The sequence below is a fragment of the Pseudomonas morbosilactucae genome, assembly GCF_023241665.1.
Classification (GTDB): domain Bacteria; phylum Pseudomonadota; class Gammaproteobacteria; order Pseudomonadales; family Pseudomonadaceae; genus Aquipseudomonas; species Aquipseudomonas morbosilactucae.
In genome coordinates this window covers 1-57,671 of sequence record NZ_JALQCX010000034.1, presented here as the reverse complement: position 1 = coordinate 57,671, position 57,671 = coordinate 1, and the positions used below count along the sequence as shown (strand labels likewise).

At 63.2% G+C, this 57,671-nt stretch carries 47 protein-coding genes and 3 pseudogenes; 20 read left to right on the top strand and 30 right to left on the bottom strand.

Annotated elements, in window-relative coordinates; all coding sequences use genetic code 11:
- Positions 1–171 precede the first annotated feature (171 nt).
- The 7 genes from M1B35_RS18980 to bioB all read right to left on the bottom strand — a co-directional run bounded on the left by M1B35_RS18980 (position 172) and on the right by bioB (position 7,261).
- A complete protein-coding gene (locus tag M1B35_RS18980; protein WP_123327495.1) occupies positions 172–1,977 on the bottom strand; it encodes a phenylacyl-CoA dehydrogenase in 1,806 nt (601 codons plus the stop codon).
- A gap of 305 nt (positions 1,978–2,282) precedes the next feature.
- Entirely contained in the window at positions 2,283–2,579 is a 297-nt protein-coding gene (locus M1B35_RS18975; RefSeq protein ID WP_123327496.1) for a pyrroloquinoline quinone biosynthesis protein PqqE, read from the bottom strand.
- A gap of 106 nt (positions 2,580–2,685) precedes the next feature.
- Complete coding sequence (bioD, locus tag M1B35_RS18970) at positions 2,686–3,366, bottom strand: dethiobiotin synthase (protein ID WP_123327497.1); 681 nt, start codon at positions 3,364–3,366, stop codon at positions 2,686–2,688.
- A complete protein-coding gene (bioC, locus tag M1B35_RS18965; protein WP_268262763.1) occupies positions 3,363–4,175 on the bottom strand; it encodes a malonyl-ACP O-methyltransferase BioC in 813 nt (270 codons plus the stop codon). Before bioC ends, bioD begins: the two co-directional genes overlap by 4 nt.
- Complete coding sequence (locus M1B35_RS18960; RefSeq protein WP_268262762.1) at positions 4,168–4,899, bottom strand: alpha/beta fold hydrolase; 732 nt, start codon at positions 4,897–4,899, stop codon at positions 4,168–4,170. The genes bioC and M1B35_RS18960 overlap by 8 nt, the downstream gene beginning before the upstream one ends.
- Entirely contained in the window at positions 4,892–6,070 is a 1,179-nt protein-coding gene (gene bioF, locus M1B35_RS18955) for an 8-amino-7-oxononanoate synthase (RefSeq protein WP_123327500.1), read from the bottom strand. Before bioF ends, M1B35_RS18960 begins: the two co-directional genes overlap by 8 nt.
- Before the next feature lie 135 nt (positions 6,071–6,205).
- The gene (bioB, locus tag M1B35_RS18950) at positions 6,206–7,261 is read right to left on the bottom strand and encodes a biotin synthase BioB (RefSeq protein ID WP_268262761.1); all 1,056 of its coding nucleotides are present in this window, start codon (positions 7,259–7,261) and stop codon (positions 6,206–6,208) included.
- Positions 7,262–7,352: 91 nt separating this feature from the next.
- Between bioB and M1B35_RS18945 the strand changes: the two genes are divergently transcribed.
- The 5 genes from M1B35_RS18945 to rarD all read left to right on the top strand — a co-directional run bounded on the left by M1B35_RS18945 (position 7,353) and on the right by rarD (position 13,291).
- Complete coding sequence (locus M1B35_RS18945) at positions 7,353–8,093, top strand: ComF family protein (RefSeq protein WP_268262760.1); 741 nt, start codon at positions 7,353–7,355, stop codon at positions 8,091–8,093.
- A gap of 61 nt (positions 8,094–8,154) precedes the next feature.
- The gene (locus tag M1B35_RS18940) at positions 8,155–8,919 is read left to right on the top strand and encodes a TOBE domain-containing protein (protein WP_268262759.1); all 765 of its coding nucleotides are present in this window, start codon (positions 8,155–8,157) and stop codon (positions 8,917–8,919) included.
- Positions 8,920–8,990: 71 nt separating this feature from the next.
- The gene (locus M1B35_RS18935; RefSeq protein WP_268262758.1) at positions 8,991–10,895 is read left to right on the top strand and encodes a PhoX family protein; all 1,905 of its coding nucleotides are present in this window, start codon (positions 8,991–8,993) and stop codon (positions 10,893–10,895) included.
- A 145-nt stretch (positions 10,896–11,040) separates the two neighbouring features.
- The gene (locus tag M1B35_RS18930) at positions 11,041–12,015 is read left to right on the top strand and encodes a serine/threonine protein kinase (protein WP_123327505.1); all 975 of its coding nucleotides are present in this window, start codon (positions 11,041–11,043) and stop codon (positions 12,013–12,015) included.
- A 388-nt stretch (positions 12,016–12,403) separates the two neighbouring features.
- Positions 12,404–13,291 (top strand): EamA family transporter RarD, encoded by an 888-nt coding sequence (gene rarD, locus M1B35_RS18925; RefSeq protein WP_123327506.1) that lies wholly within the window; start codon positions 12,404–12,406, stop codon positions 13,289–13,291.
- Between the two features lie 223 nt (positions 13,292–13,514).
- On the opposite strand, the gene M1B35_RS18920 is transcribed toward rarD, so the two are convergent.
- Positions 13,515–14,033 carry a glycine cleavage system transcriptional repressor gene (locus M1B35_RS18920; protein WP_268262757.1) on the bottom strand — a complete coding sequence of 173 codons (519 nt, stop codon included), beginning with the start codon at positions 14,031–14,033 and terminating at the stop codon, positions 13,515–13,517.
- Between the two features lie 545 nt (positions 14,034–14,578).
- Here M1B35_RS18920 and M1B35_RS18915 point away from each other — a divergent pair.
- On the top strand, positions 14,579–16,756 hold the full coding sequence (locus M1B35_RS18915) for a malate synthase G (RefSeq protein WP_123327508.1): 2,178 nt from the start codon (positions 14,579–14,581) through the stop codon (positions 16,754–16,756).
- 96 nt (positions 16,757–16,852) lie between these two features.
- On the opposite strand, the pseudogene M1B35_RS18910 reads toward M1B35_RS18915, so the two are convergent.
- A pseudogene (locus M1B35_RS18910) lies at positions 16,853–17,298 on the bottom strand (response regulator).
- A gap of 260 nt (positions 17,299–17,558) precedes the next feature.
- On the opposite strand from M1B35_RS18910, the gene M1B35_RS18905 reads away from it, so the two are divergent.
- The 7 genes and pseudogenes from M1B35_RS18905 to M1B35_RS18875 all read left to right on the top strand — a co-directional run bounded on the left by M1B35_RS18905 (position 17,559) and on the right by M1B35_RS18875 (position 25,786).
- Positions 17,559–19,493 (top strand): putative nucleotidyltransferase substrate binding domain-containing protein, encoded by a 1,935-nt coding sequence (locus M1B35_RS18905; RefSeq protein ID WP_279653847.1) that lies wholly within the window; start codon positions 17,559–17,561, stop codon positions 19,491–19,493.
- Entirely contained in the window at positions 19,490–20,197 is a 708-nt protein-coding gene (locus M1B35_RS18900; protein ID WP_123327511.1) for a 3'-5' exonuclease, read from the top strand. Before M1B35_RS18905 ends, M1B35_RS18900 begins: the two co-directional genes overlap by 4 nt.
- Positions 20,198–20,312: 115 nt before the next feature.
- Positions 20,313–20,832: pseudogene (locus M1B35_RS18895) on the top strand (RNA polymerase sigma factor).
- Positions 20,829–21,809 (top strand): FecR domain-containing protein, encoded by a 981-nt coding sequence (locus M1B35_RS18890; protein WP_123327513.1) that lies wholly within the window; start codon positions 20,829–20,831, stop codon positions 21,807–21,809. The pseudogene M1B35_RS18895 and the gene M1B35_RS18890 overlap by 4 nt, the downstream one beginning before the upstream one ends.
- A 167-nt stretch (positions 21,810–21,976) precedes the next feature.
- Complete coding sequence (locus tag M1B35_RS18885) at positions 21,977–24,415, top strand: TonB-dependent siderophore receptor (RefSeq protein WP_268262756.1); 2,439 nt, start codon at positions 21,977–21,979, stop codon at positions 24,413–24,415.
- A 61-nt stretch (positions 24,416–24,476) separates the two neighbouring features.
- On the top strand, positions 24,477–25,601 hold the full coding sequence (locus M1B35_RS18880) for a PepSY-associated TM helix domain-containing protein (RefSeq protein WP_123327515.1): 1,125 nt from the start codon (positions 24,477–24,479) through the stop codon (positions 25,599–25,601).
- On the top strand, positions 25,598–25,786 hold the full coding sequence (locus M1B35_RS18875) for a hypothetical protein (RefSeq protein ID WP_268262755.1): 189 nt from the start codon (positions 25,598–25,600) through the stop codon (positions 25,784–25,786). Before M1B35_RS18880 ends, M1B35_RS18875 begins: the two co-directional genes overlap by 4 nt.
- Here M1B35_RS18875 and M1B35_RS18870 read toward each other — a convergent pair.
- Positions 25,764–26,186 carry a hypothetical protein gene (locus M1B35_RS18870; protein ID WP_123327517.1) on the bottom strand — a complete coding sequence of 141 codons (423 nt, stop codon included), beginning with the start codon at positions 26,184–26,186 and terminating at the stop codon, positions 25,764–25,766. The two genes, M1B35_RS18875 and M1B35_RS18870, sit on opposite strands and share 23 nt — an antisense overlap.
- 119 nt (positions 26,187–26,305) lie before the next feature.
- On the opposite strand from M1B35_RS18870, the gene M1B35_RS18865 reads away from it, so the two are divergent.
- Positions 26,306–26,935 carry a glutathione S-transferase gene (locus M1B35_RS18865; protein WP_123327518.1) on the top strand — a complete coding sequence of 210 codons (630 nt, stop codon included), beginning with the start codon at positions 26,306–26,308 and terminating at the stop codon, positions 26,933–26,935.
- A 141-nt stretch (positions 26,936–27,076) separates the two neighbouring features.
- Here M1B35_RS18865 and creD read toward each other — a convergent pair whose 3' ends face one another.
- The 4 genes from creD to rloA2 form a co-directional block, all read right to left on the bottom strand.
- Complete coding sequence (gene creD, locus M1B35_RS18860) at positions 27,077–28,453, bottom strand: cell envelope integrity protein CreD (RefSeq protein WP_123327520.1); 1,377 nt, start codon at positions 28,451–28,453, stop codon at positions 27,077–27,079.
- A 96-nt stretch (positions 28,454–28,549) separates the two neighbouring features.
- Positions 28,550–29,968, bottom strand: coding sequence for a two-component system sensor histidine kinase CreC (creC, locus tag M1B35_RS18855; protein WP_123327521.1), 1,419 nt, complete (start codon positions 29,966–29,968; stop codon positions 28,550–28,552).
- A complete protein-coding gene (creB, locus tag M1B35_RS18850; RefSeq protein ID WP_123327522.1) occupies positions 29,968–30,642 on the bottom strand; it encodes a two-component system response regulator CreB in 675 nt (224 codons plus the stop codon). The genes creC and creB overlap by 1 nt, the downstream gene beginning before the upstream one ends.
- 59 nt (positions 30,643–30,701) lie before the next feature.
- Positions 30,702–31,202, bottom strand: coding sequence for a retropepsin-like aspartic peptidase RloA2 (gene rloA2, locus M1B35_RS18845; RefSeq protein WP_268262754.1), 501 nt, complete (start codon positions 31,200–31,202; stop codon positions 30,702–30,704).
- Positions 31,203–31,386: 184 nt separating this feature from the next.
- Between rloA2 and M1B35_RS18840 the strand changes: the two genes are divergently transcribed.
- Positions 31,387–32,274, top strand: a complete 888-nt coding sequence (locus tag M1B35_RS18840) for an acyltransferase (protein ID WP_268262753.1) — start codon at positions 31,387–31,389, stop codon at positions 32,272–32,274.
- Here M1B35_RS18840 and M1B35_RS18835 read toward each other — a convergent pair whose 3' ends face one another.
- Positions 32,275–32,832, bottom strand: a complete 558-nt coding sequence (locus M1B35_RS18835) for a DUF2780 domain-containing protein (RefSeq protein WP_123327525.1) — start codon at positions 32,830–32,832, stop codon at positions 32,275–32,277.
- Between the two features lie 154 nt (positions 32,833–32,986).
- Between M1B35_RS18835 and M1B35_RS18830 the strand changes: the two genes are divergently transcribed.
- The 3 genes from M1B35_RS18830 (at position 32,987) to M1B35_RS18820 (ending at position 35,019) form a co-directional block, all read left to right on the top strand.
- Complete coding sequence (locus M1B35_RS18830; protein ID WP_268262752.1) at positions 32,987–33,631, top strand: sigma-70 family RNA polymerase sigma factor; 645 nt, start codon at positions 32,987–32,989, stop codon at positions 33,629–33,631.
- Positions 33,628–34,302 (top strand): anti-sigma factor, encoded by a 675-nt coding sequence (locus tag M1B35_RS18825; protein WP_268262751.1) that lies wholly within the window; start codon positions 33,628–33,630, stop codon positions 34,300–34,302. Before M1B35_RS18830 ends, M1B35_RS18825 begins: the two co-directional genes overlap by 4 nt.
- A 132-nt stretch (positions 34,303–34,434) precedes the next feature.
- Positions 34,435–35,019 (top strand): hypothetical protein, encoded by a 585-nt coding sequence (locus M1B35_RS18820; RefSeq protein ID WP_268262750.1) that lies wholly within the window; start codon positions 34,435–34,437, stop codon positions 35,017–35,019.
- A gap of 103 nt (positions 35,020–35,122) precedes the next feature.
- On the opposite strand, the gene fdhA is transcribed toward M1B35_RS18820, so the two are convergent.
- From fdhA to M1B35_RS18780, 8 genes and pseudogenes are all read right to left on the bottom strand, one after another.
- Positions 35,123–36,322: a formaldehyde dehydrogenase, glutathione-independent gene (fdhA, locus tag M1B35_RS18815; RefSeq protein ID WP_123327529.1), complete on the bottom strand. Its 1,200-nt coding sequence runs from the start codon at positions 36,320–36,322 to the stop codon at positions 35,123–35,125.
- Positions 36,323–36,455: 133 nt separating this feature from the next.
- Positions 36,456–37,312: pseudogene (gene purU, locus M1B35_RS18810) on the bottom strand (formyltetrahydrofolate deformylase).
- A 126-nt stretch (positions 37,313–37,438) separates the two neighbouring features.
- Positions 37,439–38,071 (bottom strand): sarcosine oxidase subunit gamma, encoded by a 633-nt coding sequence (locus M1B35_RS18805; protein WP_268262749.1) that lies wholly within the window; start codon positions 38,069–38,071, stop codon positions 37,439–37,441.
- 66 nt (positions 38,072–38,137) lie between these two features.
- Positions 38,138–41,155, bottom strand: coding sequence for a sarcosine oxidase subunit alpha (locus tag M1B35_RS18800; protein WP_268262748.1), 3,018 nt, complete (start codon positions 41,153–41,155; stop codon positions 38,138–38,140).
- Positions 41,152–41,454 (bottom strand): sarcosine oxidase subunit delta, encoded by a 303-nt coding sequence (locus tag M1B35_RS18795; protein ID WP_123327533.1) that lies wholly within the window; start codon positions 41,452–41,454, stop codon positions 41,152–41,154. Before M1B35_RS18795 ends, M1B35_RS18800 begins: the two co-directional genes overlap by 4 nt.
- 14 nt (positions 41,455–41,468) lie before the next feature.
- A complete protein-coding gene (locus M1B35_RS18790; RefSeq protein WP_123327534.1) occupies positions 41,469–42,719 on the bottom strand; it encodes a sarcosine oxidase subunit beta family protein in 1,251 nt (416 codons plus the stop codon).
- 22 nt (positions 42,720–42,741) lie between these two features.
- Entirely contained in the window at positions 42,742–43,995 is a 1,254-nt protein-coding gene (gene glyA / locus M1B35_RS18785) for a serine hydroxymethyltransferase (RefSeq protein WP_123327535.1), read from the bottom strand.
- A gap of 259 nt (positions 43,996–44,254) precedes the next feature.
- A complete protein-coding gene (locus tag M1B35_RS18780) occupies positions 44,255–44,947 on the bottom strand; it encodes a TraX family protein (RefSeq protein ID WP_425273427.1) in 693 nt (230 codons plus the stop codon).
- A gap of 170 nt (positions 44,948–45,117) precedes the next feature.
- Between M1B35_RS18780 and M1B35_RS18775 the strand changes: the two genes are divergently transcribed.
- A complete protein-coding gene (locus tag M1B35_RS18775; RefSeq protein ID WP_123327537.1) occupies positions 45,118–46,158 on the top strand; it encodes a threonine aldolase family protein in 1,041 nt (346 codons plus the stop codon).
- 89 nt (positions 46,159–46,247) lie between these two features.
- On the opposite strand, the gene gbcB is transcribed toward M1B35_RS18775, so the two are convergent.
- On the bottom strand, positions 46,248–47,348 hold the full coding sequence (gene gbcB / locus M1B35_RS18770; protein ID WP_123327538.1) for a glycine-betaine demethylase subunit GbcB: 1,101 nt from the start codon (positions 47,346–47,348) through the stop codon (positions 46,248–46,250).
- Positions 47,349–47,638: 290 nt separating this feature from the next.
- Between gbcB and gbcA the strand changes: the two genes are divergently transcribed.
- Positions 47,639–48,934, top strand: coding sequence for a glycine-betaine demethylase subunit GbcA (gene gbcA / locus M1B35_RS18765; protein ID WP_268262746.1), 1,296 nt, complete (start codon positions 47,639–47,641; stop codon positions 48,932–48,934).
- 996 nt (positions 48,935–49,930) lie between these two features.
- On the opposite strand, the gene etfB is transcribed toward gbcA, so the two are convergent.
- The 6 genes from etfB to M1B35_RS18735 form a co-directional block, all read right to left on the bottom strand.
- Complete coding sequence (gene etfB / locus M1B35_RS18760) at positions 49,931–50,701, bottom strand: electron transfer flavoprotein subunit beta (protein WP_279653845.1); 771 nt, start codon at positions 50,699–50,701, stop codon at positions 49,931–49,933.
- A 10-nt stretch (positions 50,702–50,711) separates the two neighbouring features.
- A complete protein-coding gene (etfA, locus tag M1B35_RS18755; RefSeq protein ID WP_123327542.1) occupies positions 50,712–51,932 on the bottom strand; it encodes an electron transfer flavoprotein subunit alpha in 1,221 nt (406 codons plus the stop codon).
- The gene (dgcB, locus tag M1B35_RS18750) at positions 51,932–53,881 is read right to left on the bottom strand and encodes a dimethylglycine demethylation protein DgcB (RefSeq protein WP_268262744.1); all 1,950 of its coding nucleotides are present in this window, start codon (positions 53,879–53,881) and stop codon (positions 51,932–51,934) included. Before dgcB ends, etfA begins: the two co-directional genes overlap by 1 nt.
- A 114-nt stretch (positions 53,882–53,995) precedes the next feature.
- Positions 53,996–56,056, bottom strand: a complete 2,061-nt coding sequence (gene dgcA / locus M1B35_RS18745) for a dimethylglycine demethylation protein DgcA (RefSeq protein ID WP_123327544.1) — start codon at positions 56,054–56,056, stop codon at positions 53,996–53,998.
- Positions 56,057–56,071: 15 nt separating this feature from the next.
- Positions 56,072–56,602: a 4-vinyl reductase gene (locus M1B35_RS18740; protein ID WP_123327545.1), complete on the bottom strand. Its 531-nt coding sequence runs from the start codon at positions 56,600–56,602 to the stop codon at positions 56,072–56,074.
- A 74-nt stretch (positions 56,603–56,676) separates the two neighbouring features.
- A complete protein-coding gene (locus M1B35_RS18735) occupies positions 56,677–57,654 on the bottom strand; it encodes a dipeptidase (protein ID WP_123327546.1) in 978 nt (325 codons plus the stop codon).
- Positions 57,655–57,671 lie beyond the last annotated feature (17 nt).

Genomic DNA, 57,671 nt, shown 5'->3' with positions numbered 1-57,671 from the left:
TTGACTGAGTTAAGCACAAACAATGTGACTGACATCACATAGCCACCTCTTTAACGGCAGCGCTGCGCTTCTTCTTAGTGTTTTAGTCGGGAATTTTTTATCAAAAGATAACGCCCACAAAAAAGCCGCTCCCCCGAGGGCGAGCGGCTTCTTGGCGGGCGTCGGCGAGGCTTAGTAAGCCAGGCCGAAGTCCTCTTCTTTCATGTCCATCAGGTTGTTGGCCCCCGAGAGCATGGTCGCAACGTGAGTGCGGGTACGCGGCAGGATGCGCTGGAAGTAGAAGCGCGCGGTCTGCAGCTTGGCGGTGTAGAACGCCTCTTCGCTGGTGCCGGCGGCGAGCTTTTCAGCCGCCAGCCGTGCCATGTCGGCCCAGAAGTAAGCCAGGCAGGCGTAGCCGGAATACATCAGGTAGTCCACGGAGGCGGCCCCCACTTCCTCGCGATCCTTCATCGCTGCCATGCCCACTTTCATGGTCAGCTCGCCCCATTCCTTGTTCAGTGCCGCCAAGGGTGCGACGAACTCTTTGACGGCTTCGTTGCCTTCGTTGTTCTGGCAGAACTTGTGGACGATCTTGGTAAAGCCTTTGAGGGCCTCGCCTTGGGTCATCAGCACTTTACGGCCCAGCAGGTCCAGGGCCTGGATGCCGGTGGTGCCTTCGTACAGCATCGAAATGCGGCTGTCGCGAACGTTCTGCTCCATGCCCCACTCGGCGATAAAGCCGTGGCCACCGTAAATCTGCACGCCGTGGTTGGCGGATTCAAAACCGACTTCGGTCATGAATGCCTTGGCGATGGGCGTCATGAACGCCAGCAGCGCGTCGGCTTTTTTCTTCTCTTCTTCGTCTACGCCGTATTTGACGATGTCCACCTGCTTGGCGGTGAAGTACACCATCGCCCGGTTGCCCTCGGCGAAGGCTTTCATGGTCAGCAGCATGCGACGTACGTCCGGGTGGACGATGATCGGGTCAGCAGCCTTGTCCGGCGCTTTCGGGCCAGTCAGGGAGCGCATTTGCAGGCGATCGCGAGCGTATTTCAGGCCACCCTGGAAGCCGATCTCGGCGTGGGCCAGGCCCTGCAGAGCGGTGCCCAGGCGGGCGGTGTTCATAAAGGTGAACATGCAGTTCAGGCCTTTGTTCGCCGGGCCGATCAGGAAACCCGTGGCCGCGTCGAAGTTCATCACGCAGGTGGCGTTGCCGTGGATGCCCATCTTGTGTTCCAGGGAACCGCAGCTCACTGCGTTGCGCTGGCCCACAGTGCCATCGGCGTTCGGCAGGAACTTCGGCACGATGAACAGCGAGATACCCTTGGTGCCAGCCGGTGCATCCGGCAGGCGCGCCAGAACGATGTGGACGATGTTATCGGCCATGTCGTGCTCACCGGCGGAGATGAAGATTTTGGTGCCGGTAACTTTGTAGGAACCGTCGGCCTGTGGTTCGGCCTTGGTGCGCAGCATGCCCAGGTCGGTGCCGCAATGCGGCTCGGTCAGGCACATGGTGCCGGTCCATTCGCCGGACACCAGCTTGGTCAAGTAGGCGTCTTGCTGCTCAGGCGTACCGTGCTCGGAAATGGTGTTCATCGCGCCATGGGACAGGCCTGGGTACATGCCCCACGACCAGTTGGACTCACCGACCATTTCGCTGATCGCCAAGCCCAGGGATTCAGGCAGGCCCTGGCCGCCGTGCTCAACGTCGTGAGCCAGGCTTGGCCAGCCGCCTTCAACGAATTGTTTGTAGGCTTCTTTAAAGCCCGTCGGGGTTTTAACGCCGGATTCACTCCAGGTACAACCTTCCAGGTCACCTACGCGGTTCAGCGGAGCCAGCACCTGCTCACAAAACTTCGCGCCTTCCTCAAGAATGGCGTCAACCATGTCTGGGGTCGCGTCCTGGCATGCCGGGAGGCTCTGATAGTGCGCTTCATAGCCGAGCAGTTCGTCACGAACGAAGCGAATATCACGCAAGGGGGCCTTGTAGTCAGGCATAGCGATAAACCTCTGCTGATGTAACCGGGAATGAACAACCGCGTTGAATTTTTATAGCGGTCAAACAGGTGTTTGAAACATACGTTTACGTCCAAACCTTGTCAAGCGTCGCGCACGCGCCTTTTGTCTGCACAGTTCTGGACGCCGCGCAGGCAAGCGCACACGGCATACGCCATGCAGTCTAGTGGGTAGAGAGAAGGTCGGAGCGGGATTGCCGGCGTTCAGCGGCGCCCAAAAACATGCAGCAACAATACAGCGCAGCGACCCGCCGCCATTCAAGGCACCGGGTCACCGATGAGAGGGGGTCAAGCGTAGGTATCGATCAAGGTGCCGAGCATTTCATCGGAGGCCTTGGCCACCTTCACACCGAGTTCTGTCTGGACCTTGCCCATGGACATTTCCACCATGCTGGTGGCCACGTCGGATTCGCGGCTGCGGTCTACGGCGCGCAGGCGATCGGCCTGGATCTCGGAAGACTGGCTGGTGACAGAACGCTCAACGGTGGTGTTGGCGATTTGGCTAGCCGCCTGATCGACACGGTTCTGCCCGGCCTGGATGCTGCTCAGGCCTGCGTAGTAAGCGGTGTTCCCTGAAATTTCCATGGGAGTACTCGACTTTGAAAATAATTAACTCGCGCATTGAAGCAGATGCGTCAACAAAACACCCGTCAAAAACACTAATGGCACAGTGCCTCGTCATAGGCAAAATCTAGTCCAGCAGGTCCAACTGCAGATACTCGGCGACTGCCTGCGCGCTCGGCGCCTTGAGCTTGGGCACCCGGCCCAGGCAAGGCGCCGGCAGACGCTCCGCCAGGGTGGCCAGGTTCTCTTCAAGGCGCGAGGTTTTCGGCTCGATGATATTGGCCACCCAACCCGCCAGCTGCAAACCGTCCTGGGCGATGGCTTGCGCCGTCAGCAGCGCATGGTTGATGCACCCCAACCGCACGCCCACCACCAGGATCACCGGCAGGTCCAGGGCCATGGCCAGGTCCGAAAGGTTGTCCTGATCCGCCAGGGGCACCCGCCAGCCGCCAGCGCCCTCGATCAGGGTAAAGTCCGCGCCCTTGGCGAGAATATGCCGCATAGGCTTGAGCAGCGATTGCACGGTCAAGGCCACGCCGGCTTCCCGGGCCGCCAAGTGCGGAGCGATGGCTGGCTCGAACGCCACCGGGTTGACCTCTTCGTAACGCAGCGGCAACGACGACTCAGCCAGCAGCGCCAGGGCGTCGGCGTTGCGCAGGCCTTTGGGCGTCAACTCACAACCGGAAGCCACGGGCTTGCCCGCTGCGGTGCTCAAACCCGCCAGGCGCGCTGCATGCAGCAGGCCAGCGGCAATAGTGGTCTTGCCCACATCGGTGTCGGTGCCAGTGATGAAATACGCGGGGCTCATAGAGGCTTCTCCAAAACGGCATAGACCACCTGATACGTCGCCGGCAACCCCTGATCCTGACGGAACCCTTCGTAGGCGCCGATCAGGCCGCTGATCCGCGCCCGCCCGGTCAACCCACCAGGGCGCCCCGGGTTCAGGTTATGCGCGCCCAGCGCCTTGAGTTCATGGGTCAGGCTGCGCACATCGGGGTAGTGCAGCACGTGCGGGCAGTTTTCCAGGCTCCGCAGGCCCAGGCCGCTGCCCCCACAGAGTTGCTGATAACGCTCGAACTCACGAAACCGATTGACGTGCACCTGGCCATCGACCTGGCCCCAGCTCTCACGCAACTCGTACAAGGTACCCACGCACAGGCTGGCAAAAGCCAGCACGCCACCCGGCCTCAAGACCCGCTGCGCCTCCCTGAGTACCGAGGCAAAATCCGCGCACCATTGCACCGCCAGGCTGGAGAAAATCAAGTCGCAGCAGTTGTCCTGCAAGGGCAGGCGCTCGGCATCACCGGCCAGAAAGTACTCGGCGCCGCCCTGGGGCCGGGCGTGGTTAAGCATGCCCTCGGCAATGTCCAGGGCCACCCCCTGGCTGCCCGGAAAATGCTCGCCCAGCACACGGCTGAAATACCCGGTGCCGCAGCCCATGTCCAGCCAGCGCTGTGGCACAAAGCCCTGGGGCAAACGATCGAGCAGCGCGTGCCCGACGGCTCGCTGCAACTCGGCAACACTGTCGTAGCTGGCCGCCGCACGGGAAAACGATGCCGCCACCTGGCGCTTGTCAGGCAAGCCGCCAGGCAGGGTAGGAAAAGACAAATCAGTCATCACCGGACTCATGCAAAAAGGCCTGAATCGCCCCCGCCACACCGTGGGGGTCTTCCAGAAGAAATCCGTGGCTGGCCTGTTCAATCAGACCAATCTCGACATCCGGCAACAGGGCCAGCAACTCGGTGGCCGCTTCGGCCGGCACCAGGCCATCCAGCCCGGCGAACAGGTGCAACTGCGGCCCGCGGTAGTCTTGCAGGGCCCGTCGGGTGTCCAGCTGCGCCAACAGTTCCAAGCCCGCCATCAGCACCGCCGGCGGCGTGTTCGGCGCCCCACCCAGCAACAGTCGTGACAGGCCGCGCGGGTCCTCGGCGCCTTGGGCGCACAACAGGCTGAAACGCTTGAGGGTCAGCCGCGGATCGCTGCTGCAACCCGCCAGAAACCCATCGAAGGTGGCTTCCGGCATGCCACTCGACCACTCGCTGTGGGCGACAAAACTGGGGTTGCTGGCCAAGGTCAACAAACCGCAGCAGCGCTCCCCCCGACGCGCCGCCAGCTCCGAGGCGAGCATGCCCCCCAGGGACCAGCCGCCCAGCCAGGCGTCATCGGCCAGGGTGGCATCCAACTCATCCAGCCAATCGCCCAGGTCGCTGGACGCCAACTCCGGCAGCGGTTCGATCTCCACCCGCAGGTGTTCATCCAACCCCTGCAAGGCTGCCGCCAGAGGCTCCAGGGGCGAAACGCCCAGGCCCCAGCCGGGTAGCAGAATCAGTCGATCACGCATGGCTTGGCTCCGCTCCCAGTTCGCTGAAACACTCCGCCAGTGCGTCTAACAATAGCTGGACCTGCGCCTCGCTGTGGGCCGCCGAAAGGGTTACACGCAAGCGCGCGCTGCCGGCCGGCACCGTGGGTGGACGGATGGCCGTGACCATCACCCCGCGTTCACGCAGCCGCTGCGACAGCGCCATGGCCCGGGCACTGTCGCCCACCATGATGGGCTGGATCGGCGTGAAACTGTCCATCAGTTCCAGGCCAATCTGCTCGGCACCCTGGCGGAACTGGCGAATCAGCGTGTTCAGGTGCTCGCGCCGCCAATGCTCGCTGCGCAGCAACTCCAGGCTTTTCAGGGTCGCGCAAGCCAGGGCCGGCGGCTGGCTGGTGGTGTAGATGTACGGCCGGGCGAACTGCACCAGGCTCTCGATCAGCTCTTCGCTACCGGCGACAAAGGCCCCGGCAGTGCCAAAAGCCTTACCCAGAGTGCCCACCAGCACCGGCACGTCCTCCTGGCTCAAACCGAAGTGTTCGACAATGCCGCCGCCATGGGCGCCCAAGGGCCCGAAACCGTGGGCATCGTCCACCATCAACCAAGCGCCCTTGGCCCGGGTTTCACGGGCCAGCGCCGGCAAGTCGGCGAGGTCGCCGTCCATGCTGAACACGCCGTCGGTGACCACCAGGGTATTACCGGTGGCTTTCTCCAGGCGCTTGGCCAGGCTCTGGGCATCGTTGTGCAGGTAACGGTTGAAACGCGCCCCGGACAACAAGCCGGCATCCAGCAAGGACGCGTGGTTGAGGCGATCCTCCAGCACCGTGTCGCCCTGCCCGACCAAGGCCGTGACCGCACCGAGGTTGGCCATGTAGCCGGTGGTGAACAGTAAGGCACGGGGGCGCCCGGTGAGGTCCGCCAGGGCTTCTTCCAACGCGTGATGGGGAGTGCTGTGGCCGATGACCAGATGGGACGCCCCGCCGCCCACGCCCCAACGGCTGGCACCGGCGCGCCAGGCTTCAATCACCTGGGGGTGATTGGCCAGGCCCAGGTAATCGTTATTACAGAACGCCAGCAACGGCTGGCCATCCACCACCACTTCCGGCCCTTGGGGGCTTTGCAGCAGGGGGCGTTGACGATAAAGGTTGTCGGCACGACGGGCAGCCAGACGCGCGGCGAGATCAAAAGACATGCTGGCCTCGATAGTGGCTCACAAACACATTACCTGTAGGCGCTGACTTGCCAGCGCAGCAGGCGACGCGAACTCAGCCGGCTGGGCGGAGTTCGCGGGATTCGCCGGCAAGCCGGCTCCTACAATAGAAGGCGATCAGACGGCGGCGTTGTAGAACTGCTCGCTGCTCTTCTGCTCGACCAGGGCTTGCTCGATGGCCGCCTGATGTACTTCGTCAGCGTGCTCTTCACGGGCTTCCGGCTGGATGCCCAGGCGTGCGAACAGTTGCATGTCCTTGTCAGCCTGGGGGTTGGCAGTGGTCAGCAGTTTGTCGCCGTAGAAGATCGAGTTGGCGCCGGCGAAGAAGGCCAGGGCCTGCATCTGCTCGTTCATGGCTTCACGGCCGGCCGACAGGCGCACATGGGATTGCGGCATCAGGATGCGCGCCACGGCCAGCATGCGGATAAAGTCGAACGGGTCGACATCGTCAGCGTTTTCCAGGGGCGTACCGGCGACTTTCACCAGCATGTTGATCGGCACCGACTCAGGGTGCTCTGGCAGGTTGGCCAGTTGGATCAGCAGGTTGGCGCGGTCGTCCAGGGACTCGCCCATGCCGAGAATGCCGCCGGAGCAGATTTTCATTCCGGCATCGCGCACATACGCCAGGGTCTGCAGGCGCTCGCTGTAAGTGCGGGTGGTGATGATGCTGCCGTAGAACTCCGGCGAGGTGTCGAGGTTGTGGTTGTAGTAGTCGAGGCCGGCCTGGGCCAGGGCTTCGGTCTGATCCTGGTCCAGGCGGCCCAGGGTCATGCAGGTTTCCAGGCCCATGGCCTTCACGCCTTTGACCATCTGCAGCACGTAGGGCATGTCTTTGGCCGACGGGTGCTTCCAGGCGGCGCCCATGCAGAAGCGGGTCGAACCAATGGCCTTGGCACGAGCGGCTTCTTCCAGAACCTTCTGCACTTCCATGAGCTTTTCTTTTTCCAGCCCGGTGTTGTAGTGGCCGGACTGCGGACAATATTTGCAATCTTCCGGGCAGGCGCCGGTCTTGATCGACAACAGGGTGGAAACCTGGACGCGATTGGCGTCGAAATGCGCGCGGTGCACCGTCTGCGCCTGGAACAACAAATCGTTGAATGGCTGAACGAACAGGGCTTTGACTTCAGCCAAAGACCAGTCATGACGCAGGTTGGCGGTGGTGCTGGCGCTCATGGGCGATTCCTTGATTATGCTTGGCTAACGACTGCGGGCAGGCAATACCCACAACCGCGACACGGATGTTCGGCATATTTAAGGAAGCGCCATGCACTGTCAACCAGAATACAAAGGACCGGTTTACATCTGGTTAAATAACAACCAACCCTGCTTGCTCTGTGATCTCCCCAGCCAGACCGCCGCGCCCATTTGCCAAGCCTGCAAGAGCGAGCTGCCCTGGTTGGGCGATCAGTGCCGGATATGCGCCCTGCCCCTGCCCGACAGCGGGCTGATCTGCGGCCAGTGCCTGAAACAGCCCCCCGATTTCAAGCAGGTGGTGGTGCCTTGGGCCTACGGGTTCCCCATCGACAGCCTTATCCTGCGCTTCAAGCACAACGGGAAATGGCCTTTTGGCAACCTGATGGCCGGTCTTCTAGGCCATTCGCTGCACTTTCGCTTCAACGAGGGTTTGCCCCGACCCGACGCGCTGGTCCCCGTCCCCCTGGCCACCAAGCGCCTGCGACAGCGCGGCTACAACCAGGCGGCGATGCTTGCCCACTGGCTCAGCCAACAGCTGGGCATCGCCAGCGAGGAACACCTGCTGCTGCGCACCCAAGACACCCAGGCGCAACAGACACTGGATGCCCGTGCCCGGCAACGCAACTTGCGCCAGGCCTTTGCCCTGGCACCCGGCGCGCAAGTGCAGGGCCGTCACCTGGCCTTGGTGGACGACGTGCTGACCACCGGCGCCACCGCTCAAACCCTCGCTCGCCTGCTGCTCCGGGCGGGCGCCCGGCGAGTGGATGTGTATTGCCTGGCACGCACCCCGAAACCCGGGGAGGCAGACTGACTTGACAGCCACCCCCCAAGCCGCAAACTCGCCCCACTCCCAGCCTGCAAAGCACCTCGTCATGCCCATGCCCAGTTTGTTGACCCAGCACATCGTCCGTCGCCCGCAGCGCATCGCCCTGCTGCAACACATCGCCGAGCAGGGCTCCATCACCCGCGCCGCGAAAAGTGCTGGCCTCAGCTACAAGGCCGCCTGGGACGCCATCGACGAGCTGAACAACCTGGCGCAAAAGCCCCTGGTGGAACGCAGCATCGGTGGCAAGGGCGGCGGCGGTGCCAAACTGTCCAGCGAGGGCCAACGGGTGCTGCGCCTGTACCAGCGCCTGCAAGCCTTGCAGGCCCAGGTCCTTGAGGCCGCAGAAGACGCCAGCGACCTCGATCTGCTGGGGCGGCTGATGCTGCGGACCAGCGCCCGCAACCAATTGCACGGCACGGTGCAGGCGATCACCGCCCATGGCTGCAATGACCTGATCCGCCTGGAGCTGGCCGGCGGCCTGACCCTCCAGGCGCAGATCACCCACGACAGCACCCTGCGTCTGGAGCTGGACGTGGGCACCGAAGTGGTGGCGCTGATCAAGGCCGGCTGGCTGGAGCTGCTCGCCCCCGAGCAACCAGAAACACCTGGATACAATTGCCTGGAAGGTCGAATTGAGGGACTTCTCGACGCCAAAGACGGCCCCAGCGAGGTGCGCATCAGCCTGCCCAGCGGCCAGACCTTGTGCGCCCTGGCCGAGCCTGCGCAGTTGCGTAGCCTCGCGCTGAGCCCGGGTCAGACGCTGCGGGTGCAGTTCACACCCGGCAACGTTCTGCTGGGCACGCCGCTGTAGTCGCAACAACTGCAACATTTCCGTCATGGAGGCTGATTAAGGTGGCTGCAAAAACCTGCAGGAAGCCTGAAATGAGCCTATTAGAAGAAGACCAACCCACCGACCTGGAACGCATCGTCGGCTTCAGCCGCCGCGGCTTCATCAGTGCCGGCGCCCTGTGCGGCGCCGCCATGTTTCTCGGTGGCAACCTCTTGAGCCGCAGCGCCCTGGCCGCCAGTGTCAGCGCCGGGGCCAGCAGGTTGCTGGGCTTCGAAGGCATCGCTGCCGCCACCACCGACCGCATCAGCCTGCCACCGGGCTACGCCGCGTCCGTGCTCATCAGTTGGGGCCAGCCGCTGAACCAGGACGGCCCGGCCTTCGACCCCAGCGGTAACGGCAGCGCCCAGGCCCAGGAAGTGCAGTTCGGCGACAACAATGACGGCATGAGCCTGTTTGCCTTCCCGGACGACCCGCACCGCGCCCTGATGGCCATCAACAACGAATACACCAACTACCGCTACCTCTATGCCCACGGCGGCATGCCGCAGTCGGCGGAAGAAGTACGCAAGGCCCTGGCCTGCGAGGGTGTCTCGGTGATTGAAGTGCGACGCCAGAACAACGGCCAATGGCAGTTCGTCCAGGGCTCACGCTACAACCGACGCATCCACGGCAACACGCCGATCAATCTGAGCGGACCCGCCGCAGGCCACGCCCTGCTGAAAACCAGCGCCGACCCTCACGGTAAACAGGTATTGGGCACCTTCCAGAACTGCGCCAACGGCATGACACCTTGGGGCACCTACCTGACGTGCGAAGAAAACTTCACCGACTGTTTCGGCAGCAGCAACCCCGAGCAGGCATTCGACCCGGCGCAAAAACGCTACGGTGCCGTGGCCGCCAGCAAAGACATCAACTGGCATCAGCACGACCCGCGCTTCGACCTGGCCCATAACCCCAACGAACTCAACCGTCACGGCTGGGTGGTGGAGATCGATCCCTTCGACCCTCAGTCCACCCCGCTCAAGCGCACCGCCCTGGGCCGCTTCAAGCATGAGAACGCGGCCCTGGCGCAAACCAAGGACGGCCGCGCCGTGGTCTACATGGGCGACGACGAGCGTGGCGAGTTCATCTACAAATTCATCAGCCGCGACAAGATCAACCATCAGAACCCCAAGGCCAATCGCGACCTGCTGGACCACGGCACCTTGTACGTGGCCCGCTTCGACGCTGGCGACGGCAACCCGGACCACCCCAAGGGCCAAGGCCAATGGCTGGAACTGAGCCACGGCAAACAGGGCATCGACGCCAGCAGCGGCTTTGCCGACCAGGCCGAAGTGCTGATCCACGCGCGCCTGGCGGCCAGCGTGGTCAAGGCCACGCGCATGGACCGCCCGGAGTGGATCGTGGTCAGCCCCTCGGACGGCCAGGTCTATTGCACCCTGACCAACAACGTCAAACGCGGCGAAGACGGCCAGCCAGTGGGCGGCCCCAACCCACGGGAGAAGAACGTCTACGGACAGATCCTGCGCTGGCGCACCGGCGCTGACGACCACGGCGCCATGGACTTCACCTGGGACCTGTTTGTGGTCGCCGGCAACCCCGGCGTGCACGCCGGCCAAGCCAAGGGCGGCTCGTCCAACATCACCCCGCAGAACATGTTCAACAGCCCGGACGGCTTGGGCTTCGACCAGGCAGGTCGCCTGTGGATCCTCACCGACGGCGACGTCAGCAACAGCGGCGACTTCGCCGGCATGGGCAACAACCAGATGCTCTGCGCCGATCCGGCCAGCGGCGAAATCCGTCGTTTCATGGTGGGCCCGGTGGGGTGCGAAGTGACGGGCATCACCTTCTCTCCGGATCAGAAAACTCTGTTTGTCGGCATCCAGCACCCGGGTGAAAACGGCGGCTCGACCTTCCCCGAGCACCTGCCCAACGGCAAACCCCGCTCCTCGGTGATGGCCATCACCCGGGAAGACGGCGGCATCATCGGCGCCTGACGGCTATCGCCGGCGAGCCGGCGTCTGCCACGTTCAAGGCAGGCGTCGACTGGCCGGCAATAACCGCGGCAAAGCCCCCGGATAACACCTGTCTGCGCTAACATGCCTGGCCGGACGCAGCCGCCTGCTGCGCGCAGGAGTCAGCATGTCTCACCCGTTCGCAACACTCACACCCGACCTGGTCCTCGATGCCGTTGAAAGCATTGGTTTTCTCAGTGACGCCCGGGTCCTGGCGCTCAACAGCTATGAAAACCGTGTCTACCAAGTGGGCATCGAAGACGGCGAGCCGCTGATCGCCAAGTTCTACCGGCCCCAGCGCTGGAGCAACGAGGCCATCCTCGAAGAACACCGCTTTACCTTCGAACTGGCCGAGTGCGATGTGCCGGTGGTCGCGCCGCTCATCCACAACGGCGCCAGTCTGTTCGAACACGCCGGCTTTCGCTTCACCCTGTTTCCACGCCGTGGCGGCCGTGCGCCGGAGCCCGGCAACCTCGACCAGCTCTACCGCCTGGGCCAGTTGCTGGGGCGCTTGCATGGCGTGGGTGCCACCCGCCCCTTCGAACACCGCGAAGCCCTGGGGGTGAAGAATTTCGGCCACGACTCCCTGGCCACCCTGCTGGAAGGCAACTTCATTCCCAAAAGCCTGCTGCCGGCCTACGAGTCCGTGGCCCGTGACCTGCTCAAGCGCGTGGAAGACGTGTACCAGGCCACGCCGCACCAGAACATCCGCATGCACGGCGATTGCCACCCCGGCAACATGATGTGCCGCGACGAGATGTTCCACATCGTCGACCTCGACGACTGCCGCATGGGGCCAGCGGTCCAGGACCTGTGGATGATGCTCGCCGGCGACCGCCAGGAATGCCTCGGCCAACTCTCGGAACTGATGGACGGCTACAGCGAATTCCACGACTTCAACCCTCGGGAGCTGGCCTTGATCGAGCCCCTGCGCGCCCTGCGCCTGATGCACTACAGCGCGTGGCTGGCGCGACGCTGGGATGACCCGGCCTTCCCTCACAGCTTCCCCTGGTTTGGTACCGAGCGTTACTGGGGCGACCAGATCCTGGCGCTGCGCGAGCAATTGTCGGCGCTCAACGAAGAGCCCCTGAAATTGTTCTAACCCCACCCGTAGGAGCTGGCTTGCCAGCGATAGCAATCTTGCGGACGCCTCGCCGGCAAGCCGGCTCCTACAGAAAATCACCCTCCCGTAGGAGCTGGCTTGCCAGCGATAGCGGTCTTGCGGACGCCTCGCCAGCAAGCCGGCTCCTACAGAAACTCGCCCCTCCGTAGGAGCTGGCTTGCCAGCGATCGCAATCTTGCGGACGCCTCGCCAGCACGCCGACTCCTACAGAAACCCACCCCTCCGTAGGAGCTGGCTTGCCAGCGATAGCGGTCTTGCGAACACCATCGCTGGCACGCGGCCTTAACCGCGAGCGCAAAAGCCAGGACAGGTATAGACATTTCTCCTTACAATCGTCGTTTGTTAGCTGCCTAAGCAAGGACTCTGCATGCAAGCCGCCAACCCGCGCCACGGGTACATCCTGGGCCTGAGTGCCTACATCATCTGGGGCCTGTTCCCGCTCTACTTCAAAGCCATCGCCAGCGTGCCCGCCGTGGAAATCATCATCCACCGGGTGCTGTGGTCGGCGTTGTTCGGCGCATTGCTGTTGCTGGTATGGAAACACCCGGGCTGGTGGCGCGAACTGCGGGACAACCCCAAGCGCCTGGCGATCCTGGCCTTGAGCGGCACCCTGATTGCGGCCAACTGGCTGACCTATGTCTGGTCGGTGAACAATGGGCGCATGCTCGAAGCCAGCCTCGGCTACTACATCAACCCCCTGGTCAACGTATTGCTGGGCATGCTGATCCTCGGCGAACGCCTGCGGCGCCTGCAGTGGCTGGCGGTGGGGTTGGCGACGGTGGGTGTGCTGCAGCAAGTGTGGCAAGTGGGCAGCCTGCCCTGGGTGTCCCTGGTGCTGGCGCTGACCTTCGGTTTCTATGGGCTGATCCGCAAACAGGCGCCGGTCAAGGCGCTACCCGGGCTGGTGGTGGAAACCTGGATGCTGGTGCCCATCGCTGCCGCCTGGCTGTTGCTGCACCCGGAGGCCAGCAGCGCCCAGGCCCATTTCTGGACCACTTCCGAAGCCTGGTGGCTGGTGGCGGCCGGCCCGGTAACCTTGGTGCCACTGGTGTGTTTCAACGCGGCTGCACGGCACCTGCCCTACACCACCCTGGGCTTCCTGCAATACTTGGCACCGACCCTGGTGCTGTTGCAGGCCGTGCTGTTGTTTGATGAACACTTGTCGTCCAGCACCTTGCTGGCCTTCATGTTTATCTGGGCGGGGCTGGCGGTTTACAGCGTGGATGCCTGGATCAGCCTGCGCGGCCGGCGCTGATCAAAAAACACTCAAAGCCTTGCAAGCCATGATATCCGTGGCCTGCAGGCATCCTTCCCAAGGTTATCCACAACGTGATCCCCGCCGTTTGTGCACAAGCCCTTGAAACTGCTGGTTTTTTGATCAGATCCTGAAGAGCCACGGCCCGCCTGGGCTGGCGCTCAGTCTCTACAGGTTATCCACAGGCGCATGCACCTTAAACTTGGATAACCCGCAGCACCGGTCACCCCTCGCTGCGCAGCACCAACTCCACCATCAGATCGTCCGCCAGGGTTTCCAGGCGTGATTGCAAGACATCCAGGGACAACGTCAGAGGCACCGCCAGAATGGCCTCGGCATGAAACAGCGGCTCGCTGCTCATGGGCGCCGGCCGCACTTCGGTGACCAGGCTTTCCAGGTTGACCCCCTGCTCGCTCAGCAAACGGGTGATGTCGCGCACGATGCCCGGCCGGTCGTTACCCACCAACTCCATGGCGATCGGCTTCCAGGTGCAGGACTGCTCGATCCCGCTGTCGGCAAGCAGCACGCGAATGCCCTGGGCCGCCAGCCCCTGCAGGGCCTCCACCAACTCGTCGTAGGCTTCGGCCGGAACCCCCACCCGCAAGATCCCGGCAAACTGCCCGGCCATGCGCGACATGCGGCTCTCCAGCCAATTGCCGCCGTGCTCAGCGATGCACTGGGCGATGCGCTCGACCTGTCCGGGTTTGTCCGGGGCAAATACGGTGAGTACGAGGTGGTCCATGGCGCAGCCCTCTGTTCAGGATGAAAGAGCAATTATAGGCAGCCTGGAATCCAACAGCTTCCGCTCCACCTTGTAGGCGCTGGCTTGCCAGCGATCGACACCCTCAAGCCCTGCGCAAAGCCTCAATCTTCAATCGCCGGCAAGCCGCCCATACAGAGGGCCGAAGGGCAGGAAAATACAAATCGTGTACAACTCTTTAGATTTATCTGGAACAATCAATCGTTTTTTTGAGAACATCCGAATCCCCGGCGTGACCGCGATGCTTTTCTGAGTCGCGGAACGACGTATTTAGTCTAATTTTCACAAGCGCAATTCATCATGTAGTATGCCGCAGCGCGCACTACATAACGTTGGATCGATGTCTGCCAAGGCGCAGTCGCAACCTTTGAAAGCCCCCGTCAGCAAGGCTCAGCCGTTGATTGGAAGCACCCAGCCGCCGGCAATGGCATGTACTGGAAACAGGGGTTGTGCTTTAAATGGCCCGAGGCTTCATTGTTAATTTGAAGAGCTGAAAAGCGAAATAGCTGAGCAGAGTGAGGCAAGCAATGACTGAACACGTTCAAGTCGGTGGCCTGCAGGTCGCCAAAGTCCTGTTCGACTTCGTGAACAACGAAGCCATTCCCGGTACCGGCCTCACCGCCGAGGCATTCTGGGGCGGCGCCGACAAGGTCATTCACGACCTGGCGCCGAAGAACAAAGCCCTACTCGCCAAACGCGACGATTTCCAGGCGCGTATCGATGCCTGGCACCAATCCCGTGCCGGTCAAGCACACGACGCCGTGGCCTACAAAGCCTTCTTGCAAGACATCGGTTACCTGCTGCCAGAAGCAGCGGACTTCCAGGCGACGACACAAAACGTCGACGAAGAAATTGCCCACATGGCCGGCCCGCAACTGGTGGTGCCGGTGATGAACGCGCGCTTTGCCCTGAACGCCTCCAACGCCCGCTGGGGTTCGCTGTACGACGCGCTGTACGGCACTGACGCCATCAGCGAAGCCGACGGCGCAGAGAAAGGCAAAGGCTACAACAAGGTCCGCGGCGACAAGGTCATTGCCTTCGCCCGTGCCTTCCTCGATGAATCCGCGCCATTGACCGCCGGTTCCCATGTCGACTCCGTGAGCTACAAGATCGTCGACGGCAAGCTGGTGGTCGGCCTCAAGGGCGGCAGCAACAGCGGCCTGCGCGATGACGCGCAACTGATCGGTTACCACGGCGACGCCGCTGCACCGAGCGCCATCCTGCTCAAGCACAACGGCCTGCACTTCGAAATCCAGATCGATGCCAGCAGCCCGGTCGGCCAGACCGACGCCGCCGGGGTCAAGGACCTGCTGATGGAAGCAGCCCTGACCACCATCATGGACTGCGAAGACTCGGTCGCCGCCGTCGATGCCGACGACAAAGTGGTGATCTACCGCAACTGGCTCGGCCTGATGAAGGGCGACCTGTCCGAAGAAGTCGTCAAAGGCGGCAAATCCTTCACCCGCACCATGAACGCCGACCGTGAATACACCGGCGTCGATGGCTCGACAGTGAAACTGCACGGCCGCTCGCTGCTGTTCGTGCGCAACGTTGGCCACCTGATGACCATCGACGCGATCCTCGACAAAGACGGCAACGAAGTACCGGAAGGCATCCTCGATGGCCTGGTCACCAGCCTCGCCGCCATCCACAACATCAACGGCGGCACCTCGCGCACCAACAGCCGGACCGGCTCGGTGTACATCGTCAAGCCGAAGATGCACGGCCCTGAAGAAGCCGCCTTCACCAACGAGCTGTTCGGCCGCATCGAAGACGTCCTGAGCCTGCCGCGCAATACCCTGAAGGTCGGGATCATGGACGAGGAGCGCCGCACCACGGTCAACCTCAAGGCCTGCATCAAGGCCGCCAGCGAGCGCGTGGTGTTTATCAACACCGGCTTCCTCGACCGCACCGGCGACGAAATCCACACCTCCATGGAAGCCGGCGCCGTGGTGCGCAAGTCCGCCATGAAGGGCGAGAAATGGATCGGCGCCTACGAGAACTGGAACGTCGACATCGGCCTGTCCACCGGCCTGCAAGGCCGTGCGCAGATCGGCAAAGGCATGTGGGCCATGCCGGACCTGATGGCCGCCATGCTCGAGCAGAAAATCGCTCACCCACTGGCCGGTGCCAACACCGCCTGGGTGCCGTCGCCGACTGCCGCCGCCCTGCACGTGCTGCACTATCACAAGGTCGACGTATTCGCCCGCCAGGCCGAACTGGTCAAGCGCGAGCGCGCTTCGGTGGACGATATCCTGACCATTCCCCTGGCCAGCAACACCGACTGGTCCGCCGAAGAAGTGCGCAACGAACTGGACAACAACGCCCAGGGCATCCTCGGTTACGTGGTGCGCTGGATCGACCAGGGCGTGGGCTGTTCGAAAGTGCCGGACATCAACGATGTCGGCCTGATGGAAGACCGCGCCACCCTGCGTATCTCCAGCCAGCACATCGCCAACTGGCTGCGCCATGGCATCGTCACCGAAGCCCAGGTGCTGGAAAGCCTCAAGCGCATGGCGCCGGTGGTGGATCGGCAGAACGCCGGTGACGCGCTGTACCGTCCATTGGCCCCCGACTTCGACAGCAACATCGCCTTCCAGGCGGCGCTGGAGTTGGTGATCGAAGGCACCAAGCAGCCCAACGGCTACACCGAGCCGGTACTGCACCGTCGTCGTCGCGAGTTCAAGGCCAAGAACGGCCTGTAAACCCGCGCGATAGCCCCAACGAAAAAGCCCCGGTCCGCAAGGCCGGGGCTTTTTCATGGGCAGGTATTGGCAGCGTCCGGGCCGCCAGGCTCAACCCTAAGGAACAACCCCCAGCTCATGCTTGACCAGGGCCAGCAGCTTGCTGGTGTCCACCGGCTTGAGCAGAAAGTCCACCACACTCAAGTGCATGGCCTCGATGGCATCACGCACGTCGGCGTCCCCGGAAATGATGATGATCGGCAACGCCGCCCGCTCCGACTCGCGCACTTGGCGTATCAGGTCGAGGCCGCCACAGGGCGCCATGCGCAAATCGGTGATCAGCAAACCAATCGATTTGCTGGACTGGAGCAACTCCAGGGCCGCCACACCACTGGCGGCGGTCATGCAGCGAATACCGTCCAGCGCAAGGATTTCCGAGAGCAACTCCCGCGCATCCTTGTCGTCATCGGCGATCAGCACACGCTGGGGCGGCAGATCAGGCTCCAGCATCACGGCACTCAGCGCTCGCGCTCGGCATCGCTCAAAATATCGTGGTCAGACATATGTTTCTCTGAATAGACAGATCAATCCCCTAGCACAGTGGTCAGACATCGCCAGGCAGGCCTTCAATGTGCACTTCGTCGGAAAAATTTCCAATCCCTTTGATCAGCACCTTTGTGCATGGATCAGCGGGGTTTCAATGCCAAATGTTGCGCCTGACGGCGGCTACCTAGACTTACGTCCAATGGGCACCCTGCGCCGACCGGCCGACCATGGCGCTTGATCCGACCACAATAAATCCAAAAAGACTGCGGTAATCGTTATGAGTAAAGCGGATGCCTTCACCCAGGCCGGGAAGACCGCGGTGTTGCAGAACATCCACGGGACCATGCAGTTCCTACAGCGCTTCCCGCCTTTCAACCAAATGGAAAACGCCCACCTGGCGTACCTGGTAGAGCAATGCCAGCTGCGTTTCTATGGCCCCGGCGAGAGCATCATCAAGCCCGCCGACGGCCCGGTTGAACACTTCTACATCGTCAAGCAGGGCCGGGTGGTGGGCGAGCGCCCCCACAGTGCCAAGGGCGGCACCGAAACCACCTTCGAAATCACCACCGGCGAGTGCTTCCCCCTGGCGGCATTGCTGGGCGAGCGGGCCACCCGCACCGAACACTTGGCGGCCGAGGACACCTTCTGCCTGCAACTAAACAAGCTGGCCTTTATCAAGCTGTTCGCCCTCTCTGGGGAATTCCGCGACTTCGCCCTGCGCGGGGTCAGCAGCCTGCTGGACCAGGTCAACCAGCAAGTCCAGCAAAAGGCCGTGGAAACCCTCGGCACCCAGTACTCCCTAAACACCCGCCTCGGCGAGTTGGCCATGCGCCACCCAGTGACCTGCAACCCCTCCACGCCCCTGCGCGAAGCCGTGACTCTGATGCACGAGCAGCAAGTGGGCAGCATCGTGGTGGTGGATGACCACAAGGCGCCGATCGGCATCTTCACCCTGCGCGACCTGCGCCAAGTGGTGGCGGACGGCACCCAGGACTTCAACCAGCCCATCGAACGGCACATGACCCAAGCGCCGTTCTTCCTCAGCCCGGACCACAGCGCCTTCGATGCGGCGATCGCCATGACCCAGCGGCACATCGCCCACGTCTGCCTGGTCAAGGATCAGCGCCTGTGTGGCGTGGTTTCGGAGCGCGATCTGTTTTCCCTGCAACGTGTGGACCTGGTGCACCTGGCCCGGACCATTCGCCATGCGCCACGCATCGACAACCTGGTGGCCCTGCGCGGCGAGATTGGCCAACTGGTGGAGCGCATGCTGGCCCACGGCGCGTCTTCGACCCAGATCACCCACATCATCACCCTGCTCAACGACCACACCGTGTGCCGGGTGATCGAACTGACCCTGGCCGACAAGGGTGACCCCGGGGTGCCCTTCAGTTGGTTGTGCTTTGGCAGCGAAGGCCGCCGCGAGCAGACCCTGCACACCGACCAGGACAACGGCATCCTCTTCGACGCCCGGGACGCTGCCCATGCAGCCGAAATCCGCGGCAAGCTGCTGCCCCTGGCCCAGCAGATCAACCAGAGCCTGGCGCTGTGCGGCTTCACCCTGTGCAAGGGCAATATCATGGCCAGCAACCCCGAGCTGTGCCTGTCTCGCGCCGAATGGGCCCGACGCTTTGCCGCCTTTATTCGCGAGGCCACCCCGGAAAACCTATTGGGCTCGAGCATCTATTTCGACCTGCGGGTGGTCTGGGGCGACGAGCGCGGCTGTGAACAACTGCGCCAGGGCATCCTCGATCAGGTCGCCGACAACCGCTTGTTCCAACGCATGCTGGCCGAGAACGCCTTGCGTCAGCGCCCGCCGGTGGGGCGCTTCCGCGATTTCGTCCTGGAGAAGAAAAATGGTGGGAAAGCCACGCTGGACCTGAAAGTCCAGGGCCTGACCCCCTTCGTCGACGGCGCCCGGCTGCTGGCCCTGGCCAACGGCATCGGTGCCAACAACACCCTGGAGCGCCTGCGCCAACTGGTGGCCAAGGACGTGATCGAGGCCCTGGACGGCGCGGCGTATGAAGAGGCTTACCACTTTATCCAGCAGACCCGCATGCAACAGCATCAGCGCCAGACGCGGGAGAACCTGCCGTACTCCAACCGCGTCGACCCGGACAGCCTCAACCACCTGGACCGGCGCATCCTGCGCGAATCCCTGCGCCAGGCCCAACGCCTGCAAAGCAGCCTGGCCCTGCGGTACCAGTTATGAGCCTGTTTACCTGGCTGCGCCCCGCCGGCGCACTGCTGACCGCCGAGCAGCAACAGCGCCGCGAACACCTGCGTGACGCCGCGCCCCTGGGCGAGTGCAGCCTGCGCGAACAACGCTGGGTGGTGGTGGACGTGGAAACCACCGGCCTGAACCTCAATCGCGATCTGGTGCTGTCCATCGGCGCGGTGGTGATTGAGGACGGCGCCATCGACTTCAGCCAGCAGTTCGAACGCACCTTGCAGCGCAACGGCCAAAAACTGAGCCCCAGCGTGCTGATCCACGGCCTGGGGCCCAGCGCCATCGCCGCCGGTTGCGACCCCGCCCAGGCCTTGCTGGACTTCATGGAGTTCGTCGGCGACAGCCCGTTGCTGGCCTTCCACGCGCCCTTCGACCAACACATGCTCGGCCGGGCGCTCAAGGACAGCCTGGGCTATCGCTTGCAGCACCCCTTCCTCGACGTTGCCGACATGGCGCCGCTGCTCTGCCCCCAGGCGAACATTCGCGAAGCCGGCCTGGATGACTGGATCGGCTGGTTCAAACTGCAGGTGGGCGAGCGCCATCACGCCGCTGCCGACGCCCTGGCCACCGCAGAACTGGCGCTGATTCTGTTCAGCCGCGCCCGCCAGCAGCAGATCCACAGCCCGCTGAACCTGCAACAGCGCCTCAGCCAGTGGAAACGCCGCCAACACGCCCCCACGTTCTAACCCCGAACGCCGCGCCGCCTGGGCAACCGACCAGCGTCAATTGCGCGGCTGTTTCGCCTCTGCCACAATCGCGAATAATTCTCGTTAGTTTCAACTTCCTCATTGGTGATACCCGTTGCCGTCAGCCCAAAGCCCACACAACGAACTGGTTGGTGCGTTGTATCGCGACCATCGTGGTTGGCTATTGGCCTGGCTGCGCCGCAACATGGCGTGCCCGCAACGGGCCGAAGACCTGAGCCAGGACACTTTCGTGCGCTTGCTGAACCGCGAGCAGGCACCCAGCCCGCGCGAGCCGCGGGCGTTTTTTGCTGGCCATCGCCAAGGGCTTGTTGTTCGACCACTTCCGCCGCGCCGCCCTGGAGCAGGCCTACCTCAATGAACTGCTGCTAATTCCCGAGCACCAGCATCCGTCGCCGGAAGAGCAGCAACTGATCCTCGAAGACCTCAAGGCCATCGACCGCCTGCTGGGCAAGCTCTCGAGCAAAGCCCGGGCGGCCTTCCTGTACAACCGTCTGGACGGCCTGAGCCACGCCGAAATCGCCGAGCGCCTGGGCGTCTCGGTGCCCCGGGTGCGCCAGTACCTGACCCAGGGCATCCGCCAGTGCTACATCGCCCTGTACGGCGAGCCGCTATGAAGCCCATCAGTTCCAAGCCGGTGTCGGCCCGGGTGCTGGACGCGGCAATTGCCTGGCAACTGTCCCTGGATTCCGGCGACGGCAGCAGCGTGGAGCGCGAAGAGTTCGCCAAGTGGCACGCTGCCGATGAGGAACACGCCCGTGCCTGGCGCCAATTGGGCATGCTCGACCAGCGTTTCAGCGTGGCTTCGGGGCCGGCCCGCGCCGCACTGCTGCAATCGCGCGAAGGCATTCGCCGCCAAGTGCGCAAGCTCGGCAGCGGCCTGGCCAGCGTGGTCGTGGTGCTCGGGCTGGCGCTGATGGTCGGCGACCGCTACCTGCCACTGGATTACTGGCTGGCCGACCAGCGCACCGCCACCGGCGAGCAACGCACCCTGCGCCTGAGCGACGGCACCGTGGTCAACCTCAACACCCACAGTGCCCTGGATGTGCGCTTCGATGACAAACAGCGACGCATCGTGCTCCAGGAGGGGGAAATCCTCATCGAGACCGGGCACAACGATGCGCGGCCATTTATCGTCGAAACCCGCGAAGGACGGATGCGCGCCCTGGGCACGCGATTCCTGGTCAAACGCGAAGACCAGGGCACCCGCCTCAGCGTGATCAAATCCGCTGTCGCCGCGCAGCCGCACACCCCGGCACAGGAACAGATCGTCAAGGAAGGCCAGCAGGTGCTGATTCACAGCGACGGCCTGGGCCCGCTATTGGCCCTCAACGCCGACGCCGACGCCTGGACCCGCGGCATGCTGGTGGTGGACAACGCCCGCCTCGGCGACCTGATCCAGGAACTGGGCCGCTACCGCCGCGGCTACCTGGGCGTGGCCCCGGAAATCGCCGACCTGCGTATCACCGGCAGCTTCCCGCTGCACGACACCGACCTGGCCTTGAGCGCGCTGCTGCCGACCTTGCCAGTGCGCCTGGAACAGCACACGCCGTGGTGGGTCACCGTGCAGGCCAAGGCCCCCGCCCAGCCCTGAATGCATCGCCCAGCCGGCGCCTCTCGCAGACGCTGGCAGGGCGCCGGGCTCGGCAGATACAACCCGCCAGCGGGCTGATAAAAATTATTTTCATTCAGCCCTATCACTTTCTCGATCTCGTACGGCATGGAGGCAATTGCGAAACATTTCCATTCAGGAGCCGCCGTATGTACCGCCCGCTTGACACCCTGCTGCGCCCCAGCCTGCTGGCCGTAGCCATTGCCCTGTGCGCCCCCTTGGCCAGTTCCCCGCTGCTGGCGGCCGAGCAGGCTTCCAGCGTGCGCGCCTACAACCTGCCGGCGGCGCCCCTGGCCAGCACCCTCAACCGTATCGCCAGCCAGGCCGGCGTGGCCCTGAGCCTCAACCCGTCCCTCGCGGCCGGCAAGACCTCGGCCCCGGTCAACGGCCAGTTCGACGCCATCGGCGCCCTGCACGAAGCCCTGCGCGGCTCGGGTCTGCAACTGGAACAAGGCAGCGCCGGCACCTACACCCTGGCGCCGATCCCGGAGGGCGTGATGGCCCTGCCAGAAACCAGCATCACCGGGCAACAGGCGTTCGAAAGCGCCTGGGGACCGGCGGATGGCTACCTCGCCACCCGCACCGCCGCCGGGACCAAGACCGATACGCCCATCGCCGAACTGCCACGCTCGGTCTCGGTCATCACCCGCGAACAAATGGACGATCGCCCAGTGCTCAGCCTCAACGACGCACTGCGCTACACCGCCGGTGTGCAAAGCAGTGGCTACGGCTCCGACTCGCGCAACGACTGGTTGCTGGTACGAGGCTTCGTGCCGACGCAATTCCTCGATGGCTTGCCATTGCCCCGAGGCACTTACGTCACGCCGAAGATCGAGCCCTGGAACCTTGAACGCATTGCGGTACTGCGCGGTCCGGCCTCTTCGGTTTATGGCCAGACCCCGCCAGGCGGCCTGCTGGACATGGTCAGCCGCCGCCCCCAGGAACAAAGCAGCCATGAAGTCGAAGTCCAGGCCGGCAGCAACGAACACAAGCAGATCAACTTCGACAGCACCGGCAAGATCGATGATGGAGGCCAGTTCCTGTACCGCGTGAGCGGCACCGTGCGCGACAGCAATGCGCCGGTGGACCACATCCCGGACAAGCGCTACAACATCGCTCCCAGCCTGACCTGGAACATCAACGACGACACCAAGCTGACGTTCCTCTCGCAGTACACCCGCGACGATACCGGCATCACCGGGCAGTTCCTGCCGCTGCAAGGCACCAAGCTGAGCAGCCCGGCCGGCAAAATCTCCCATCATAAAAACCTCGGCGATCCGGATTGGGAGTTCTACGATCGGACCTACTACTCCCTGGGCTACGCCTTCGAAACCCGCCTGAACGACACCTGGCAGTTCCACCAGAACCTGCGCTACACCAAGAACGAACTGAACTTCCAGGGCATCACCGCCGGTGGTCAAATCTGGCCGGCAGGTCCTGATCAGGCCGTCAGCGCCGACGGCACCGTGCAACGTACCGCCGGCAAGGTCGACGAAAACATTGGCCAGATCGCTGTCGACAACAACTTCCAGGCCGACTTCCAGACCGGCGCAGTGAGCCATACCGTGCTGCTGGGCCTGGACCACCAGCGCTCCGACAATGACTCTCGCTGGCTCTGGGGCTCGGCCGGGGTACCGGCCAGCAACATCAACAACCCGGTGTATGGCCAGGACTTCTCCAAGGTCCAGTACTTCACCATGTACGACTACAACCAGAAAATTCAGCAAACCGGGCTCTATGCCCAGGATCAGATGTCCCTGGACAACTGGCGCCTGACCCTCGGCGGTCGTGAAGACTGGGTGCATGCTGCCACCACCTTCCACAACTTGCAGGACGCCACCAGCACCCAGCGCAACAAGCAGTTCAGTGGCAACGCCGCCCTGAGCTATGTCTTTGACAGTGGCGTAACGCCCTACCTCTCCTACGCGGAGTCCTTCCAACCCACCAATGGCGCCCCCACCAACAAGCTCGATGCCTTCAAACCCACCACCGGGCAACAGTACGAAGTGGGGGTCAAGTACCAGCCACCTGGCAGCAAAACCCTGCTCAGCGCAGCAGTGTTCGACCTGACCCAGGAAAACATGTCGGTCACCGAAGCCAACATCACCCGTCAAGTGGGTGAGGTCCGCGTACGCGGCCTGGAACTGGAAGCCACTGCGGACGTGACCAACAACCTCAAGCTGGTGAGTTCCTACACCTACAACGACAGCGAGATTGTCAAAGGCACCGCTGCCGAGAAAGGCAAGCGCATGGCCCAGGTACCGCGCAACCAGGCCACCACCTGGGCCGACTACACCTGGCACGAGGGGGCACTGGACGGTTTTGGTGTGGGTGCGGGCGTACGCTACGTCGGCGACACCTACGGCAACACCACCAACACCGACTGGGGGCATGTGGGCTCCTACACCGTGTATGACGCCTCGGCGCATTACGACCTGGGTCGCGTGAACAGCACGCTCAAAGGCGTCACGGTGGCACTGGATGCGAAGAACATCTTCAACAAGGATTACCTCTCCACCTGCGACGGCTTTTACTGCTACTACGGCGATCAGCGCAACGTTGTCGCCAGCGTCAAATACAAATTCTAAGAAGGGATAACCCTCGCCAAAGGGCCGCCTCAAACGCGGCCCTTTGGCCTTTGGAGCCGTGATGAAAAGCACCACCATCCGTCGCTGGTCCCTGGTCCACACCTGGAGCAGCCTGATCTGTACGGTCTTTCTGTTGATGCTGGCCCTGACCGGCCTGCCGCTGATTTTCCACCATGAAATCGACCACCTGCTGGGCGATGCCGCCGAGCTCAAGGTGCTGCCCGCCGACACCCCGCACCTGGACCTGCAACAGCTGGTGCGCGCCGCCGAGGCCCATCGTCCGGGCGAGGTCATGCAGTACTTCGGCTGGGACGCAGACGAGCCCAACGGCGTGGTGGCGATCATGGCCAAGACCGCCGGCACCGAGCCCAATTCGTCCCACACCTTCATGCTCGACGCCCGCACCGGCGAGGCCGTGGCCATGCCCTCGGCCAATGGCGGGCTGATGATGGTCATGCTGCGCCTGCACGTGGACCTGTTCGCTGGGTTGCCGGGCAAGCTGCTGCTGGCCTTCATGGGGCTGCTGTTTGTACTGGCGATTGTCTCCGGCACGGTGCTCTACCTGCCGTTTATGCGCCGCCTGGATTTCGCCACCGTGCGCCGGGACAAATCCACCCGCCTGCGCTGGCTCGACCTACACAACCTGATCGGCGTGGTGACCCTGACTTGGGCCCTGGTGGTGGGCGTGACCGGGGTCGTCAGCGCCTGCGCCGACCTGCTGATCGCTGCCTGGCGCAACGATGCCCTCAGCGCCATGATCGCGCCCTACCAGGATGCCCCGCCCCTGACCCGACTGGCCCCTGCCAGCCGCCTACTGGAAATTGCCGAAGCGACGACGCCCGGCATGCAGGCCGACTTTATTGCCTTCCCCGGCACGCGCTTTTCCAGCGAGCACCACTACGCGGTGTTCATGAAAGGCAGCACCCACCTGACGTCACACCTGCTGACCCCGGTGCTGATCGACGCCAGCACCCTGGAGGTCACCGCCGTGGCCGAGCGCCCTTGGTACATGGACGCCATGGGCCTGTCCCAGCCCCTGCACTTTGGCGACTACGGCGGCCTGCCGATGCAGGTGCTGTGGGCGGCGCTGGATGTGTTGACCATCATCGTCCTGGGCAGCGGCCTGTACCTGTGGGTCGTCCGCCGGCGTGGGGCCAAACCGGCCGCAGCGCAGGTGCTGCCATGAAGCCCCGGGCCTCGAATTTCTGGAAGGTCTTCGGCACCCCGGCCTGGTTGGCGTTGCTCACCGCAACCGGGTTGTTTGCCGCACTGCTAGGGGACGGGATCTGGGACAGCCTGAGCTGGATCGGCCTCGGGCTGCCGACCCTGATCGCATTGCGCGGGCTACTCAGCGGTTACCGGGGACGCTAGCGCAACGTCGGGGAAAGCGCAGCAGCATATGAAATGACAGCCCCAGGCCCAGCAGGATGGCCGGGGCGAACCTGAGGTTCTCCAGCACCGCGCCGGCGGCGATCAACACGCCAACGCCGACCAACAACAGCAATGGCAGGTAACTCAGCGCCAACCCCCAATGCAGGCCACGGCTCACCCCATGGCGGGCACGCAGCCATAACGCCAGGGCCCCGGCCGCCAACACCAGCCACGCCAGAGGCAGCCAGGTACGGGCCAGCCAGGTGAACACCATCAGGTACTCCGGCGTACCCTCGCCATGACGCCGCCATTCCACTTGCAACGCCAGATACACCGCAGCACTGCCCAAGGCCAGCAAGACCTGGGTGACCCACACATGTTGCATATAACGCCTGCGCATCCTGCTCTCCTTGAAGCCTCGTTGAGGGGCGGCAGCAGGATACTGAATCCGCCGCTGTGGCGTCGGCCCGGCTCTGGGATAAGATCCCCGGGTGCCCCCGCCCCCTTCGAGGAATGTCCATGTCCACCCCCAGCATGACGCTGTTCCACAACCCCGCCTCGCCCTACGTGCGCAAAGTCATGGTGCTGCTGCACGAGACCGGGCAATTGAATCGCGTGGCCCTGGTCAACAGCCAACTGAGCCCGGTCAGCCCGGACGCCGAACTGATCAAGGACAACCCCCTGGGCAAGATTCCCGCCCTGCGCCTGGCCGACGGCAACGTACTTTACGACAGCCGGGTGATTGTCGAGTACCTGGACCAGCAACACGTGGGTAACCCGCTGATCCCCCGTGAGGGCTCGTCCCGCTGGCGGCGCCTGACCCTGGCGGCACTGGCCGACGGCATTCTCGACTCGGCGGTGCTGATCCGTTACGAAGTGGCCCTGCGCGCGCCGGAGAAACACTGGGACCTGTGGCTCGACGGTCAGCGCGACAAGATCCGTCGCGCCCTGGCCGAGCTTGAGGCCGAGGCCATTGCCGAACTGGCCTGCCACTTCGATGTGGCCTCCATTGGCGTGGCCAGCGCCCTGGGTTACCTGGACTTCCGCCACCCGGACCTGAACTGGCGCGAGGCCCAGCCGCAACTGGCCGCCTGGTACGCCGAAGTCAGTCAACGCCCCTCGATGCTCGCCACCCAGCCTGCGGTGTGACGCCGTTGGTCGCCGGCCGCCGCTGCCCGTCAGGGGCCGGCCGGCGATCAAGCCACAACAGGTCCACCGGGAACAAGCCGCCAATCCGTTGCGCCAACACCTCGCCCAGCCGTTGATCCTCACGCAAGCCCAGTGACCGGCTCATTGCACCGCCCCCAGCTCGAATTGCAGGGGTTTCTCGCCCTTGTCCTGGCCAATGCCGTACCAGTCCAGCTTACGGGTCAGCACCATAAACACCCCGAGCAGGCCAAACAGCAGCAGCGAGCCCATCAGCAGCGCGTAATCCTCGGCACTGAGCAAGCCATACAGCAGGCCGTACAAGGCCGCCAACGCCAGCGCAAACCCGGTGCCTTTCCCGGCGCTGTGCAACACATGGCTGACGTAGAAGCCGATCAGCACCACACAGCCGCTGGCGGACAACAGGTAGGCCAGGGCAAAGCCCAGGTGCTCCGACAACGACAGCAGCAACAGGTAGAAGAACGCCAGGGCCACCCCCACCAGAGCGTATTGCACCGGGTGCACCGCCAGGCTCTTGAGCACTTCGAACAGGAAGAAGCCGGCGAAGGTCAGGCCGATAAACAGTAGGGCGTATTTGATCGCACGGTCGCTTTTCAGGTACTGATCCACCGGGTCGATAAAGCTCACGCCAAAGCTGCGGCCATGGAAGTCGCCGCACTTCTGGCTGGTGACGCAGCGGTCCATCGCCTGTTCCAGGTTGGTGGAGAAAAACGAGGTCTGCCAAGTCGCCGAAAAGCCGCGGTCGGTGACTTCACGCTCGGTCGGCAGGTAGTTGCCGATAAAGCTCGGGTGCGGCCAGTTGGCGCCCAGTTGCACCTTGCTGGTCTTGCCCACCGGGACCACCTCCAGTTGACCGGTGCCTTGCAGGCGCAGGTCGAAACCGAAGTCCAACTGGGTCACCTTCTTCACATCCAGGGGCGGCAACATGGCGTGCACGCCTTCGTCCAGCCAACTGACGTAAGTGCCCGGGGCAAAATCCAGGGTCTGGCCATTGAGTTGCAGCTTGAGGGCGTTCTCGATGCCGCGGATGTCGCTGATGCCCACTGCCAGGAAGGGCGGGTCGAACTGGTAATCAGCAAAGTCTTCCTTGATGCCGTACTGCTCGGGAACAGCGAAGTAACCGCTGATATGGCTGTCGGCGTGGAACAGCCGCGCCTCGTAGATGCCCCGCGCCCGCAGTTCGGTCTGGGCCTGGCCATTGAGTTCGAAATGCTCGGGCAGGAAAAACAGGCGCCCTTCCACCTCAGTATTTTCCTGGTAGCGTTTATTGGTTTTTTCGTTGGTCTTCCAGACGCGCACGGTCTTGCGATAGTCCACCACCAGCACTGGGCCGGTGAGTTGCTGGCTACCGCTGGAGCTGCGGGCGATGTCTTCCAGCACACCATCACGCAGTTGCTGACGCTCCTGGATCAGCCCGCCGATCATCAGCAGCGGCACCAGCAACAACAGGATCAAAAGGGCAATAGCCCCGAGTTTCAAGGCCAGACTGCGGTGGTTCATGGGGTTCTCTCCCTGTTCTGATGGGAGAAAGTCTGGGGCGTCGCTGTGGGGGTTTTATGAGGGCTGTGTGGAGACTCTGTGGAGAACGCCCACCGATCAAGGTAGGCGCAAGGTCACCAGCACCCCATCCGGCACATTGCCGATGCTCATCTGGCCGCCGTGCAACTGCACCACCTCGGCAACGAAATTGAGCCCCAACCCGGTGCTTTTGCGTCCACTGTCGGGCCGTGGCAGGGAGTAGAAACGCTCGCACAGGCGCGGCAGGGCGTAGTCGGGAATAGCCTCGGCCTGGTTGAACAGGGAGAACACCCGCTCATCGCCCTCACGTTCGGCGCCGATGCGCAGCAGGCCGTGCTGCGGGGTGAAATCCAGGGCGTTCTCCAGCAGGTTGCCCAGGGCCTGGCGCAGCAGGAACGGCTCGCCGTTGAGCGCCAGGTCCGGGGCGATCTGCTGCTCGATGCGCAACTGCTTGCGCTGGATGCGCGCGGCCTGGCCATCGAGCAGCTCTTTGAGCAGGGGCGCCAAGGGCACCGCCACCCGTTCTTCCAGGCCCTGGCGCTGCTCGACCTGGGCCAGGTTCAACAGACGCTCGATCAACTGCTGCATGCGCGCACTTTCGCTGTCGATATTGCCGACAAAGCGCTGCCGCTGTTCCACCGGCATCTCGCTTTGCAGCAGCTCGGCCGCGCCGCGAATCGCCGCCAGCGGGCTCTTCAATTCATGGGTCAGGGTGTGTACGTAGCGCTCCACATAGGCCTTGCCCTCCAACTGGGTACGCATGTGCTCCACCGCCGTGGACAACTGCTCCAACTCGCCGCCGCGATAATGGGGCAACTCGGCGCGCCGACCTTCGCTGACCGCCTGGGCATAGGCCGTCAGGCGCCGCAAGGCTGCGCTGAGCCACCAGGACAACAAGCCGCCGAACAGCAGGCCGAGGCCGATCACCCCGGCGCCGTACCAGATCAAGCGCCGCTGGGTGCGGTCCACATAGGGCTGCAGCGAGCTGTTGGGCTTGGCCACGGTGACCACGCCAATGATCTGGCCGTTGTCACGGATCGGCGCGCCGACGTGCATCACCGACGAGTCCGGGTCTTCGGCCACGGCCCGGGTAGAACGGGCGCCGTACTGGCCGCGCAAAGTCAGGTACACATCGTTCCAGCGCGAATAATCCTGGCCCACGGCGACGCCGCTGGAATCCAGCACCACCTTGCCTTGGGCGTCGGTCACGTAAATACGGTGGTTGACCTGGTTCTTCGGCAACCCCCAGATGGTCGCCGCCGGCTGGCGCTCGCCATAGGCATGCAGCAACTGCGGCCAGCGGTTTTCGTTGAGGGTCCCGGCCTTGAAGTCGTCCCGCAGGATCTCCGCCATCAGGTTGGCGGTGTCCACCAGGGTTTCTTCGGTGGACTGGCGCACCCCTGGGCGGATTTCCTCCATCACCGTGTTGAGCACGAAGTAGCTGGTCAGGCCGACAAACAGCACATAGACCAGGAAAATCCGTACGCCCAATGGCATCAGCTGTTCACCGGGCTGTAGCTGTAGCCCAGGCCACGATGGGTCTGGATCGGCTCGGCACTGGCCGCCACTGCCCGCAGCTTGGCCCGCAGGCTCTTGATGTGGCTGTCGATATTGCGCTCGTAACCGACGTCGGCGGCCACCCCCAGGGCGTCCAGCAACTGCTCGCGACTGAACACCCGTTCGGGCTGTTCCAGCAGGCTCTGCAACAAACGGAATTCGTGACGGGTCAGGCTCAGGGGCTGGCCGCGGTAGCTGATCTGCACCCGCTCCGGGTCGATGACAAACAAGGGCGCAGCCTCGCTGGTCCGCGGGCCCATGCGCTTGAGGATGGCCTTGACCCGTGCCGCCACTTCCCGGGGGCTGAAGGGCTTGACCACATAATCGTCAGCGCCGATCTCCAGGCCGACCACGCGGTCGATCTCGCCATTCCGGGCACTGAGGAACATCACCGGCACTTCGCTGAAGCGCCGCAACTGCTTGCAGGTCTCGAAGCCGCTGATGTCCGGCAAGCCGATGTCGAGAATGATCAGGTCCGCCGGCGTCGCCCGCTGGTGGTCCAACGCCGCCTGGCCCAGGCTCAGCCAGGTGGTACTGAAACCCTCACCCTGCAGGGCAAAAATCAGCGTATCGGCAATCGCCGCTTCGTCTTCGACAATCAGGATATGGGGCATGGCATCCGAGCACAGAGGTTAAGTGCGGGAAAGGTGCCGGATGCCTCAGGCGCCGTCAATCAGCAGTCGGGCTTGTCCGCCGTATAGCGTCGGGCCGGGTTCACCGCGGCGCCAAACTCGCGCAGGGCCTTGGCGCCAATCAGCAACGGGTAGTTGAAGCCGCTACGGTCGGTGAGGTTGACCTCCACCGTGCGTTTGACGTTGCCCAGGCACATTTCCAGGTCCACCACCGGGCGCTTGGCCGCCTGCGGTTCTTCGCTGTCTTCATCTTCATCGGCGCGGCTCTTGATCTTGCTGATGCGCGCCACTTTGTGTTCGTAGACCTTGTTGTCGGCACCCTTGGTGGCCAAGCGGAAGCGCACCCAATCCTCACCGTCGCGGGTAAAGGTCTCGATGTCCTTGGCCGACAGCGACGCGGTCAGGGCGCCGGTGTCCATCTTGGCCTTGAGGGTTTCGCCGATTTCCGGCAACTGGATGTATTCGTAGCGCCCGTACAGCGTGGGCTCGGCGGCCATGACCGGCAGCGCGAGAAGGGACAGCAAAGCCAGGACGGATTTCACGTGAGGGGGTTCCTTGGAAAGTGGGCAGCGGTTTTTTAGACCGCTGCCGGGCAATGGGTTCAACGTGCAGAGTGGGCAAAAGCATAACTGTATATAAGTGAAACATTCGTCAGCACTTGGGCATTTGGCCTCTGCGCCCAAGCTGCTTATGATTGCCCGTCCAAAAGTTTGCCAAGAGTTGCTTATGCGCCGCCTGCTCACCGGCTGTTTCGTCACCCTGCTGCTCCTGCTCAACACCCTGGTGCTGTTCGGCCCACTGATGGTGTTTGCCCTGCTCAAGCTGGTCCTGCCCGGGCGCTGGCGCGATAACGCCTCAAGGGCCGTGATGTGGATCGCCGAAACCTGGGCCGAGATCGACAAACTGATCTTCGCCCGGTGCATCCCCACACAATGGGACATTCGTGGCGGCGAAGGCCTGCGGGTCGACACTTCGTACCTGGTGGTCAGCAACCACCAATCCTGGGTGGACATCCCGGCGCTGATCCAGGCCCTCAACCGGCGCACCCCGTTCTTCAAGTTCTTCCTCAAGCGCGAGCTGATCTGGGTGCCGTTCCTGGGCCTGGCCTGGTGGGCCCTGGACTACCCCTTCATGAAGCGCTACAGCAAGGCCTTCCTGGCCAGGCACCCGGAACTGCGGGGCAAGGACCTGGAAATCACCCAGGCCGCCTGCGAGCTGTTCAAGCGCCAGCCGGTGACCGTGGTCAACTACCTGGAAGGCACCCGCTTCACCCCGATAAAACGCCAGCAACAGGGCTCCCCCTTCAACTACCTGCTCAAGCCCAAGGCGGGCGGCGTAGCCTTTGTATTGGCCGCCATGGGCCAACAACTGGACGCGATTCTCGACGTCACCGTGGTCTATCCGCAGCAGAAGATTCCGGGGTTCTGGGAACTGATCAGCGGCGCAGTGCCCAAGGTGATCATCGACATTCACACCCGTGAACTGGACCCGGCGTTGTGGCAGGGGGATTACGAAAACGATCCGGCGTTTCGCCAACACGTCCAGAACTGGGTCAACCAGCTCTGGACCGAGAAGGACCGACGCATTGCCCAGTTACGTGGCGAGCAGGGCTGATCAGCTGCCGGTGCCCCAGATACCGCCCAGGCTTTGCAGCAACGAACCACCAACGCCCTGCTGCCCGAGGTACTGCAGGATCAACGGAGCAAATTGGCCGATCATGCCGCTGTCCATGCCCAAGGCGCCGAAGGTGTTGTTCAGGTCGCTGGTGGTTTTCACATTGCCCAGCAGACCGTCGAGGGCCGGGGACTTGGCGGAATCACCCAGCAACCCTCCCAAACCGCCAAGCCCGCTCAGGGCATTGTTGCCCGCCAACTGGTCCAACCCCGGAACGCTCTTGGCCAATTGCGCGTAGTCGGTGGAGCTCAACTGGTTCTTCGCCAGGCCCAGCATGGCACCGGCCCCGCCGACGGCCTGCTCGGGGCTGATCTTCAATTGCGACCCCAGGCTGTCCAGCAGGCCGGCCGTTTCAGGGGTGGTGGCGGCCTCCCCGGCCTTGTTGCCCTGGGCACCGGCAATGGCCCCGGCCACGTCCCCCAGGCTGAACCCGGCCAACACTGGGCCCGCGGCCAAGGTCATCAGTGAAGCCAGTAGCAAACCGCGTGAAATCTTCATCGAAGCAACCTCAGTGAACCTGTCGCCATCCTCGACAGTGGGATGGAAAACAGCGTTTTGACTGATCGGCCCGGTGAATGTTCCGGTCGTCCGTCGGCGCTGCATCCAGGGGCCCGGGGGCAACGTATAGGCCATGCCCTGGAGGATATTCCCGATGAATGGAACAACCGCGCACCCTGGACTAATCTCTGCCAACCGGCCTTGCAAACCGGTGCCTTGCGCTCACCGCCGGTTTGTCTGGAGAACGCTTATTTCCACCCTCGACCCCGATCATCTCAGGCAACTGCTGGCCCAATGTGCCCTGGGCGACCGCCGCGCCTTCGAGAGCCTGTACCGCAGCGTCGCCCCACGCCTGCACGGCGTGGCCTTGCGCTTCATGGGCCGCCACGACTTGGCCGAAGAAGTGCTGCAGGAAAGCTTCATACGGATCTGGAACAACGCCTCACGCTACCAAGCCCACCTCTCGGCACCGCTGACCTGGATGACCCACATCCTGCGCAATCAAGCCATCGACCAGTTGCGCAAACACCGCGACCGACCCTTGAGCGAACGGGAAGAACAGCAACTGCCCGACGAGGGCCCCTCCGCCCACGAACTGCTGGACAGCGCCCGCCAGGCCCAGGCCCTGAACCGTTGCCTGGACAGCCTGGAGGGCATGCAACGTCAGTCGATCAGCGTCGCCTACTTCCAAGGACTGTCCTGCTCGGAGCTGGCCGACCACCTGGCGGCGCCCCTGGGCTCGGTCAAGTCGTGGATCCGCCGGGGCATGGAGCGCCTGCGCAGGTGCCTTGAATCATGAACTACCAGACGCCCAGCCGACGCCGCGCCCTGGCTGCCGACTACGCCATCGGCCTGATGCAGGGTGCCGCGCGCCGACGCTTCGAACAGCTGTTGCTGGACGACGGGGCCCTGCGTGAAGAACTGGCGAAATGGCAGGAGAGCCTCGCCAGCCTGACCGAAACCCTGCCGGAGCAGGACGTGCCGGAGCATGTGTGGGATGGCATCCAGGTTCGTATTGAGCCTCAGGTCCTGCACTTGCCGAAAAAGAATCCGCTGTGGATGCGCCTGCGCCTGGCAATTGCCGCCTGCGCCGTGCTGGCCACCCTGTACATCGGTTTTATCCAGCAGAGCGACCAGGTGCGCTACAGCGCCACCCTGCTCAGCGCCAGCCAGGAACCGGCGCTGCGCATCCAGGCCCATGCCCAATACCTGCAAGTCGAGCCATTGACCCTGGCGACAGTGGGCCTGGACCGCAGCCTGGAGCTGTGGGCGATCCCGGCCGATGGCCAACCGATTTCCCTGGGCGTGGTGCCCATGGGCGGCAAGGGCCGGATCAACCTGAGCCAGGCCCAGCGCGACCTGCTGGGCACCCCCATCGCCCTCGCCGTGAGCCTCGAACCCCATGGCGGCTCACCCACCGGCCAGCCCACCGGGCCGGTGTTGTACCAAGGGCAATTGGCGGCGCTGTAACCGCCGCCTTCGCCTGTAGGCGCTGGCTTGCCAGCGAAGCAACCCACGCTAAACTCCCCTGCCCACTCACAAACAGGGTCTGCGCCAGCCTCAAGCGGCCGAACCAGCCCCCTGCATTTTCCGGCGTTTCAAGTGAATCGATCCCCTACAAGAACAGCCCTCTACGGCTGCATCGCCCTGGCCTTGGCCGTCTCTATCGCCATCTGGGCCATCGGCCGCCCCATCGACAGCAACCTGTGCTCAGGCGCAGACCGTGCCCCTGGCCCACTGACCGAAGTCATCAGCCAATACTTCAAGGACACCCACGGAGCCGACTGGCAAGAGGAGATCAGCTCACTGATCATTCTCGGCGTGCCATCAGCCCAGGCGCTGGCCCGCCAGCCCCAGGCCCACTACTGCGAAGCCCTGGGCCTGCTGGAGAGCCCGCAACGAGCGCCCAGCGAAAAGTTTCACACCGCCGTGCTGATGCTCTCACTGCCCATCGACTACTACCTCGACTTCATGGACCGCAGTCACGAGCTGTATCAGCGCGGGCTCATTGATCGATCAGTCCTGAGCATGGTGCTTCTCCCCAGAGGCACGGCGCTGAATTACTGGTGGCTGCCTCAGTGGCGGTCGCGCTTCCAGCGGGATGCGCCAGGCATTTTCAGCGAGGCCCATGTGAAGGAGATCCTGAGTGGAGAACACTGGTTCGACTACCCGGGCCGAGGCTACTGACGGCCCCTCGTCAGCCGCTACCCTCTGATCGCCTGACACTGCACATTGCAACAATGAAAAAGGGCGACCCGTGGGTCGCCCTTTCCTTCTATCGCCTCAAGCCTCAGGCGGCGCTGAACAGTTTGTGCGGGTCGATGACGAATTTCTTCGGTACACCGGCATCGAACTCACCGTAACCACGCGGCGCGTCGTCCAGGCTGATGACCTGCACCCCGACCACTTCGGCGATGTTGATGCGGTCCCACATGATCGCCTGCATCAACTGGCGGTTGTACTTCATCACCGGGGTCTGGCCGGTATGGAAGCTGTGGGATTTGGCCCAACCCAGGCCGAAACGAATGCTCAGGCTGCCGATCTTCGCCGCGGCATCCACGGCACCCGGGTCTTCGGTGACATACAAGCCGGGAATACCGATCTTGCCCGCCACCCGCACCACACCCATCAGGGAGTTGAGCACCGTGGCCGGGGCTTCGTGCTGGGCACCGGAATGACCGTGACCGCGGGCTTCGAAGCCCACCGCATCCACCGCGCAATCGACTTCCGGCTCGCCCAGCAGGGCGGCGATCTGTTCGTGCAGCGGAGTGTCCTGGGACAGGTCGGCGATTTCAAAGCCCTGGGCCTTGGCATGGGCCAGGCGCACCGGGTTGACGTCACCAATGATCACCACCGCCGCCCCCAGCAGACGCGCCGAGGCCGCAGCCGCCAGGCCCACCGGGCCGGCACCGGCCACATACACCGTGCTGCCCGGCCCGACACCGGCCGTCACTGCGCCGTGATAACCCGTAGGCAGGATGTCGGAGAGGCAAGTCAGGTCGCGGATTTTCTCCATGGCCTTGTCGCGGTCCGGCAGTTTCAGCAGGTTGAAGTCGGCATAGGGCACCAGCACGTATTCGGCCTGGCCACCGGTCCAGTCGCCCATGTCGACATAACCGTAGGCACCACCGGCGCGGGCCGGGTTGACGGTCAGGCAGACCCCGGTGTGCTGCTCCTTGCAGGAACGGCAGCGCCCGCACGCCACGTTGAACGGCACCGAAACCAGGTCGCCGATCTTCAGGTTCTCGACGTCGCTGCCCTTCTCGACCACTTCGCCGGTGATTTCATGACCCAGGACCAGACCGACCTGGGCAGTGGTACGGCCGCGCACCATGTGTTGGTCCGAGCCACAGATGTTGGTGGAAACCACACGCAGGATCACGCCGTGCTCGATCTTCCGACCGCGCGGGTCCTGCATTTTTGGATAGTCGATTTTCTGGACTTCGACCTTGCCATTGCCCAGATACACGACGCCACGATTACCAGACATGTCAGTCACCTCTGTAGTTGTTGTTGTGAAGAGAGTGGAAGGAGCGTCAAGCTTCAAGCGGCACGCTATGAGCCGCAAGAAGAGTGAAAACCGCTGTTACTTGTCGCTTACCGCTTGGAGCTTGCTGCTGCTCTTAAAGAACAACGGTCCTGTTGGCGTTCAAGAACACCCGCCTTTCAATGTGATAACCCACGGCCCGGGCAACGTCAGGCCTTCGATATCCCGACCCTTGGCAATCAAGTCCTCGGGGTAGTGGCTGTGGTCCACCACTTCCACGCCCTGGGCGATGATCGGGCCTTCGTCCAGGTCGTTGTTGATGTAGTGAGCGGTCGCCCCCACCAGTTTCACGCCCTTGTTGTAGGCCTGGTGATAAGGCTTGGCACCCTTGAAGCCCGGCAGCAGCGAGTGATGGATATTGATCGCCTTGCCATCGAGCTTGCGGCACAGCTCCGGCGACAGCACTTGCATGTAGCGCGCAAGGATCACCAATTCCGCACCGGACTCTTCAATCACTTGCCACACCTGGCGCTCCTGGGACGGCTTGTCGTTGGGGTCGAGGGGGAAATGGTAGTAGGGAATCTGGTGCCAGTCGGCCAAAGGTTTCAAATCAGGGTGATTGGACACCACTGCCACTACGTCCATGGACAGCTGGCCGATGCGCTGGCGGTACAGCAGGTCGTTGAGGCAGTGATCGGCCTTGGAGACCATGATCACTACTTTTGGCCGGTAGTTCGGTGCCGTCAGCTCGAAGTTCATGTCGAAGGCTTTGGCCCGTTCGGCCAGGCCGGTACTGAAACCCTGCTCGTCGAGGCCGTCCGGCTGGCGGAATTCCACACGAATAAAAAAACGGCCCGAGAGCCGGTCGTCGAAGGAATGGTGCTCAGTGACGTAGCAGCCCTGCTCGAACAGAAAGCGGGTCACCGCGTCCACCGTGCCGAGCACGCTGGGGCAGTCGGCGGTCAAAATCCATGTATCGGGTGCGCGGCTCATTACGGATAACTCCTCAAGCAACTTCAGTTGGTGCGCCCCCCTGCAGGAACTGGGCTTGTCGGTGATAGCGGCCTTGAGGGCGCCATCGCCGGCAAGCCGGCTCCTACAGATAAGCGTCACCTCATGTCAGGCTTCTACGCGCAAGCCGTATTCGGCAGCGGCATCCTGCAACCACAACCACCAGTAATCGGAAAAGCTGCGGCGCACCAGCAGCTCCCAGGTCTCCTCGCCTGTACGGCGGATCACCAGTTGCGACTTGGCGAACACCGTGCCCACCGCCTTGCCCACCGGGAAGTTGTTGGGGTGCACGTCGTAGCTGGTGGACTTCATCAGTACCTGGCGCACGTTGGGGCCGGACAGCTCAAGGATCTGCTGGCCGCCACTGACGTTGACGATCTGAATGTGCAGGTCGCCCAGCGCCTCACGCAGTTGTTGCTCGGCGGCGAATTCGTCACCGCTCGGTACAATCAGCAGCCATTCATCCGGGCCTAGCCATTGCAGGCTGGTTTCGCCTTTGACGATAACGCTCAGCGCCGCTGGCAATTCGATGCCCAGGGCCTTGTGCACGCCGGCGGCGAACGCCGGGTCATGGCCGTCGCCACGGAGGGTCAGGTGGCCGAGGAGTTTCTTCTCACGCAGGGTGACGCCGGCGTTCTTGCGGCCCTTGCCCACCAGGCTCGGCAGGTCGGCGTGATGCAGCGACGATTCGGCCTTGGCCCCAGTGGTCGGGCGTTGTTGGTAAACATTGGCTGCGGTCATAAAGCACCTGTCTTGAATTCTGTGATCGTTCCCACGCTTTGCGTGGGAACGCCGCACTGGACGCTATCAAATGTTCTGGCGGTCGCCTTTCGGGTCGAAGAACACCGAGGACACAATCTCCGCCTCAATCACGCTGCCATCTGCCTGGGGCGAAAATACTCGCTCGCCGATGCGCTTCAAGCCACCCTTGACCACGCCCATGGCAAACGAATAACCGAGGGAGTTGTGCGCATAGCTGGAGGTGACGTGGCCGACCATCTTCATCGGGATCGCCTGCTTGGCGTCGAACACCAACTGCGCGCCTTCCGGCAGCCACACGGTCGGGTCGATCGGCTTCAAGCCCACCAGTTGCTTGCGCTCCTCACGAACACAATCTTCACGGTTCATCCCGCGCCAGCCGATCCACGAGAACGGCTTGGTACGGCCTACGCACCAGCCCATGTTCAAATCGTCCGGGGTCATGGAACCGTCGGTGTCCTGACCGACGATGATGAAGCCCTTCTCGGCCCGCAGCACGTGCATGGTCTCGGTGCCGTACGGCGTCAGGTTGTACTTCTTGCCGGCTTCGACAATCTGCTCCAGCACACCCATGGCGTAGTCGGCCTGGACGTTGACTTCGTACGACAGCTCGCCGGTGAACGAGATACGGAACACCCGCGCCGGCACACCGCCGACCAGGCCTTCTTTCCAGGTCATGAACGGGAAGCCGTCCTTGTCCAGGTCGATGTCGGTGACTTCGCTCAGCAGCTTGCGGCTGTTGGGGCCCGACAGGGTCATGGTGGCCCAGTGGTCGGTGACCGAGGTGAAGTACACCTTGAGCTCTGGCCATTCGGTCTGCTGGTAGATCTCCAGCCACTGCAGCACGCGGGCCGCGCCGCCGGTGGTGGTGGTCATCAAGAAGTGGTTATCGGCGAGGCAGGCGGTGACGCCGTCGTCGAAGACCATGCCGTCTTCCTTGCACATCAGGCCGTAACGGGCCTTGCCCACGTCGAGCTTGGTCCAGGCGTTGGTGTAGATGCGGTTGAGGAATTCACGGGCGTCCGGGCCCTGGATGTCGATCTTGCCCAGGGTCGAGGCGTCCAGCAGGCCGACGCTGTCGCGCACCGCCAGGCATTCGCGCTTCACCGCGGCGTGCAGGTCTTCACCGTGTTTCGGGAAGTACCACGGACGCTTCCATTGCCCGACGTCTTCGAATTCGGCGCCGTTTTTCAGGTGCCACGAATGCAGCGCGGTGAAACGTACCGGCTCGAAGATATGCCCACAGTGACGGCCAGCCACCGCGCCGAAGGTCACCGGCGTGTAGTTCGGGCGGAACATGGTGGTGCCCATCTGCGGGATGGTCACGTTCAGCGAACGGGCGGCAATCGCCAGGCCGTTGACGTTGCCGAGCTTGCCCTGATCGGTACCAAAACCCAGGGCGGTGTAGCGTTTGACGTGCTCGACCGACTCAAAACCTTCCCGGGTCGCCAGTTCGATGGCGGCGGCGGTGACATCGTTCTGCAGGTCGACAAATTGCTTGGGCGCCCGCGCCGTGCCTTTTTCGTGGGGCACCTGGAACAGCGCCAGGGTCGGCTCTTCAAGGCGGCTCAGGGCTTTGGGCAACACGCCCTCTACCGCTTGGAACCCGGCTTCGCTGGCAGCGCGTACGCCCCCTTCAAAACCGTCGGCCAGGGAGTCGCCCAGGCTGTAGACACCGTTGATGCCACCGACGCACACACGTTTCTGCGGTGCCTCACCCGGTACAAAACCGAGGATGTCTTCACGCCAGACCGGCTTGCCGCCCAAGTGCGAAGCCAGGTGCACCACCGGGCTGTAGCCGCCGGAACTGGCGACCAGGTCGCAATCGAGCCATTCGCCGGGGCTGGTGACTTTATGGGCCTTGACGTCAATCGCCGCGATGCGCGCGGCGGTGACGTGCTTGCTGCCACGGGCTTCGATCACCGCACTGGAGGTGAGGATCCGGATGCCCTTGGCCCGAGCTTCTTCCACCAGGGCGCCGCGCGGGTTACTGCGGGCGTCGGCGATGGCCACCACTTGCAGACTGGCGTCGAGCCAGTCCAGGGCCACGCGGTAGGCGTGATCGTTGTTGGTGCTCAGCACCAGTTTCTTGCCCGGCGCCACGCCGTAGCGGCGCACGTAGGTGGAGACCGCACCGGCCAGCATGTTGCCCGGCACGTCGTTGTTGCCGTAGACCAATGGCCGCTCGTGGGTGCCGGTGGCCAGGACCACGCGCTTGGCCCGCACCCGGTGAATGCGCTGACGCACTTGGCCGATCGGGGCACGGTCACCCAAGTGATCGGTGAGGCGCTCGTGGATGGTCAGGAAATTGTGGTCGTGGTAGCCGTTGACCGTGGCCCGAGGCAGCAGGAGCACGTCGGGCAGGGCCTGGAGTTCAGCGATCACGCTGGCCACCCATTCCGCCGCCGGCTTGCCGTCCAGGCTCTCGCGACTGTCCAGCAGGCTGCCGCCGAACTCTTCCTGTTCGTCCGCCAGGATCACCCGGGCACCGCTGCGTGCCGCGGCCAGGGCGGCGGCCAGGCCGGCAGGGCCGGCACCGACGATCAGCACGTCGCAGTGCTGGTTCATGTTGTCGTAGGTGTCCGGATCGTTCTCGGTCGGCGAACGGCCGAGGCCCGCCGCCTTGCGGATGTACTTCTCGTAGGTCATCCAGAACGATTGCGGGTACATGAAGGTTTTGTAGTAGAAACCCGGCGGCATCAGCTTGCCGCCGACCTTGCCGAGGATGCCCATCATGTCGTTGTTGACGCTCGGCCAGCCGTTGGTGCTGGTGGCGACCAGACCTTGGTACAGCGCCTGTTGGGTGGCGCGCACGTTGGGGATCTGGGTGGCTTCGGTGGCGCCGATCTGCAGCACCGCGTTGGGCTCTTCACAGCCGGCGGCAAAGATGCCCCGAGGCCGGGAGTACTTGAAGCTGCGACCGATGATATCCACGCCGTTGGCCAGCAAGGCGGCGGCCAGGGTGTCGCCTTCAAAGCCTTTGTAGGTCTGGCCGTTGAAGGTGAAGGTCAGGACTTTATTGCGGTCGATCCGTCCACCGTTGGACAGGCGATTGGTCTGGCTCATACCTTCTCTCCAGCAGCCTTGGCGGTGAATTGCGGCTTGCTGCCAATCTTGTAGGTTTCAAGAATTTCGTAGGTCACGGTGTCGCGGGTGGCGTTGAAATACTGACGGCAACCGGCCGCATGGATCCACAGCTCGTGGTGCAGGCCGCGGGGGTTGTCGCGGAAGAACATGTAGTCGCCCCACTGCTCGTCGGTGCAGGCATTCGGGTCGAGAGGGCGCGGAATATGCGCCTGGCCGGACGAATGGAATTCCTCTTCAGAGCGCAGTTCGCCGCAGTGAGGACAGAAGATATGCAACATAGGGATTTGTCCTTTTAGTGGGCGACCGCAGCAGCGCCGTGTTCATCGATCAACGCACCGTTGTGGAAACGGTCGATGGAGAAAGGAGCGGCCAGCGGGTGCATTTCGCCCTTGGCCAGGCTCGCAGCGAATACGTTGCCCGAGCCCGGGGTGGCCTTGAAGCCGCCAGTGCCCCAACCGCAGTTGAAGAACATGTTCGGCACCGGCGTCTTGGAGATGATCGGGCAGGCGTCCGGGGTGGTGTCGACGATGCCGCCCCACTGGCGGTTCATGCGCACCCGGGACAAGACCGGGAACATCTCGACGATGGCCTGGATGGTGTGCTCGATCACCGGGTACGAACCGCGCTGGCCGTAGCCAACCCAGCCGTCGATACCGGCGCCGATCACCAGGTCGCCCTTGTCGGACTGGCTGATGTAGCCGTGCACGGCGTTGGACATGATCACGCTGTCGATAATCGGCTTGATCGGCTCCGACACCAGGGCCTGCAACGGGTGCGACTCGATCGGCAGGCGGAAGCCCGCGAGCTTGGCCATGTGCCCGGAATTACCGGCGGTGACCACGCCGACGCGCTTGGCGCCGATAAAACCCTTGTTGGTTTCAACGCCGATGCACACGCCGTTTTCCTTGCGAAAGCCGATGACTTCGGTTTGCTGGATCAGGTCCACGCCCAGGGCATCGGCCGCACGAGCAAAGCCCCAAGCCACGGCATCGTGACGGGCCACGCCACCGCGACGTTGCACGGTAGCGCCGAGCACCGGGTAACGGGTGTTCTTCGAGCAATCCAGGTAGGGGATTTCGTCCGCCACTTGCTTGGCGTTGAGCAGTTCGCCGTCGACGCCGTTGAGGCGGTTGGCGCTGACCCGACGCTCGGAATCACGAATGTCCTGCAGGGTGTGGCACAGGTTGTAGACGCCGCGCTGGGAGAACATGACGTTGTAGTTCAGGTCCTGGGACAGACCTTCCCAGAGCTTCATCGCGTGTTCGTAGAGGTGCGCCGACTCGTCCCACAGGTAGTTGGAACGCACGATGGTGGTGTTGCGCGCGGTGTTGCCGCCGCCCAACCAGCCCTTCTCGACCACGGCGACGTTGGTGATGCCGTGCTCCTTGGCCAGGTAGTAGGCCGTGGCCAGGCCGTGCCCGCCGCCGCCGACGATGACCACGTCGTAGACTTTTTTCGGGGTCGGCGTGCGCCACATGCGCTGCCAGTTTTCATGGTGGCTGAGGGAGTGCTTGAAGAGGCCGAAGCCTGAGTAGCGTTGCATAGTCATTACTCCAAAACGGCTCTCAGCGGTAAACCGGGAAATCAGCGCACAGGGCGGCTACTTGCCGAGCGACATTGGCCTCGACATCGGCATCGCCGAGGTGGTCGAGGATGTCGCAGATCCAGCCGGCCAGCTCGGTGCACTGGGTGACCTTGAAACCGCGGGTGGTGACTGCCGGGGTGCCGATGCGCAGGCCGGAAGTGACAAACGGCGACTGCGGGTCGTTGGGCACGGCGTTCTTGTTCACGGTGATGTGGGCGCGGCCCAGGGCGGCATCGGCTTCCTTGCCGGTCAGGCCTTGGCGAATCAGGCTGACCAGGAACAGGTGGTTGTCGGTGCCGCCGGACACTACATCGTAGCCACGTTTGATAAACACGCCGGCCATGGCCTGGGCGTTATCGATCACTTGTTGCTGGTACGCCTTGAAGCCGGGCTCCAGCGCTTCCTTGAAGCACACGGCCTTGCCGGCAATCACGTGCATCAACGGGCCGCCCTGGCCACCGGGGAATACCGCGGCATTGAATTTCTTTTCCAGCTCTTCGTTGGCCTTCGCCAGGATCAAGCCGCCGCGCGGACCGCGCAGGGTCTTGTGGGTGGTGGTGGTGACCACGTCGGCGTAAGGCAGCGGGTTCGGGTACAGGCCGGCGGCGACCAGGCCGGCGACGTGGGCCATGTCGACAAACAGGTAGGCGCCCACTTTGTCGGCGATCTGGCGGAACCGCGGGAAATCCAGGGTTTTCGAATAAGCGGAAAAGCCGGCAATGATCATTTTTGGCTGATGCTCGACGGCCAGGCGCTCGACTTCGTCGTAGTCGATCAGCCCGGTGTCGGTGTCGATACCGTACTGCACCGCGTTGTAGAGCTTGCCGGAGAAGCTGACCTTGGCCCCGTGGGTCAGGTGGCCGCCGTGGGCCAGGCTCATGCCCAGCACGGTGTCGCCGGCTTGCAGCAAGGCGAGGAACACCGCTGCGTTGGCCTGGCTGCCGGAGTGCGGCTGGACGTTGGCGTAGTCGGCACCGAACAGCTGCTTGGCGCGTTCGATGGCCAGGGCCTCGACCTTGTCCACGTGCTCGCAGCCACCGTAGTAGCGCTTGCCCGGGTAGCCTTCGGCGTATTTGTTGGTCAGACCGCTGCCCTGGGCCTGCATGACGCGCTTGCTGGTGTAGTTTTCCGACGCGATCAGCTCGATGTGATCTTCCTGACGTTGCTCCTCGGCATTCATCGCCGCCAGCAGTGCATCGTCATAACCCTGGATCTGGTCTTGCTTGCTGAACATCGCGTCTCTCCCAGCGGCGGCAGTGCGCCTTTCGTCTCGGTGAGGCCAGCCTTACAGCTGCGCCCTTTGGATGCGATGGTATGACCGGGACGACGAACTCAAATGCCTATGGACGCCACGCAAAGGTGCGTTTACGACATGCCCTGACGGCCCCGGATAAATGCACCGACCCGCCGCCCGGAAACCGCTCTAGCCCAGCCCCTCCCACCGTCCTATCGGAGCTGGCTTGCCAGAAAAGGCCCCTCCAACCGGTACGCAATCAGTTCAAAACGCCACGCAACGCCAGCAAACAGAGGAAATGCAGCGGATACAGCCCATAGGCCCAGCGTCGCATTGCCAGCACCGAACAACCGCGCAAGGCCCGCAGCAGCCACAGCCCCAGCAGTGGCGCCAACAGACAAACGGCAATACCGAAAGTCGCCACCTGATTGCCCAGACGCGCCGCCGGGAACAAGGTTTGCCATTGATTGGCGGCCAGGCACACCAGCCCCGGCAGCAGGCTGAAATACCAGGGACGCTGCACCGCCCACAGCAGCGCCAAGGGCAGCAAGACCCCGAACACACCGAACATCAGGTGATCGGAAAACACCGCCGCCAGCAGCAAGGCCAGGCCCCCCAGGCATCGGGCCTGGAGTGCCGACTGCTGCCAGCCCCGCGCCACCAGCAAACCCAGGGCGAGGGTCGGCAGCACATTGAGGGTCTCGGCATCGGTCATGAACAGCCGGTAGGGAATCTCGCTCAGGCCGCTGAACAACAGCAGCCAGCCCAAGTAGCGCCATGGCCCGCCTGTGTCGTATTTGAGTGGGCCGTGCTTGAGTGGGTTGTGCTTGAGGGCGCCATGGCGCGCCAGGTTGAGCGCCATGGCCAGGCAGAACCAGGGAAACGCCAGGCGCCCCGGTACATACAGCCAGTCCAGGCTCAACCCCACATAACGCAGGTGATCGAGGACCATGCTCAGCAACGCCAGCCACTTCAATGCGTCCAGTGCGCCGTCGCGGCTGCCTGCGCGCCAGGGCACGCATAAATCCCCATGGGGCCTGCATTTTTGCGGCATAAACAGAACGTGTGCTCCCTGATCAATCTTGGGTAAAGTGCGCACCATCATCGACCACGGAGCCGGCCATGACCGACAACAGCCAACAATTCGCCAGCGACAATTATTCCGGCATCTGCCCTGAAGCCTGGGCGGCGATGGAACAGGCCAATCAGGGTCACGAGCGCGCCTACGGCGACGACCAATGGACCGCACGCGCCGCCGATCATTTCCGCAAGTTGTTCGAAACCGACTGCGAGGTGTTTTTCGCTTTCAACGGCACCGCCGCCAACTCATTGGCCCTGTCGTCGCTGTGCCAGAGTTACCACAGCGTGATCTGCTCGGAAACCGCCCACGTCGAAACCGACGAATGCGGCGCCCCGGAGTTTTTCTCCAACGGCTCCAAGCTGCTGGTCGCCGGCACCCAGAACGGCAAGCTGACGCCGGAATCGATCCGCGAGATCGCCCTCAAGCGCCAGGACATCCACTACCCCAAGCCGCGAGTCGTCACCCTGACCCAGGCCACCGAAGTCGGCAGCGTCTACACCCCTGAAGAAGTCCGCGCCATCAGCGCCACTTGCAAGGAACTGGGCCTCAACCTGCACATGGACGGCGCGCGGTTCTCCAACGCCTGCGCCTTTCTCGGCTGCTCGCCAGCCGACCTGACCTGGAAAGCCGGCGTCGATGTGCTGTGCTTTGGCGGGACGAAAAACGGCATGGCGGTGGGCGAGGCGATCCTGTTCTTCAACCACAAATTGGCCGAAGACTTCGACTACCGCTGCAAGCAGGCCGGCCAATTGGCCTCGAAAATGCGCTTTCTGTCGGCCCCCTGGGTCGGCATCCTGGAAAACAGCGCCTGGCTCAAATACGCCCGCCACGCCAACCACTGCGCCCAATTACTGGCCAAATTGGTGGAAGACATTCCCGGCGTCGAACTGATGTTCCCGGTGCAGGCCAACGGCGTGTTCCTGCAACTCTCGGAACCGGCGATCGCCGCCCTGACCGCCAGGGGCTGGCGCTTCTACACCTTCATCGGCAAAGGCGGCGCCCGCTTCATGTGCTCCTGGGACACCAAGGAAGAACGTGTACGCGAACTGGCCGCGGACATCCGCACCGTGATGAGCGCCTGACCACCGTCACCTGCACTGCTCGTTCCCACGCTCCGCGTGGGAATGCCGCCCCGGACGCTCTGCGTCCGGCCCGCAGGTGCTGTCGCTGATCAATATTCGATGCGTACGTCGCCCTTGGGCACGCTGCAGCAGGACAGGATGTAGCCTTCGGCTTCGTCGTCTTCGGTGATCCCGCCGTTGTGCTCCATCTCCACTTCGCCGCCCAGCTTGAGCACTTTGCAGGTGCCGCAGATGCCCATGCCGCAGGCCTTGGGGATCATCAGGCCAAGCTTGGCCGCCGCGGCGTGGACGGTTTCCCCTGGAACCACGCGGATGCTCTTGCCGGACGCGGTGAATTCCACCTGATGCAGATCGGCCACATCGACTTCCGGCGCTTCGGCGGCTTGTTCGGCATGTTCCACCGCATCGGCCCGGGCTTCGGGTGGCGTCGCGCCAAAGGATTCTTCGTGGTAGCGCGCCATGTCGAAGCCAGCAGCTTCCAGCAGGCGTTTGACCGCGTTCATGTACGGGGTCGGCCCGCAGCAGAAGACTTCCCGTTCCAGGAAGTCCGGGGCCATCAGCTCCAGCATCTTGTGGTTCAGATAACCGCGATACCCCGCCCAGGGCTCGCCCAGGCCGTGTTTTTCGCAGATCAGGTGCAGGCTGAAGTTATCGATCCGCGACGCCATGTGCTCCAGCTCGCGGTGATAAATGATGTCTTTCGGTGAGCGGGCGCTGTGGATAAACACCATGTCGACGTTGGCGTTGGTGTCGTAGAACCAGCGCGCCATGGACATCACCGGGGTGATGCCGACCCCGCCGCTGAGGTAGAGCACCTTCGGGCTGGGGAAGTCGATGGCGTTGAACAGCCCCACCGGCCCGTGCACCGCCAGCTCCTGGCCTTCATGCAAGGTGTCGTGGAGCCAGTTGGAGACCTTGCCCCCGGGTACACGCTTGATGGTCACCGAGAAGCTGTAGGGCACTGACGGCGAGCTGGAGATGGTGTAAGAACGCATCACCGGCTGGCCTTCGATTTCCAGCTCCAGGGTGACGAACTGCCCCGGTTTGAAGAAGAACATGATCGGCTGGTCGGCCATGAAGCAGAAGGTCCGCACGTCCCAGGTTTCCTGGATGACTTTGACGCAACGGACGATGTGACGGCCATTGGCCCAGGTCTGGGTGGTTACCGGGTTGAGGAAGGTGTTGGACATGCTGTTCTCCACGGCCGACGGTCGGCTTCATGTCAGCGATTCTGCGTAAGGCGCCTGGCGCCCATTTACCTATCTGCGACATTCACATGCTTATCGCGACCAGCCCCCAGGGACCGGGCCTTGCGCGTCGGGAACAGATTGGGGCATGTCGCCCATGGATAAGGTTCAAGCCGCTGGCGGACCCACACTCGCCTCAACGACAACAGCCGATTTTTTGTGACTTGCGTAGCACCAACCGTAGCCACTCTCTATATCGCCGGCCGCACCGAACGGCCATGAGGACTTGAACGATGGACGTCACCGCAACCCTGAGCTTGGGCGATCCGCTGGAACCCGCACGCAAGGCCACTGCACAAATGCTGCAGGAGCGCGAGCGGACCTTCTCCCTGCCGCAGCCGTTCTACTGCGATGAAAGGCTGTTCGACATCGACATGCAGGAGATTTTCCACAAGGAATGGTTGATCGCCGGCATGACCTGCGAGATCCCCGCCAAGGGCAACTACATCACCCTGCAGATCGGCAAGAACCCGATCATCGTCATTCGCGGCGCCGACGGCGTGGTCCACGCCTTCCACAACGTCTGCCGCCACCGCGGTTCGCGGCTGTGCACCAGCGACAAGGGCAAGGTGGCCAAACTGGTCTGCCACTACCACCAGTGGACCTACGAACTGGACGGACGCCTGCTGTTCGCCGGCACCGAGATGGGCGCCGACTTCGACATGAAGCAGTACGGCCTCAAGCCGGTCAACGTGAAGACCGCCGGCGGCTACATCTTCATTTCGCTGGCCGAGAACCCACCGGCCATCGACGACTTTCTCTCCACGCTGGCCCATTACATGGAGCCGTACGACATGGAGAACACCAAGGTGGCGGTGCAAACCACCTTGCGCGAAAAGGCCAACTGGAAACTGGTGCTGGAGAACAACCGCGAGTGCTACCACTGCGGCGGCTCCCACCCGGAACTGTTGAAAACCCTGCTGGAGTGGGACGACGTCACCGACCCCCGCGCCGACCAGGCCTTCAAGGACCACGTGGCCGCCTCTGCCGCCGCCTGGGACGCCGAGAAGATCCCTTACGCCCACGCCAGCTTCGGCCTGCGCAACCGTATCGTGCGCATGCCGCTGCTCAAGGGCACCGTGTCCATGACCATGGACGGCAAGCCGGGCTGCACCAAGCTGATGGGCCGGATCAAAAACCCGGACCTGGGCTCGATGCGCATCCTGCACCTGCCACACTCCTGGAACCACTGCATGGGCGACCACATCATCGTGTTCACTGTGTGGCCAATCAGCGCCCAGGAAACCATCGTCACCACCAAATGGCTGGTGCACAAGGATGCCGTGGAAGGCGTGGACTATGACGTGGAGCGCATGCGCCAGGTCTGGGACGCCACCAACGACCAGGACCGGCGCTTGGCCGAAGAGAACCAGCGCGGCATCAACTCCACCGCCTACCAGCCAGGCCCCTACTCGAAGACCTATGAGTTCGGCGTGGTCAACTTCATCGACTGGTACAGCGAGCGCATGCTGAGCAACCTGGGGGCCGAACCAGCGCCATACCTCAAAGGCGTGCCGGTAAACGGATAAGCGCCACGAGGGGCAGCACACCTCAAGCGACACGCTGAACCCTAAAGGCCCGGGCATGCACCGGGCCTTTTTGCGTGTGGACGGTCGACAGTCGATGAATGTGTATGAAATTTGATCGATGGCTGAACAGCCTATAGCGGACGCGGCATGCAGCCTTCCGCAAACATCTTATCCACAGCTTGACCCACAGCCATTGTGGGCAACTGCACGAGTGCTGGGGATATTTCTTTCGAGAAGGGTAATAAAATCCGTGACTTATGGGGAAACAGGGTTTTGGATGGGCTTTGGCTGATTTTTGATCAACCCACTGAAAGTCACGGTTTTAAAGGGCCCCAGCTGAAGGCGAACACCTTATCCACAGAACGGCCAACAGACTTTGGGGGCAACTCGGTGGATAAGCACCCACCGCTGTGGAAAACCCTGAAAAGCCGCGTACCACGGCACTTGGCGAGGCCTGATAGGGATAAACAGAAGGTTTTGGCTATTTATTGACCAATACTCTGCAAGCCTTTATTTACAAGGCTTACAGCCGGCAGCGAACATCTTATCCACAGAAGCGCCAACAGACTTTGGGGGCAACTCCTGTGCAAAAGTTCTCTCCGGGATATCTCGGGCTTGGAAAAAAGCCACAAAAAACGCCAACTTAGCCTGGTCAAATTTTGTACATGCGGTTGAAGCGCTTGATTCACAAGGGCTGGAGCAAGGTGCGTACATCTTATCCACAGAGACGCACACAGGGATTGTGAGTAACCCTGAGACCGCCATCGCCGGCAAGCCGGCTCCTACAATATTCGCGCGGGCTGCGAGGGTTCTGTAGGAGCTGGCTTGCCAGCGATCAGCAATGCCCAAGACATGCGCTAAACCCGAGGCCGCCATCGCCGGCAAGCCGGCTCCTACATTATTCGCGCAGTTTGCGAGGGCTCTGTAGGAGCTGGCTTGCCAGCGATCAGCGATACCCGAGACATGCGCTAAACCCCTAAGCCGGCACCTACGGAGTCAGCGGACGACGCCTTCTTCGATCAACAACTTGAGGATCGCTTCGGCGCCCGCTTCCGAGGTGAGGTCTTTGAGCACTTGGCCGGTGCCGCCGCTGGCTTTGGCAGTGGCGGCTTTCATGCGGTCGGCGCCGCTCTTGGCCTTGATCACTTTCAGGCGTTTAGGGCGAGGCTTGGCCGGTTGCAGGCTGGAGGCTGTGAGTAACTCATCCTCCACCACCATCACCTGATCTGCCTGCAGCAACCCCCGACGCGCCGGGCCGTAGGCGCTCTGGCGCGGCTTGGGCGCAGCGTTATCCACAGTGGCGAGGAATGGCAGACGCACCTTGAGTCGACGCCGCTGGCCACGAGGCAAGGCTTGCAGCACCTGGGCCACACCGCCGGAGATGGACTCCACTTCAGCCAGGCCCACCACCAGCGGCCAGCCCAGGCCTTCGGCCAGCAGAAACGGCAACATGCCCGAGCCTTCCCCCGTCTCCGCCTGGCTGCCAGTCAGCACCACCTGGGCACCGGCATCGCGCAGGTACTGGGTCAACGCCGGCAGCGCATCGGCGCCCGCCGGCTGTTCCAGCACATGCAATTGCTCCAGGCCCATGCCCAGATAAGCCCGCAACGCCGGCTCGGCCACGTCCCCGGCGTGCAGCACCTGGAGGTTATCCCCAGCCAGTTGCAGCCCCAGTTCCACGGCCCGCGCATCCTGCTCGGCACGCCGTGGACGGCCGGACGTAGGGTGGGCACCAATCGATACCAGGCTGATCACATTGCTGTTCATCACTGTCCCCTTAAGCCGCGTCGCGCTTGGCGCCGTTGCGGTAAGCCGCTACCGCCGCGATCAAGGCTTGAAGAATCTCGGCGCTGTCGCCAATCACCGAAAGATCGGCGCGTTTGATCATGTCGCAACCCGGGTCGAGGTTGATCGCCACCACCTTGTCGCAGGCACCAATGCCTTGCAGGTGCTGGATCGCCCCGGAAATCCCCACCGCCACGTAAACCCGGGCGGTGACCCAGATCCCGCTGGCCCCCACTTGCCGGTCGCGGCCCATGAAACCGTCGTCCACCGCCACCCGTGAAGCCCCCTCGGTGGCGCCCAGGGCGGCCGCGGCCTGGTGAAACAAAGGCCAGTCCTTGACCCCGTTGCCGCCAGAGAAGATGAACTCAGCCTCGGCCATGGGAATCGCCGCGGGGTCCACCGCCACCGCGCCCAAATCCTCGATCCGCGCCAAGCTGCGGGCCACGCTTGTGGATAACTCCACCGGCAGGGCCTCGTGGCGGGTTTCGCTGACCGGCTCCGCGCATTCCGCAGCTGCCAGGATCAGCCGTGCAGCGGGCCGCGCCAGGTCCTGCAGGCCGGCACCGGCACGGCCGATGCACTGCCCGTCCTTGACCTGCCAGACCCGGGTCGCCGGGCGCTCGCCCAAGGCCGCGGCAAAACGCCGGCCCAGCTCACCGCCACCGGAGCGGCTGTCAGGCAGCAGCCAGTGACGGGGGTTGAATTGGTTATCCACAGCCCGCAGGCCCTGCACCCGTTGTTCCGGTGCATAACCGTCGAACTCGCTGCCGTCCAGCACCAGTAGGCGATCGACGCCGGCCGTCTCAAAGGCCGACTCTTTGTGTTCGCCAAACACCACCGCCAGCACCGCACCGTCCTGGCCCGCCAGTTGATGGGCCAAGCCCAGCAAGTCGCGGTCGTGGCTGCTCAGGCGGCCACCGACCATGTCCGGCACCACGCTGATGTAGAACGCCGGTTGTGCCACCTGGTGCAATGGCAGCTGTACTTGCGCGGCCGCCGTGCGCTTGGTCGTGCCGCCCTGCTGGGCGCCACTGCGGTCGATGCGCTTGAGGCCGTTGGGGCCGATAAACCCGATGCCGTGGGGGTTCTTGCGGATCAGCCCGTTGGGCCCCATCCAGCTGTGCTCCACAGCCTGCATGGCCGCGTGCAACGGGTGCAGACGGTTACGGGCAATCCATTCGGCCCGGGGATCGCGGCGGATAATGTCGCTCATCAGTGCACCTCCGCAGGTTCTGGCTTCACCGAGGCCGGCACTTTGCTCGGCGCGGCGTCTTCAAGCAGGGCATCGGCCACCAGTTCGGCGATGTCCTTGATCAGGGGCCGAGGCTCGACCACCCCTTCAAGCATCGCCGTGCACTGTGGACAACCCACGGCCACCAGTTCTGCGCCGGTTTCGCGGATGTCGTCCATGCGCATGTCCGGGATTCGCTGCTTGCCCGGGATGTCGGTGATCGGCGCGCCGCCGCCACCGCCGCAGCAACGGGAACGGAACCCCGAGCGCTGCATCTCCTTGACCTCGATACCCAGGGCCCGCAGCACGTCGCGCGGCGCTTCGTACTCACCGTTGTAACGGCCCAGGTAGCAGGGGTCGTGATACGTCACGCTGCTGCCCTTGTGCTGGCCCAGATTAAGGGCTCCGGCACCAATCAGCTCGGCCATGTAGGTGCTGTGGTGCTGCACCTGGTAGTTGCCGTCGAAGGCGCCGTATTCGTTTTTCAGCACGTGGAAGCTATGGGGGTCGCAGGTGACGATGCGCTTGAAGCTGTACTTGGCCAGGGTCTGGATATTGCGCTTGGCCAACAACTGGAAGGTCGCTTCGTCCCCCAGGCGTCGGGCCACATCACCGCTGTCGCGTTCTTCCAGGCCGAGCACGGCGAAGTCCACCTTGGCGGCCTTGAGCACTTTGACGAAGGCCCGCAGGGTGCGCTGGTTGCGCATGTCGAAGGCACCGTCGCCGACCCAGAACAGCACGTCGGTGGTTTTCTTGTCGCTGAGCAGGGACAGGTTCAGGTCCGCTGCCCAGTTCATCCGACCACCCGGGTTGAAACCGCCGGGGTTGTCGGTGGCAATCAGGTTTTCCAGGACTTCGGCGCCCTTGTTCGGCGTGGCGCCTTTTTCCAGGGTCAGGTGGCGGCGCATATCAACGATGGCATCGACGTGCTCGATCATCATCGGGCACTCCTCGACGCAGGCCCGGCACGTGGTGCACGACCACAGGGTCTCGGCGTCCACCAGGCCGTTGACGATGGGCTGGTGCGGATGACCGCCATGTTCGCCAATGGCTTTGCCAGGGTAAGGGCTGCCGGCGAACTGCGCGTCGGTGCCGCCAGCCAGGCCGACCACCATGTCCTGAATCAGTTTTTTCGGGTTCAACGGCTGGCCGGCAGCAAAGGCCGGGCACGCCGCTTCGCACTTGCCGCACTGCACGCAGGCGTCAAAACCCAACAGTTGGTTCCAGGTGAAATCCTTGGGCTTTTCCACCCCCAGGGGCGCAGACGGGTCTTCCAGGTCCAGGGGCTTGAGGCCAGTGGAACGGCCGCCACCAAAGCGCTCCGAACGTCGGTGCCAGGCCAGGTGCAGGGCGCCGGCGAAGGCGTGCTTCATGGGCCCGCCCCAGGTCATGCCGAAAAACATCTCCGACACGCCCCAAAGCACGCCAAGCGCGAGGATTGCGGCCAACAGCCAACCGCCGAAATCCGCCGGCAGAATGCCCGCCACCGGCAAGGTCACGAGGAAGAAGCTCACCGAGAACGCCAACAGGCTTTTCGGCAAGCGCATCCACGGCCCCTTGGACAGGCGTGCCGGTGGGTTGCGCCGGCGCTTGGCGACAAACAGCGCGCCGACAAACATCAGCGTGGTGGCCAGCAGCAAGGCGTAGCCGAGGATGCGGTTATGCAGGCCGAAACCGTGCACCAGGATCGCCAGTACGGCAGCCAGGACAAAGCCGCCCGCCGTGGCCACGTGGGTATTGGCGATGTATTTGTCCCGGGCCACCACATGGTGCAGATCCACCATGTAGCGCTTGGGCATGGCCAGCAGGCCGCCAATCAGGTCGACCTTGGACGCCCGACCGCGGCGCCACATGGCCACACGGCGCAGCGCGCCAAGGACCGCAAGGCCCAGGGCGGCGAACAATAGGAGGGGAAGAAGGGTGTTCAACATGGTGGAGCTCCCAAAGACCTGGGGCCTTGTAGGAGCTGGCTTGCCAGCGATCAGGCAGGACGCGGTATCCCGCCAGTGCCGATCGCCGGCAAGCCGGCTCCTACAGGAAGTGGCTTAGAAATCCTTGCACAGGCGCAGTGCGTCATAGATAGCGGCATGCGTATTGCGCTGGGACACACAGTCACCGATGCGGAACAGCAGGTAACCCTCGCCCGCCTCGCTCAGGCACGGTTGCGGTTTGATCGCGAACAGCGCCTCGACGTCCATCTGGCCCTTGTTGCGCGAACCTTCCTTGAGCCCGTAATACAGGGCTTCGTCGGGACGCACGCCGTTCTCCACCACCACCTGGTCCACCACCCGCTCCTCGCGGGCGCCGGTGTATTCGTTCTCCAGCACCGCCACCAGTTTGTCGCCTTCGCGGTAGACCTTCTCCAGGGTCAGGTCCCCGGTCATGATCACTTCCTTGGGGTACAGGCTGCGGTAGTAGGTCGGGAACGAGGTGCCGCCCACGGCGATGCCCGGCTTGATGTCGTCGGTGACGATCTCCACTTGCGAGCCTTTGTCGGCGATGAAATCGGTGACCGACATGCCGGTGAACTCACAGATGGTGTCGTAGACCAGCACGTTCTTGCCCGGCGCCACCTTGCCGTCGAGGATGTCCCAACTGCTGACCACCAAACCTTCGGCGGCGCCCCAGTGTTCGTTCTGCTCGATGAAGGGATGGCCGCCCACAGCCAGCACCACCACATCGGGGCGCAGGTCGAGGATGGTCGCGGTGTCCGCGGCGGTGCCCAGGCGCAGGTCGACTTTCAGCCGCGCCAACTCCAATTGGTACCAGCGAGTGATGCCGGCAATCTGGTCCCGTTGCGGGGCTTTGGAGGCGGTGGTGATCTGCCCGCCAATGGCCTCTTTTTTCTCGAACAAGGTCACGTCATGGCCGCGCTCGGCCGCCACGCGGGCGGCTTCCATACCAGCAGGGCCGGCGCCGACCACCACCACTTTGCGCTTGATGCCGGTGGTCTTTTCGATGATGTGCGGCACCCCCAGGTATTCACGGGAAGTGGCGGCGTTCTGGATGCAGAGTACGTCCAGGCCCTGGTACTGGCGGTCGATGCAGTAGTTGGCACCGACGCACTGTTTGATCTGGTCGATCTGGCCCATCTTGATCTTGGCAATCAGGTGCGGGTCGGCCATGTGGGCACGGGTCATGCCCACCATGTCGACATAACCGCCTTCCAGAATACGCGTGGCCTGGTTCGGGTCCTTGATGTTCTGGGCGTGCAGCACCGGAACCTTGACCACTTCCTTGATGCCGGCCGCCAGGTGCAGGAACGGCTCCGGCGGGTAGCTCATGTTGGGAATCACGTTGGCCAGGGTGTTGTGGGTGTCGCACCCCGAGCCGACCACACCGAGGAAGTCCAGCATGCCGGTGTCGTCGTAGTACTTGGCGATCTGTTTCATGTCCTCGTGGGACAGGCCGTCCGGGTGAAATTCGTCACCACAGATGCGCATGCCGACGCAGAAATCGTCACCGACTTCGGCGCGCACCGCCTTGAGCACTTCCAGGCCGAAACGCATGCGTTTCTCGAAGGTGCCCCCCCATTCGTCGGTCCGCTTGTTGACCCGCGGGCTCCAGAACTGGTCGATCATGTGCTGGTGCACGGCGGACAGTTCCACACCGTCCAGGCCCCCGTCCTTGGCCCGGCGCGCGGCCTGGGCGTAGTTGCCGATCACCCGCCAGATCTCTTCCGGCTCGATGGTCTTGCACGTGGCGCGGTGCACCGGCTCACGCACGCCGGACGGCGACATCAGGGTCGGCCAGTTGAAGCCGTCCCAGCGCGAGCGACGGCCCATGTGGGTAATCTGGATCATGATCTTGGCGCCATGCTTGTGCATGGCGTCAGCCAGGTTCTGGAAGTGCGGAATGATGCGGTCGGTGGACAGGTTCACCGAGCTCCACCATTCCTGGGGGCTGTCGATGGCGACCACCGAAGACCCGCCGCAAATTGCCAGGCCGATGCCGCCCTTGGCTTTTTCCTCGTAGTACTTCACGTAGCGCTCGGTGGTCATGCCGCCGTCAGTCGCATAGACCTCGGCGTGGGCAGTACTGAGCACACGGTTACGGATGGTCAGTTTGCCGATCTGGATCGGCTGGAACATCGCTTCGAAAGCCATTTTCTTTAACTCCGCTTACAACGGTTTGACGACGAACAGGCCATCGTCGTGGCCTTCTTCGGAACCACCGTAAACCTGCTCTGCCACTGTGCGGATCGAGCTGCCGCGGGCTTGGAGAATCTGGTCCATGGCGCCGGCGAACCAGCCGGTGAACATGTAGTCCACCTTGCGCCCGACTTTGCCGTAGACGTAGACGAACGCCGAGTGCTCAAGCTTGACGCTGGCGGTGCCTTGGTCCAGGTCGATGTCCTGGATCTTGAACAGGCCCCAACCGCGTTGCGACAGGCGCTTCATGTAGTGCTCGAACACCGCCACGCCTTCCAGGCCATGGCATTCGGCTTCTTTTTCGCACCAGTGCCAGGCGGACTTGTAGCCGGCCTTGTAGAGGATTTCAGCGTAGGCTTCAGCGCCCAGCACTTCCTCGATGCCCATGTGGTTGTTGACGAAGAAATGCCGTGGCACGTAGAGCATCGGTAGGGCGTCGGAGGTCCAGACACCGGTTTCGCTGTCGACTTCGATTGGCAATTGCGGGGCGATCTTGGCCATGGAAACTTAACTCCAGAAAATTCGTTTTGATGCCCCGGCGCGGATGGCCGGGGAAAAGAAGTGTCAGCGGTGGCTTACTCGCCCCAGACGTCCTTGAGGACGTTGACCCAGTTCTCGCCCATGATCTTGCGCACCACGCGCTCGCTATGGCCGCGCTTGAGCAGGGTCTCGGTAAGGTTGGGGAACTCGCCCACGGTGCGGATGCCCAGGGGGTTGATGATCTTGCCGAAGTTGGTCAGGCGCCGGGCGTAGCCCTTGTCGTGGGTCAGCATTTCGAAGAAATCCTGGCCATGGCCCTGGGTGAAGTCGGTGCCGATACCGATGGCGTCTTCACCGACGATGTTCATGGTGTATTCGATGGCTTCGGCGTAGTCGTCGATGGTTGAGTCGATGCCTTTAGCCAGGAACGGAGCGAACATGGTCACGCCGACGAAACCGCCGTGATCGGCAATGAACTTCAGCTCCGCATCGGACTTGTTGCGCGGGTGCTCCTTGAGCCCCGACGGCAGGCAGTGGGAGTAGCAGACGGGTTTCTTGGACTCGAGGATGACTTCCTCGGAGGTCTTGGAACCGACGTGGGACAGGTCGCACATGATGCCGGCACGGTTCATTTCCGCGACCACTTCACGACCGAAACCCGAGAGGCCGCCATCACGCTCGTAGCAGCCGGTACCCACCAGGTTCTGGGTGTTGTAGCACATCTGTACCACGCCCACGCCGAGCTGCTTGAAGATCTCCACGTAGCCCAATTGGTCTTCAAAGGCATGGGCGTTCTGGAAGCCGAAGATGATCCCGGTCTTGCCCTGCTCCTTGGCCCGGCGGATGTCGGCGGTGGTTTTCACCGGGATCACCAGGTCGCTGTTGTCGCGAATCAGTTTCTGGCTGGCGACGATGTTGTTGATGGTGGCCTGGAAGCCTTCCCACACCGACACGGTGCAGTTGGCCGCGGTCAGGCCGCCCTTGCGCATGTCCTCGAACAGCTCGCGGTTCCACTTGGCAATGATCAGCCCGTCGATAACGATGCTGTCGGCGTGTAATTCGGCTGGGCTCATCAGGCTGTCCCCTTTTT

Excerpts from the sequence above, each read along its gene's own strand:
- M1B35_RS18735 (WP_123327546.1), bottom strand. The coding sequence starts at position 57,654 with ATGAGCCCAGCCGAATTACACGCCGACAGCATCGTTATCGACGGGCTG.
- M1B35_RS18885 (WP_268262756.1), top strand. The coding sequence starts at position 21,977 with ATGTACCGCCCGCTTGACACCCTGCTGCGCCCCAGCCTGCTGGCCGTA.
- M1B35_RS18835 (WP_123327525.1), bottom strand. The coding sequence starts at position 32,832 with ATGAAGATTTCACGCGGTTTGCTACTGGCTTCACTGATGACCTTGGCC.
- M1B35_RS18940 (WP_268262759.1), top strand. The coding sequence starts at position 8,155 with ATGCCCATGCCCAGTTTGTTGACCCAGCACATCGTCCGTCGCCCGCAG.
- M1B35_RS18880 (WP_123327515.1), top strand. The coding sequence starts at position 24,477 with ATGAAAAGCACCACCATCCGTCGCTGGTCCCTGGTCCACACCTGGAGC.
- M1B35_RS18865 (WP_123327518.1), top strand. The coding sequence starts at position 26,306 with ATGTCCACCCCCAGCATGACGCTGTTCCACAACCCCGCCTCGCCCTAC.
- M1B35_RS18775 (WP_123327537.1), top strand. The coding sequence starts at position 45,118 with ATGACCGACAACAGCCAACAATTCGCCAGCGACAATTATTCCGGCATC.
- dgcB (WP_268262744.1), bottom strand. The coding sequence starts at position 53,881 with ATGTTGAACACCCTTCTTCCCCTCCTATTGTTCGCCGCCCTGGGCCTT.
- bioB (WP_268262761.1), bottom strand. The coding sequence starts at position 7,261 with ATGAGCGCCAGCACCACCGCCAACCTGCGTCATGACTGGTCTTTGGCT.
- M1B35_RS18800 (WP_268262748.1), bottom strand. The coding sequence starts at position 41,155 with ATGAGCCAGACCAATCGCCTGTCCAACGGTGGACGGATCGACCGCAAT.
- M1B35_RS18740 (WP_123327545.1), bottom strand. The coding sequence starts at position 56,602 with ATGGCCAAGATCGCCCCGCAATTGCCAATCGAAGTCGACAGCGAAACC.
- creD (WP_123327520.1), bottom strand. The coding sequence starts at position 28,453 with ATGAACCACCGCAGTCTGGCCTTGAAACTCGGGGCTATTGCCCTTTTG.
- M1B35_RS18780 (WP_425273427.1), bottom strand. The coding sequence starts at position 44,947 with ATGGTCCTCGATCACCTGCGTTATGTGGGGTTGAGCCTGGACTGGCTG.
- bioC (WP_268262763.1), bottom strand. The coding sequence starts at position 4,175 with ATGACTGATTTGTCTTTTCCTACCCTGCCTGGCGGCTTGCCTGACAAG.
- glyA (WP_123327535.1), bottom strand. The coding sequence starts at position 43,995 with ATGTTCAGCAAGCAAGACCAGATCCAGGGTTATGACGATGCACTGCTG.
- M1B35_RS18875 (WP_268262755.1), top strand. The coding sequence starts at position 25,598 with ATGAAGCCCCGGGCCTCGAATTTCTGGAAGGTCTTCGGCACCCCGGCC.
- M1B35_RS18900 (WP_123327511.1), top strand. The coding sequence starts at position 19,490 with ATGAGCCTGTTTACCTGGCTGCGCCCCGCCGGCGCACTGCTGACCGCC.
- rarD (WP_123327506.1), top strand. The coding sequence starts at position 12,404 with ATGCAAGCCGCCAACCCGCGCCACGGGTACATCCTGGGCCTGAGTGCC.
- bioF (WP_123327500.1), bottom strand. The coding sequence starts at position 6,070 with ATGTCTTTTGATCTCGCCGCGCGTCTGGCTGCCCGTCGTGCCGACAAC.
- creC (WP_123327521.1), bottom strand. The coding sequence starts at position 29,968 with ATGCCATTGGGCGTACGGATTTTCCTGGTCTATGTGCTGTTTGTCGGC.
- M1B35_RS18975 (WP_123327496.1), bottom strand. The coding sequence starts at position 2,579 with ATGGAAATTTCAGGGAACACCGCTTACTACGCAGGCCTGAGCAGCATC.
- M1B35_RS18980 (WP_123327495.1), bottom strand. The coding sequence starts at position 1,977 with ATGCCTGACTACAAGGCCCCCTTGCGTGATATTCGCTTCGTTCGTGAC.
- bioD (WP_123327497.1), bottom strand. The coding sequence starts at position 3,366 with ATGAGCCCCGCGTATTTCATCACTGGCACCGACACCGATGTGGGCAAG.
- M1B35_RS18805 (WP_268262749.1), bottom strand. The coding sequence starts at position 38,071 with ATGACCGCAGCCAATGTTTACCAACAACGCCCGACCACTGGGGCCAAG.
- M1B35_RS18870 (WP_123327517.1), bottom strand. The coding sequence starts at position 26,186 with ATGCGCAGGCGTTATATGCAACATGTGTGGGTCACCCAGGTCTTGCTG.
- M1B35_RS18915 (WP_123327508.1), top strand. The coding sequence starts at position 14,579 with ATGACTGAACACGTTCAAGTCGGTGGCCTGCAGGTCGCCAAAGTCCTG.
- etfA (WP_123327542.1), bottom strand. The coding sequence starts at position 51,932 with ATGAGCGACATTATCCGCCGCGATCCCCGGGCCGAATGGATTGCCCGT.
- M1B35_RS18945 (WP_268262760.1), top strand. The coding sequence starts at position 7,353 with ATGCACTGTCAACCAGAATACAAAGGACCGGTTTACATCTGGTTAAAT.
- M1B35_RS18790 (WP_123327534.1), bottom strand. The coding sequence starts at position 42,719 with ATGCAACGCTACTCAGGCTTCGGCCTCTTCAAGCACTCCCTCAGCCAC.
- M1B35_RS18960 (WP_268262762.1), bottom strand. The coding sequence starts at position 4,899 with ATGCGTGATCGACTGATTCTGCTACCCGGCTGGGGCCTGGGCGTTTCG.
- M1B35_RS18890 (WP_123327513.1), top strand. The coding sequence starts at position 20,829 with ATGAAGCCCATCAGTTCCAAGCCGGTGTCGGCCCGGGTGCTGGACGCG.
- M1B35_RS18935 (WP_268262758.1), top strand. The coding sequence starts at position 8,991 with ATGAGCCTATTAGAAGAAGACCAACCCACCGACCTGGAACGCATCGTC.
- M1B35_RS18795 (WP_123327533.1), bottom strand. The coding sequence starts at position 41,454 with ATGTTGCATATCTTCTGTCCTCACTGCGGCGAACTGCGCTCTGAAGAG.
- dgcA (WP_123327544.1), bottom strand. The coding sequence starts at position 56,056 with ATGGCTTTCGAAGCGATGTTCCAGCCGATCCAGATCGGCAAACTGACC.
- creB (WP_123327522.1), bottom strand. The coding sequence starts at position 30,642 with ATGCCCCATATCCTGATTGTCGAAGACGAAGCGGCGATTGCCGATACG.
- M1B35_RS18920 (WP_268262757.1), bottom strand. The coding sequence starts at position 14,033 with ATGGACCACCTCGTACTCACCGTATTTGCCCCGGACAAACCCGGACAG.
- M1B35_RS18930 (WP_123327505.1), top strand. The coding sequence starts at position 11,041 with ATGTCTCACCCGTTCGCAACACTCACACCCGACCTGGTCCTCGATGCC.
- M1B35_RS18905 (WP_279653847.1), top strand. The coding sequence starts at position 17,559 with ATGAGTAAAGCGGATGCCTTCACCCAGGCCGGGAAGACCGCGGTGTTG.
- M1B35_RS18830 (WP_268262752.1), top strand. The coding sequence starts at position 32,987 with ATGAATGGAACAACCGCGCACCCTGGACTAATCTCTGCCAACCGGCCT.
- M1B35_RS18825 (WP_268262751.1), top strand. The coding sequence starts at position 33,628 with ATGAACTACCAGACGCCCAGCCGACGCCGCGCCCTGGCTGCCGACTAC.
- gbcB (WP_123327538.1), bottom strand. The coding sequence starts at position 47,348 with ATGTCCAACACCTTCCTCAACCCGGTAACCACCCAGACCTGGGCCAAT.
- fdhA (WP_123327529.1), bottom strand. The coding sequence starts at position 36,322 with ATGTCTGGTAATCGTGGCGTCGTGTATCTGGGCAATGGCAAGGTCGAA.
- M1B35_RS18840 (WP_268262753.1), top strand. The coding sequence starts at position 31,387 with ATGCGCCGCCTGCTCACCGGCTGTTTCGTCACCCTGCTGCTCCTGCTC.
- etfB (WP_279653845.1), bottom strand. The coding sequence starts at position 50,701 with ATGAACAGCAATGTGATCAGCCTGGTATCGATTGGTGCCCACCCTACG.
- gbcA (WP_268262746.1), top strand. The coding sequence starts at position 47,639 with ATGGACGTCACCGCAACCCTGAGCTTGGGCGATCCGCTGGAACCCGCA.